The sequence below is a fragment of the Pseudochrobactrum sp. AO18b genome, assembly GCF_000409565.1.
GTDB classification, from domain to species: domain Bacteria; phylum Pseudomonadota; class Alphaproteobacteria; order Rhizobiales; family Rhizobiaceae; genus Pseudochrobactrum; species Pseudochrobactrum saccharolyticum.
Genome location: NZ_ANNO01000052.1, coordinates 1 through 57,671, shown reverse-complemented (window position 1 = coordinate 57,671; position 57,671 = coordinate 1). Strand labels below are relative to the sequence as shown.

The following is a 57,671-nucleotide window of genomic DNA, read 5'->3' as shown; positions in this document are numbered from 1 at the left end:
ATGAAAGCCTTTCAGTGCAAATATGAACCGGTCGTCAGACCGAATATCAACAACCTATACAAAAATGAATTTCCATAAAACCGCATCAGCGCATCACAATAGATTACACAATTTCATCAGCAACAATTTTAACATCGAAACAATAATTACGAAATTATATCTTCCGGCAGTTTTTGTTGTTTCCTGTTGCGCCAGATATAAAAAAAATGCTCTTTATGAGCCCCGTAAAATTTACGCCAACACAACAACATTATTGGAGCCGCGGTTATATGAGATATCGCAATATTACCCTCATTTGCGGTCTGGCTACTTTCCTGACCGTTCCGGCAGTTGCAGTCTCTGCTCAACCCCTGTTTGAAATAACAGCCGTAAACCGCGATGTCGTTCCCGCCGGTGTGCCCGCAGCCTTTGAAGTTGCATTCCCGAAAGCTGCGCGCAGTGAGGCCAAAGTCACAGTCGGCGATGATAATTTTCTTTTTGTGCCTTTAGCATTCATCCCGTTATCTGATACCCGTGTTGCCCTTGTAAGTACCGGTGCCAATGAATGCACCAGTCAGGCTTGCTCAGGTCTCAATGCTGTCCATTATCTGGACCATGATGCAGGCGAACCGCGATATCCCTATACATCTCAGGGTGAATGGCTGAATGTCGGCATGACAGGCGTTGTCGGTAATCCCGCAGACAGCTGGGGATGGAGCGCAGATATTGCTGACGCGCCGGTTCTCTACACGGAAGGCGGTGGCGGCGGACAGGGACTTTTCTGCTCATTCGGCGTTTTGACCGAACTTGGCGCATCCGGTCCTGTTGAAATCGCACGCATCCCAGTCGCTTTTTCCGATGCCCGTGATGAAGCAACAGCCAAAGAAGTTACCGGCATGATTACTGCCGCTGAAAAAGGCAAAAGCATTACGGTTTCCTACAAGAGCGGATCAGAGAATTTTCAGGAAGTCTATAAGCGCGGCGCAGACGGGCGCTTCACCCTTGAAGGTCAGAGCCGCGTTCCTTCCTGCTGAACTGCCGGATGAAAACACCCGCAAACCGGCCGGAGGGGACTTCCCCTTCGGCAATTATATTGACCGCAATACAAAAATAATGTCTTTTTATATAAGCAATACTTAAAATCCAACATTCGGAACGGAGCGTCTATGGCAGCAGAAGGGCTTGGACAAACACTCGGACCGGCAGTGGTACTTCTCGCAGCAGGTGTGGCGGCTGTACCGCTTTTTCGCAGACTTGGTCTGGGCTCTGTACTTGGCTATTTCGCTGCCGGAGCTCTTGTCGGACCATCCGTTCTGGGACTGTTTACCGACCCTGCCACAATACTGCATTTCTCCGAGCTCGGCGTTGTCATGTTTCTCTTTGTCATCGGACTGGAGATGCGCCCAAGCAAACTCTGGACGATGCGGCATCAGATTTTTGGCCTTGGTCTGGCACAGGTTCTCGGCTGTATCGCCCTGCTCAGCGGTGTCGGAATGCTTCTCGGTCTTGCGCCCGTCACAGCCCTGATTGCCGGAGCGGGTTTTGTCCTGTCTTCGACAGCCGTCATTATGTCCATGCTACAGGAACGCGGTGAGATCGCGACGCCTGAGGGGCAAAAAGCCGTTTCCATTCTGCTGCTTGAAGATTTGATGATCGTACCTCTGCTGGCACTGGTGGCTTTTCTTGCACCCCAGCAGCAGGAGGCCAGCGGCCTGACCGGTATCGCAATTGCCGTCGGTGCCATTCTGCTGCTGATCGCCGTCGGACGATGGTTGCTTGATCCGTTTTTTGCCTTGCTGGCACGCGCCCGTGCCCGTGAAGTTCTGACGGCCGGTGCCCTGATTGTCGTGCTCGGCGCCGCATTGCTGATGGAAGCCAGCGGCCTTTCCATGGCAATGGGTGCCTTTCTGGCTGGCGTAATGCTTTCCGGATCAAGTTATCGCCACCAGATTGAAAGCGACATTGAGCCTTTTAAAGGGCTTTTAATGGGACTGTTTTTTCTTGCCGTCGGCATGTCGCTCGATCTCGGCATTGTCGCAACCGACTGGCCGACGATCCTCTTATTTCTGATTGCCTATATTCTTACCAAGGCCGTCGGAATTTACAGTGTTGCACGGCTTTTCGGCTCCAGCCACCATCATTCACTGGAACGTACCCTGCTCTTTGCGCAGGGCGGTGAATTTGCTTTCGTGCTCTACACTTCAGCTTTCGGCAACGGCCTTATCGATGCCCGCGACAATGCATTGTTTTCAACGGTGATTATTCTGTCCATGGCCGTCACGCCGCTGATCCTGCTGGCAGGCGCAAGGTTTATGAAACAGGAAACCACCTCCCTTGACGGCGTTGAGCCAGTTTGCAATCTGAAAGGCAGGGTTTTGCTGATCGGCTTCGGGCGTTTCGGACAGATTGCGTCACAATTGCTGCTGGCGCACCAGACAGAAGTCGCCATCATTGAATCCGATCCGAACCGCATCCGTGAAGCGCAGAAATTCGGCTTCAGGATTTTCTATGGTGACGGTTCACGGCTCGATATATTGCATCATTCAGGTGCAGATGAAGCTGAAATTATTATGATCTGTATTGATGATCCCAAAGTGACCAATCACATTGTTGATCTGATTAAACAGCATTTTCCCGTTGCAAAACTTCTTGTACGATCGTTTGACCGAACCCACTCCATTGAATTGCGTAAGGCCGGTGTTGATTTCGAATTGCGCGAAACTTTTGAATCTGCACTGCTTTTCGGTATGGAAGGGCTGCGCCAGCTCGGTCTTGATGACGAAAGCGCGGTTGATACGCTTTATGATATCCGCAGCCGCGATGCCAAACGCCTGACAGAACAGGTTCAGGGTGACATTTTTTCCGGACGCGAACAATTACTCACCGGCACTCCTGTGCCGGAACCGCTGACCCAACCGGCAAGAACAAGCACCGCAGAAGATACGCCTCAATAACCGTCAGCATGCATCAGACTTCACCGGAAGCCCGCTGCGGTTATTTTCACTTCCCGCAGGTTCATATTCATCTGGTTTTGAAAACGGGCAACCGCCGCATCACTGAGACGGCGGATCATCACTTTGTCACCGCGTTTGAGCGCATCAATATAGGCCGCATGCTGGACAAGAAAATTCAGCATTGAGGTTTCTGCGAGCGCCTGACGCTCATCATTACCCAAGCGGGAAAATCCCGGATTATTGCTCAAGGCCTGCCGGATTTGCTGCCGCACAGCACTCGCTTGCTGCTGATTATTATCGCTGTCATTGGCCATCATCCAGTTCAGGATCAGATAGGCAGCAACGGCATCAACCACATCGCCGGAGCGAAATCCGTCTGCCTTAACAATACTGACCCAACTGGCGACCGGATTACGCTTGCGGAAGATTTCCCGCACCTGGTGTCCGGCCTGACGTCCCGATGTTTTTTCCACGAAATCCGTAAATTGTCTTTGCACCTGTAATGATACAGCCGCAGATGCACGATAGGTTGTGGAAACCGCTCTTTGCTTGCTTTTCCTCTGCGGTGCAGGGCGCTCCCGCGCAGAGGGCATCATATTATCGCGCATGGACTGATGCATCTGTCCGAGGGCATCACTTGCCGCAAAATTCTGGAACAGATAATCCTGCGCCATGCCGGAATTCGGTATTCCGAGGAACAGGATAACCGCCCAGCTGAGGCGTTTGCTACTCATGCAGTCTCTCCGTATCACGTTGAGGAAAGCTCAGAATATTCAGACCATGGTAGCAGATGATTTTTCTGTGTCCATAAAGTGGCCGAAGCTTCATAAAAGTCTGTGGCCGCGTCTTTGATTAACGACGGTTGAAACAATAAGTGTAATGTCACCACCGGAAAGCGCTGATATTGAATATTTCAGTCAATGGAACAATTTCACCTATTTCATGAGTTGAAACAGCTATGACAATCATTCGCAAAATACCGGTACTGAAAATCATTATTACAATTGCAACATTGTATAGTGCGCCGGTTTTTGCGGCCAATATCACATTGGACAGTTTCATCGGTGCAACAACTGACATTGATGCTGCAAAGCTTGAAAAACTGGCCGTTGCGGTTGAAGCAAATCTTCCGGAAACAGCCAATCATTTGCAGAGCAATCTTGGCGGGCGCAAAGCCCTGCAACAATATGCATCTGCGATGCTGTCACATGGGCAGGCAGAGCGTTTGGGCAAGCAATGGGCGGGGCTTATTGCGAATAGTGCTATGCTGGACAAGGCTGAGAAGAAAGACGGCAGCGTGTGGTTTCCCCATGCAAAAGATGCCGGTTTCTTTGCCGGTGGCATTACCGCAGCGCTCAGCCAACACCCTCAAGCGATCGGAAATTTCAGCACCGGAGCCGGTCTGGCTGCACCGGCAGCAGGGCAGGATATTGCAGAATGGTTCTCCCACTCTGTATCTGCGCTGTCGCGTCCGGCGCGTGCTGCATTTGACCAATCCCTGCGTGCCGCTGCCGTGCACTGAATATGTTGTTCGGGGAAAAGTTTAAAGATGACAAATATTTATCCCGCTTATAGAAGTGCGTAACAGCAAATTCCGTTACCATGAAAAGCGAGACCGGATATGGCCTTCGACATCATTCTTTCTCAGGGCCGTATTGCCGACCGTACATCGGGCGCAATTCCCGGTGCCGCCCTCACCGCCGCTATGGTTGGGGAGCTCATCCCCGCAACGGTCACCACGGTCGGAACACCTTCACCGGCCAAAGAGGATGACTGGTCAGAGAGCCTGCCTCAGGCGCATGACACATTAACCGCTATCAGCAATGCTGTGGCAAACAGCCTTCGCCAAAACCGGATACCGGTTTTGCTTGCCAATACCTGTTCAGCAAGTCTCGCCAGTCTGCCTGTAGCTGCCCGCGAACGACCGGACAGTGTGGTTTTGTGGATCGACGCTCATGGCGATTTCAACACTCCTGCTACAACCGGCTCCGGCTATCTTGGCGGCATGGTAGTTGCTGCGGCCTGCGGCCTGTGGGACAGTGGCTCAGGGAGCGGCTTGCGGCCGGAACAGGTGATTATTGTCGGCGGACGGGACATTGATGATGAAGAAGCTGCATTGCTGCAAAAAGCCGGTGTCCGCGTTATTCCGCCATCAGAAGTAACACCGGAAGCCATTATGAAAGCCACCGGCGATGCACCGGTCTGGATTCATGTTGACTGGGATGCGCTTGAACCGGGCTTTGTGCCTGCCGCTTATAAAGTGCAGGACGGCTTGCTACCGGAACAACTCCGCGCATTATTTGCAGCGCTGCCGCGTGAGAAAATTGCAGGGATTGAACTTGCGGAATTTGAAGCATCGGATGACGATCAGGCCAATGCCGCGGCTCTGGGTATTCTGAAAGAGATTGTCACTCCTTTATTCACAAAAGGGTAATGTCCAACCTGCTGACTACTCACAAGCAGTGTCAGGGCTTAGCGATGACGCGCCGTCGCTTCTGATCGTGCTGCCTATGAATACCTGTATGAAAGCGCAGTTCCGGCAATTGCGCTTTCACTGACACAGCCTGTTCCGCCAAATTACGCGCTACCTCTGCACAGGCCTGTTCATAAGCAGCCGCTTCCAGCCATATTTCCAGAAGCTGCTGCCCGTGCTGTACAGTCCGGTAATCGCTGATACCGGTCTTGGCTGTTGCCATCGCCTGCCGGATAAGATCAGACGGGATCATACGCAATGTGCCGTCTGCTGTGCGCCAATAGAGAATATCATCACAGCGCCCCTCAATCCGCTTCAGACGAAGACTGGCACAACCGCACGGACAAGGCTCATTATCGGGAATTAATATATCGTCGAGACGATATTTCAGCACCGGCTGTGTCTCGCGCGTCAGATCTGTAATGATTGGAGCAAATGCGCCGCTGGCTTCATCAATTATATCACGCTCAATATGTACATAGGCTTCGTTAAGATGCAGGTTACCGGCGCGGCAGGTCATGCCCAATACACCTTCCGTGCATTGATAGACCTGATCGACCCGCACGCCAAACACCGCTTCAATCGCGCTTTTGTCCTCCGGTGACAGCACTTCCGCCACGGAGATAAGACAGCGCGGAGCAATGTTGATTATCCGCTCCTTCTGCGCCTGTGCCAGAAGACCAAGAATTTGTGCTGGTGCGATAAGCACTGTGGGTTGCTGATCCGCAAGCCTTTGCAAATGGCTGTTAAATGATTGTAACAGATCATAAAATTCAAAACTGATCAGCGCATTGCCCAGCCGCTCATAGAGCATATTATTGGCACGCAGAAACAGAGACACACGCTGTCGCTGCAGAAATGACGGTGAAAAGCGCCCCAGCATCAGCGTGGCCCATAATGCCCGCTCGCGCTTGTTCGAGGCAAAAAGTCCGCGTTGTCCTGAAGTGCCGGTAGAAAGCCCCACAGCAATATTGCGGATCATCGGTGCGAAATCACGCTCCTGCTCAGAGGTCAGTGCAATATGCAGCGCTTCTTCCTTCGTGATACCAGCGGTGTTGATATCGGTGAAATGCTCCATCATCAGAGCTTTATTCATCAACGGCCAGTCAGATAACGGCTTACCGGCATAAGGCGCATAAAAAGGGGAGCGCGGCATGATATTGCGGCGCAAATGCTGAAACGCCTTTTGCTGATGCTGCGAAATCGCCTCACGGGATGCAAAACCTTTGCCATATCGGGCACGGAGAAAGACGGAAAGCGGGGTCATCCTCTCTCCCCGTGGCTGTTCAAAGGATAGGCTTCCGTGCAATGCGAGGCCATAATCCGTACCTGCGGATTGGTCAGATGAAATGCACGCAGCTTTGCAAAAGTCTCAAGAAAAGCATTGCGGTCGCCAAGACGGCGCAAAGTCATATCGGGCGGCAACCGGTTTTGTCTCAGTGCTTCAAGGCTCCAGATTGCATCCGCCACCAGAAAAATTGCGCCTTGTGATGTGGCAGGCAGAAACAAACCTGTCTGGCCGAAACCATGCCCCGGAAGTTCCACGACCAGCGCCGACTGATCGCCCAGAAGGTCATAACCATTGCCGAAAGCCTCAAGCCCGTAAGTTGCAAGGCTGACGCAAGGCAATGACTCGATGGCCTGCAAATTCAGAGATTTCAGCCTGTCGCGGATGAGCGCCGGACATCCCGCCTTTAAAGTCGCAAGACGGGGCGCGGCCAGTTTCTCAATCGCCTGACGCGATGTTATAACCGGCGGTATTGCATGCAGATCGAACAGGCCCGACACATGATCGGCATGAAGATGCGAAAGAAAAACAAGATCGGGCTGAGCAATGCCGCGCTTTTGCAACTGTTTTGGCAGGCTGTCATCAGCATCAAAGGTAACGGGTGTCAGCCAGCGGTAAATCCGCTCGGGAAAAGCTGCCGTTGCCTCTCCGAACAGCTTTCCGTAACCCGTATCAAACAGAATTGTGCCGCGCACCGGATGGCGCAGCACTGCAATACCGGCAGGAAAACGCCCGATACGCCACGGTGCACCGCGCTGCGTCATCGCCAGCGGCCCCCTGCAATAGCCGACATGAAAAGATGTAAAATCCAGAATGGTTTCAGAGATTGCCGGCATAATCTTTAATCCCGTCCTCAATCGCCACGGCCGGTCTGTATCCCAATTTTACCTGCGCTTTGCTGATATCCAGTGTCAGACTGCAACCGAGCGATGCCACCGCCTGACAGGTCAGCACCGGCTCGCGGTCAGGTGCGAAAATGCGATGCAAAAATTCCAGCCCTTTGGCCAGCCGCATGGCATTACCATAGGAAATATGAATTTCACGCGGATGAGCATTATTTAATGCACAGACCGCTGCCAGCAATTCAGAGAAACGGTAAGCCTTGCCGGACGTGATATTGAAAACCTCACCGCAGGCATTTTCACTGAAACCGGCCAGCGCCATAGCCTGTGCTGCGTCCGACACATGAGTGATATCTATCCGGCTTTGCCCGCCGCCGATCATCGGCACCCGCCCGCGACGGATTGCCTGCAACAAACGCGGCATCAGCGAGCGGTCACCGGTGCCGTAAATCGCTCTGGGACGCAAGGCACTGGTGCGCATAGCTCCCTGCCGGTCTGCAGCAAGCACCAAACATTCCGCTTCATATTTGGTACGGGCATAATGACTGGGGAAATTTGCAGGCAATTCCGCATCTTCCGCCAGGTTAAACCGGTCTTCTCCGTTGGCATAAATACTCGGTGAAGATGCGAAGACAAACCGCGCCACATCCGCTTTGCGTGCAGCATCCAGCAGGTGCTGTGTCGCGGTTACATTAATCACCTGAAAATCTTCCGCTTTGCCCCAAGCTGTTGAAAGAGCGGCGCAATGAAAGACAATATCAACCTGCTGAAAGGCTTGCGCCGGATAATTGGCGCGCAGGTCAAAAGAGATAAACTCAATCCCGTGCGCTTGCAGCAATTGACCGGCACGCGCATCACGCCCCTGTGCCAGAACCTGATGTCCCTGCGCAGACAGATATTTTGCCAGAGCGTTGCCGAGGCATCCTGTTGCCCCTGTCACAAGTATCTTTGCCATTAATACCGCAATATTGTTCCGCCGATGGAAATCCCTGCCGAAGTACCGGCAAGCAAAACCAGATCATTGCGCTTAAGCCGTTGTTCCGTCACCGCCATATGGAGTGCCATCGGAATGGACGTGGCGATCTGATTGCCGAAACGCGAAAATGTATGAATAACCTTATCCGGATGAAGTCCGATCCGTGCCAGCCCGTGTGTCAGCGACGGGCCGCTCGCCTGATGGGGAATGATGCAGTCAATATCCGCAATATTCAGTTCACCTTGCGCGAATAAACGCTTCAAAAACCGTGGCAGATAACGCGCTGTTACGCGGAAAGCCGCCTGCCCGTTCATGCGAAAGTAAGAGGCATCCGCTGCCGCCACCGGATCAACCGCGGCTGATATCCGCGTGCCGCCACCAGCAAGCACACAGGCATCGCGCCCTTCCGAATAGGTTTCAAAACGGCTGGCAAGCAGACCTTCGCCATCGGCTGTCAGCACAACGGCCGCTGCACCATCGCCAAAAATGGCGGCAACATCCGGCTCATTCCAGTCCAGACCGACTGAGGCAATATCTGCGGAAAAAATCAGTACATTGCGGGCAAACCCCAGTTGAATTTTCATAGCGGCAAGATCGAGCGCCTGAATAAAACTGAGACAGGTTGCATTCACATCATAAGCTGAAATACCGGATTTCCCCAAACCCAGCCGGTGCTGAACCAATGTGGCGGTTGAAGGAATAACCTGCTCCATAACCCCGCAGGCACCGAGGATAAGATCAAGCTCCTGCGGCGCAATACCGGCAGCATCCAGTGCCTGCAATGCGGCCTGCTCAGCCATGAAAGAACTGGTTTCCGCACCTTGCGCCACATAGCGGGCATTGAGGCCAAAGCGGTTTTCCACAGTACCGGACGGCCAGTCCAGCATCGCATCAATTTCCGTGGAGAGAACACATTTTTCAGGCAGATAAGCGCCGGTTCCTGCGATTTTCAACCCTGGTTTCAATCCGGGACTTCCCGCACCATTTTCAACGATGGCCATTGATACTCGCAATTAAATTATGGTGTTCTTTAACGGGGTCGCATGATAGCCCGCCCCGGTCAAGAGACGTTTTGTAACGGAGTTTAGTGACAATGACGGCAAAGTCAGGCTATTTAACGGGTCTGTGCTTCAGCGAAAGACCATGTTTCGCAGACGGGAAATGAGCGGGAGACCGGATGAATTCGCTGTATTTGCGCCTTTGGACTATGCTGACCGGCTGGGGTGCTGTCGGGCTGATTTACAGCCTGACCAGCAGTCAGGATCAGGCATCGGCCATCATGCTGCAACCGTCAGCGATTGATCTGTGGTTTGATTTCGACCCAAATGCTATCTGGCTATACTTGTCTTTTTTCCCGCTGGTGGCGATGGCATATCTGTTTTGCCCGCAAACACGGCTGGTCTGGCTGGCGAGATCCATGCAGCTTTCTGCCTTAGGCGCAGGGATCATTTTCACCTTCTGGCCGACAACAATGCAGTTTCCGCCGGTTACACAGGATACATTCAGCGCCTCGGTTCTGAAATTGCTGATCCAATATGATTCATTGCAGAACTGCCTGCCGTCCCTGCATGTGACGCTCACAATACTGGCAGTCTGTGCGCTTTGGCAAAGAACGCATATTCTGCGCAGTTCCGTTATAGCTCTGTGGGGCGCAGCGATTACAGTGTCTATTCTGCAATTACATCGCCACCAATTCGTAGACCTGCTCGGCGGCACGGCTCTGGCTATCTGTGCAGGCCTGCTCACTCAGCGGGTGCTGAATATGAGAGCGGAAATGGCTGTGAGGCGCGCCACATGATCGCTATTACCTTTCCGATTTTTCTGCTGATTATCCTTGTGCTTAGTGAAATGATTATCCTGAGCAAAACAGGCAAGGAAAAAGTCGACTGGCATGATGTGGTGTTCAACCTCAATTCCGGCCATCTGATGCTTTGGCTGTTTCGTGGTCTGGAACTTGCCTGTTATGGTTTTATCGTTGCAAATTTCAGCCTGAATATTGTGTCGGAGTGGTCACCGGTCTGGCTGTGGTTGTTTGCTATTCTGATGTGGGATTTCTGCTTTTACTGGCTGCATCGTCTGCATCATAAATTCGCGCTGCTCTGGGCTGTGCATGTGGTGCATCATCAGGGAGAGCATTTCAATCTGTCGCTGGCCGTGCGCAATTCATGGTATTCCTCCCTCGCTTCCATTCCCTTTTTTATCCCTATGGCACTGCTGGGCGTTCCGCTATCCGTCTTCATCACGGTTTCAGTGCTGCATTATGCCATTCAGTTGATGAACCACAGCGCTCTCACGCCAAGACTTGGTTTTCTGGAATATATTCTGGTCACACCGGCGCATCACCGCATCCATCATGTGGATGACAGAGCCTATTCGGACTCGAATTATGCGGGAAGTTTTGTGTTCTGGGACAGGCTGTTCGGCACCTATCGTCCGGATCTGCCTGAAACAGATTTCGCCTATGGTGTAAAAGGCAACAAGTCTTCTCAGAACCCGTTTATTGCCAGCAATGAGCCTTTCCGCCAATATTTGCAGGCACGCAGAGAGAAGAAACAACAGAAAGCGCCGGATTTTGTCAGCTCCGGTTTTATTATCTTAAGCGGTGCCGTCATCCTGTTTGCACTCGTGACCGGCTATATCTGGCTCTATGGCTATCAGCTCAGCCAATCTGTCACAGAACAGGCTTTGCTGTTTATTTTCCTCGCAACCGGCTCCATTGCTTTAGGCGGTATCAGTGAGGGCAGACAATGGGCAGTTCTAGGCTGGTTTGCGATTACATGGCTGATGCTGCTCAGTTTTGCGCTGTATTTTGAATGGCACGGTCTGTTCTGGATGGTCTCTATGACTGCCTTAGCCGCACACAGTACCGCAGTGTTATTCGGCTGGGGGCGCACTGCCGTAATCCACAGCGCTGATACCCTGAAATAATCTCTGCAACTTATCCGGTAAAACATCCGTCTTAGTCGCATTGACTCTCCGGCGAAGAAGCCGTATCGAAAGATGATTAATCGTTTAATCAAGATCGTCTTATGTCCGATTCCCTGCAACCAAAACAAACGGTCAATCTTAGCGATGTCGCTAAGGCTCTTGGCGTGTCAGTTGCAACGGTGTCCAATGCCTTGTCCGGCAAAGGACGCGTATCGGCCAGTCTTATCTCCCGCATTAAAACTAAAGCTGCCCAGATGGGTTATGTCCCGAGCCATACAGGGCGGGCTTTGCGCACAGGGCGCAACAGCGTGCTGGGTCTGGTCTTGCCGGATATTGCCAATCCGCTGTTTCCGCAGATTGCACAGGCGATTGAAGCAGCGGCTGCGGCTGCCGGTTATGGTATTCTGATTGCAGACTCGCGCGGCGACGTCAGTCTGCAGACTGAGGCGATCAACCGCTTGATTGAATATGGTGTCGATGGTCTGGTGATTGTACCGCGTCTTGGCACCCGCATTGCGGATCTGGATATTCCTGTCGCGGTGATCGACAGCCCTTCAACCCCCGGCAATACTGTTGCGGCGGATCACTGGCAGGGCGGCGAACTGGTAGGACAACATCTGCTGTCCGGCGGACACCGTAAAGTGCTGCTGATCGGTAAAAATCCGGCCTCTATCGTGCAAAATGACCGCTTAGGCGGTATTCGCGCAGGATTAGGCAGACAAACAGACATTGATGTTCTGTGGATCGAACATCACGAGGCTGAATTCGGCAAAGGTGCCCATCTCGGCCTGAATGAGAAAATTGCATCCGGCACAACGGCCATTGCCGCCGTGTCTGATGTGCATGCCCTGCGTGCGATGACCGAGCTTTATCACAGCGGGTACCGCGTGCCGGATGATGTCAGTGTTATTGGTTTTGATGACCTGTTTTGGGCTTCGGGCATTACGCCTGCGCTTTCCACCGTGCGCATGGATTTGCCGCGCATCGGTGAGATTGCCATTGCCTCACTGGTACAGGTGATTGAGAGCAAAAGTGAAAATCGCAAAGGACCGGTGCCGACATTCGGCACCTCCCGCGTACCGATGACGCTGATTGCCCGCCAAACATGCCGTTCTATTCTGTTCGATCACTCATCAGAGCATTTCCAGTATCAATGAAAACATCAGAAATGCTCTGTCTCTTTGTTCTTATCGCATTATCCGGACGAACAACCGGTTCCCACTTTTTCTGGAAATGCTCCAACTCCGCAAAAGGACTTTAAAAGTGCTGAAGAAACTCATCGCCGCATCCACCATGGCGCTTCTGACCACAGCGTCTTATGCCGCTGACAAAACCCTGACCATCTCGGTTTACGCTTTTGCGCAGGATGATTTTAAAGAAATCCTCTACAAGCCGTTTGAAGAAAAATGCGGCTGTAAACTGGTTGTTGAAACCGGCAACAGCGTAGAGCGTCTGGCTAAAATGGAAGCCAACAAAGCCAGCCCTGTTGTGGATATGGCTGTTGTTTCTATGGCTGATGCGCTGCAGGCTTCCCGCGCCGGCCTGATCGACAAGATCGACACATCGAAGCTTTCCAACTTCGACAAGCTCTACGACATTGCCAAAGACCCGAACAAAGACGGCATGAGCGTTGGCTATACATTCTATGCAACCTCGATCGTCTACCGCACAGACAAGATGAAAATCGAGTCCTGGGCAGATTTGCTGAAGCCTGAATATGCACCGCATATTGCTTTCCCGAATGTAACCACCAATCAGGGCCCGACAGCGCTTTACATGCTGGAAAAATCCCTTGGCCATAATGAAGCTGATCTGAAAAACGCCATTGCTGCGGTTGGTGAAAAGTCTGATGACATTGTGACTTTCTACGTCAAATCCTCGCAGCTCGTGCAGCTGATGCAGCAGGAAGAAATCTGGGCAGCGCCAATCGGCCGTTTCTCCTGGGCGCCTTTCACCAAACTTGACCTGCCGCTCGGCTGGGCAACACCGAAAGAAGGCCAGACCGGTGGCATGAATGTGATGGTCGTTGCCAAAGATTCCAAGAACCGCGATCTGGCGCTGGAATTCATGGACTTCTGGCTCTCAACAGAAATTCAGACCAAAATTGCTGAAAAGCTGGTCGACAGCCCTGCCAATAAGGAAGTTAAGGTTTCTGACGAAGTTGCTGATAATATTACCTATGGCGAAGAAACCGCTAAAAGCCTTCAGCTCATTCCGTCTGATGTCGTTCTCGACAACCGTGACACATGGCTGAAAGAATGGAACGCCAAAATCGGCCAGTAATCCGGCCCAAATAACAGCAGCTGCCCGTAACATTTGCAGTTCACGGGCAGCTTTCTTTTTTGATGCATTATCCCGCCTCCGGTTAGGCCACCTGTCTTATAGGAAAGCTTATGTTCAACAACCGCACCGAAGCCATGTGGCTGGCCTTGCCGGCAGCGCTTTTCGCGGCACTTGTCTTCCTCGTCCCTGTCATTCTTCTGCTGTCTGAAGGTTTCAGATCGACAGAAGGATGGACAATTGCCCCATGGATTGATTTCTTCTCCGAGCCGATGAACCGCACCGTGTTCTGGCGTACCCTGCGGCTGGGACTGGAAGTAACCGTTGTCGCCGCGATTATCGGCTATGCCACCGCATGGGCGATTGTCGGCCTGCCTGCCAATTCCAAAGGCCGGATGATCGGTCTGATCATGCTGCCAATGATGATCTCGCCGGTTGCCCGTACCTATGCGTGGATCGTTATTCTCGGCCGCACCGGTATTATCAATCAGGCCTTGCAGGCTGTGGGTTTAAGCGATGCGCCACTGCGTATTCTGTTCACCGAAACCGCAATCTTCATCGGTCTGCTGCAGCTGTTTCTGCCGCTGATGGTAATCTCGCTGATCAGTGCGCTGGAAAATCTGCCGAAAGATGTGGTGCCTGCAGCCCGCGTGCTCGGTGCAAGCTGGTTTACTGTTTTCTGGAAAATCATTCTGCCGCTGACCAAAGAAGGTCTGGTTGTTGGCGGCACACTGGTCTTCACCGGTTCGCTCACCGCCTATATCACACCGGCCATTCTTGGTGGCTCCAAGGTTCTGATGCTGGAAACACTGCTCTATCAGCATGTAACCGTATCCAATAATTTTGCTGCGGCCAGCGTTATCGCACTCATTCTCGTCGTGATGAGTTTCGCCGCTAATATTCTTCTGAAGCGTATTGCGACAGTGAAGGGCAAAAAATGAACACGAATTTGCTTTCACGGCTGATTAATCCGGCCAATCTAGTTCTCTGGCTCGTCATTGTCTTTCTGATCGGCCCGTTCCTCATCATCGTTGCCGCATCTTTCTCGGCCGGTGACACACTGGCATTCCCGCCGCAGGGCTTCTCGCTGAAATGGGTCTATAAGGTCTTTACCATCGAGAGTTTCCAGCAAAGCTTCGTCACCTCCATGGTTCTGGCGGTCGGTGGTACTCTGGTGGCTTTGGCACTCGGCGTACCGGCAGCCTATGCGATGGCGCGCTATGACATGCCGTTTTCTGAAACCGTGCGCACGATTGTCTCTTCGCCGATCATTGTGCCGGGTATTATCGTTGGTCTGGCACTGCTGCGTTATTTCGTGGTGCCGGTTGGTATGTCGATCACGCTGGCGCTGTTTTTGGCGCATACGGCACTGGTGCTGCCTTATGCCGTGCGCGTGGTGTCTGCCAGTCTCAACAATCTGCGCTCGGATATGGAAGAAGCGGCTGTGCTGCTCGGCTGCTCGCGTGCCGGTGCTTTCTTCCGCGTGGTGATGCCGAATATCCGCGGCGGTATTCTTTCCGCTTTCATTCTCGGCTTTGTCACCAGCTTCAATCAGGTGCCGGTGTCACTGTTCCTCTCCGGCCCCGGTGTGCGTACCCTGCCAATCGATATGCTGGGCTATATGGAAATCGTGTTTGATCCTTCCATCGCAGCCCTCTCCTCTCTGCTTGCTTTTCTGTCCATGGGCATTGTCCTTCTCGCAGAACGTTTCCTAGGATTCTCCCGCTATGTCTGATCAAGCCTTTCTTACTCTCGACCAGCTGACACTGCGTTACGGCAACACTACGGCCGTGGATAAGCTCAATCTCACAATCAACAAAGGTGAGTTGCTGGCGCTGCTCGGCCCTTCGGGCTGCGGTAAAACCACTACCATGCGTGCGATTGCAGGCCTGATGGATGTGGCAGGCGGCACCATCCGTCTGGATAATAAAGACATTACCCGTGTTGCTGCCAATAAGCGCGAAATCGGGCTGGTGTTTCAGTCCTATGCGCTGTTCCCGCACCTCACTGTATTTGACAATGTTGCCTTCGGCCTCAAGCTCAAAGGCATCAAGGGTGATGAACTGCGCCAGAAGGTTGAAAGCGGTCTGAAATCCGTTGGTCTGGCCAAATTCGCTGACCGTAAGCCGCCGGAATTGTCCGGTGGTCAGCAGCAACGTGTTGCCCTTGCCCGCTCGATGGTGATGGAACCGAAAGTGCTGCTGCTCGATGAGCCGCTGTCCAATCTGGATGCGCGTCTGCGTCTCGACATGCGCACCGAATTGCAGCGCGTGCAGCAGGAAACCGGCGTGACCATGATCTTCGTGACTCACGATCAGGCAGAAGCGTTGGCGCTCGCTGACCGTATCGTGGTGATGCGTGCCGGTGCGATTGAACAGATCGGCACACCGGAAGAAATCTATAATCATCCGGCATCGCGCTTTGTAGCTGACTTTGTCGGTTTCGAAAATGTCTATGCGATCCGCGACGGCAAACTCTATTCCGAAACTGGTGAAGTGCCGCTCAATGCACCATTGCCGAAAGCTGCCGGTCTGGCGTTCCGCCCGAAGATCGTCACACTGGGTTCCGGCCCGCTCAAAGGTATTGTGCGCGGCGCCGCATTTGCCGGTAACACCCGTGAATATGTGCTGGAAACACCATTCGGCTCAGTCAAAGCCGATGTTGATGCCGCTCTGCCTGCCTATGCACTGGGCGATGAGGTTGCCTTTGATCTGCCAATTGATCAGGCGGCAATTCTGGAACGGGAGTAAATTTCAGCATGGGTGTCTGGATTGATACGGATATGGGCTTTGATGATATTGCCGCCATTCTGGTGGTGAAACATCTGGGTCTAGAAATCGACGGCGTGTCTCTCATTTTCGGAAATACGGAACTTGGTCAGGTCTGCCGCAATGCGGCGGGCGCGACACAGGTTTTCGGCTGGGATTTTCCGATCTATCGCGGGCGGCACAAACCGGTTCTGGCGGAGATTGAAACTGCCGCCGGAATTCTCGGCGAAACCGGCATTCCGACACTCGGCCTGAATTTACCTGTCTGTGAAGATAATACACAGGGCTGTGCCTTCACCGCCCTGTGCAACTGGCTGGAAAATACCTGCGGTACCAAGCGCGTTCTTGCACTTGGCCCCCTCACCAATATTGCCGCGCTGGCACTGGCACGCCCCGATCTGGCAGCACAGATTGACGAGTTGGTCTGGATGGGCGGCGGCGTTGGCAAAGGCAACCACACGGCCTCGGCCGAGTTCAATGCTCTTGCCGATCCGGAAGCACTGGCAATTGTGCTTGCCCATGAGCTGCCACTGAAAATGGTAGAGCTTGATTTCTGCCGTAAAATTCTGGCCACGCCGGATGATGTGCATCCGATCCGCGCAGCCGGTGGTGCCAATGCCGCTTTGATTGCCGATATGACAGGCGGCTTTATCAATATTGCAATCTCGCGTGGCCGCACGGCCATGGCGCTCTATGATCCGGCAGCAGCTGTGGCTTTTGCCCGTCCTGATCTGGTGCGTTTTGACAGGGCTTTTATCGGTGCGGAACTTTGCGGCTCGATGACACGCGGCCGCACCGTGGTAGAAACCCGCTCCAGCCATGCCGCCTTCAACGCCGCCTATGCAGCTGACGGCGATGCGGAAGCCATTCTCGGCATTATTTTCGATGCCCTCAGAACAGAGGCAGCCAAATCATGACACATGCAAAACCCTTTGATCTGAGTTCCCCTGAACTGCGCCTTAGAGCAGCAGCCGCGGCACGCGGTGCGGAAGCTTTTGACTGCCTGATTATCAACGGCACCGTCATTGATATGGTGACCGGAGAACATCGCCGTGCCGATATCGGCATCACCGGCGCTCTGATTGCCTCCGTTCATGCACCCGACAGCCGCAAAGATGCGGCAAAAATCATTGATGCCAAAGGCGGTTATATCACACCGGGTCTGATCGATACGCATATGCATATTGAAAGCTCGATGATCACCCCTGCCACCTATGCACAAGCCGTGGTGCCGCGTGGTGTAACAACCATTGTCTGGGACCCGCATGAATTCGGCAATGTGCATGGCGTAGCCGGTGTTGACTGGGCAATTGCGGCAACCCGTGATCTGCCGCTGCGTACCATTATGCTGGCACCTTCCTGTGTGCCGTCCGCACCGGGACTGGAACTGGCCGGTGCAGATTTTGACGCTGATGTACTAAACAATCTGCTGGCACGTCCTGAAATCGGCGGCATTGCCGAAGTCATGACCATGCGCAATGTCATTGACGGCGAACCGCGGATGAGTGCCATTGTCCATGCGGGGCTGGCAGCGGGCAAACCGGTATGCGGTCATGCACGCAGCCTCACCGGCTCTGATCTCGCGGCCTTTATGGCAGCGGGTGTGACTTCCGATCATGAGCTGGTTTCCGGCCAAGATCTGATGGAAAAACTGCGTGCCGGTCTGACGATCGAGATGCGCGGTTCCCATGACCATCTGTTGCCGGAATTTGTGCAGGAACTGAACCGCCTCGGCCATCTGCCGCAAACTGTTACCCTCTGTACGGACGATGTATTCCCTGATGATCTGCTCAATGCCGGTGGTCTTGATGATGTGGTGCGCCGCCTCGTGCGCTATGGCATGAAACCGGAATGGGCTTTGCAGGCGGCAACGCTCAATGCAGCGCGCCGCTTTGGTCGGGATGATCTGGGGCTGATTGCGGCAGGACGCCGTGCGGATATTGTGATCTTCGACAACCTGTCCGACTTCACTGCACAGACCGTGCTGACCAATGGTGCAGTAGTTGCTTCAAGCGGTGTTCTCGCACATTCCCTCACCAGCACCAGCGCCGGTGATTTCCTGCAATCCATGAAGATCGGTGCTTTAAGCGCCGATGATTTCCGCATTCGCAGCGATGCCAAGAGCGTTGTGGTGGCAACCATTGACCGCCCGCGCTTTACTCAATGGGGTCAAGCGGAAACGGACGTCGTCAATGGTTTTGTAGTACCGCCGCAAGGTGCAACCATGATTGCCGTTGCCCATCGCCATGGTCGCGCAGAAGCGAAACCGCGCGTTGGTTTCCTGCGCGAATGGGGCAGCTGGCGCGGTGCTTTCGCCACCACCGTTTCCCATGACAGCCATAATCTCACAGTCTTCGGCGGCAACGAAGAAGACATGGCACTCGCAGCCAATGCCGTGATCGCTGCCGGTGGCGGCATGGCTGTTGCGCTGAACGGCAAAGTCACTGCTCTGCTGCCATTGCCGGTTTCCGGTCTGGTGTCTGAGGCATCGCTGGCCGATGTCGCCGCGCAGTTTGCAGCTTTGCGTACCGCTATGGATGATGTGGTTGACTGGCAGCCGCCTTATCTCATTTTCAAAGCCTGTTTTGGTGCAACACTGGCCTGCAATGCCGGCCCGCACCAGACTGATCAGGGCATTGCCGATGTTAAAACCGGACAAGTGCTGGCCTCCCCTATTTTGCTAGAGCGTGTCGCGTTTAATCTCACTCATGGCGCTCGCCCTAGTTTTTCTTAATTGTCGCATGTTCGCGAACGCTAAATGAGTCCATTTAGCTGCGACATGCTTTAGTGACAGAGTAATACCTATGACTGACCCTATCCTCGACGATATTGCTTTTCTGACCGAGCTGCGCCGTGATCTGCATGCGCATCCTGAACTCGGTTTTGAAGAAGAGCGCACCTCGGATATTGTTGCCAAACTTCTGGAAGAGGCAGGTATCACTATTCATCGCGGTCTTGGCGGTACAGGTGTGGTCGGCACTTTGCAGATCGGTAACGGCACCCGCACCATTGGCCTGCGCGCAGATATGGATGCGCTAGCGATGCCGGAAATGGCGGATCGTCCTTATAAGTCAAAATTCGCCGGTAAAATGCATGCCTGCGGCCATGACGGCCACACCACGCTTCTGCTGGGTGCAGCCCGTGCGCTTGCCAAAAGCCGTAATTTCTCCGGCACTGTGCATTTCATCTTCCAGCCTGCAGAAGAAGGTCGTGGCGGTGCCAAGCGCATGGTTGAAGAAGGACTGTTCAACCTGTTTCCGTGCGATGCGGTTTATGGCCTGCATAATATGCCGGGTCTTGATCCTGATGAAATCGCTGTGGTTGAAGGTCCTCAGCTTGCCTCTTCCGACAGCTGGCGTGTCACCTTCCGCGGCACCGGCACCCATGGTGCCAAGCCACATCTCGGCAAAGATCCGGTCACGGCAGCCGCAACTTTCATAGCCTCACTGCAAACAATTATTGGTCGCGTGGTCGACCCGCTGCAACCGGCTGTCGTCAGCGCCTGCTCTTTGCAGGCCGGTGATCCGAAGGCGCTCAATGTTATTCCGGATATTGTGGAAATCGGCGGCACAGCCCGTGCCTATACTCCGCATGTCCGTGATCAGCTTGAGCAGGAAATCGGCCGCCTCGCACAGGGTACTGCGATGATGTACGGCATTGCTGCGGAATATGATTTTATCCGCCGCATCCCGCCGGTCGTGAACAATGCCGACGCCACAGCCCGTGCACTGCGTGCCGCGCAGGATGTGTTTGGCAGCAAAGTGCGCACCAGCTTCCCGCCTTCCACTGCGGGCGATGATTTCGCCTTCTTCGCCGGTGAAGCTCCGGGTTGCTATGTCTGGCTCGGCAACGGCCCTGCTGTCGACGGTGCCCTGCACCACAATACCGCCTATGACTTCAATGATGATGCCATTGAACACGGCGTGCGTTTCTGGACACGCCTTGTCGAACAGGAATTGTCGGGAGACCATGATGCAACCGCATGAATTCTGGCAAAAACTCTATGCGCCTGAAACATTTGATGTGCAGGGCGTGCATGAGACTTTCTTTCCGGCAACGCTGGATGACGGCCGTCAGCTACAACTGCCGATCCGCCCGCTCTCGGACAAACAACATGCGCTGGCATCGCTGATCGTCAATCAGGCTGCCTTTGATGTGGTTGATGCTTTGTCCGATGATCTGGCCGCTAAACTCAAGGTCTTTGAGCCGGATGTGATTGTCGGTCTGCCGACACTGGGTCTGACCCTTGCCAGCGAAGTGGCGCGCAAACTCGGCCACAGCCGCTATGTACCTTTGGGGACTTCGCGCAAATTCTGGTATGAGGAAGAATTGTCGGTACCACTGTCTTCCATCACCACTCCGGATCAGATCAAACGGCTCTATATCGATCCGCGTATGCTGCCGCTGCTTGATGGCCGCCGTATTGCTCTGGTGGATGATGTAATTTCCAGCGGCACGTCGATTGTGGCAGCGCTCAATCTGCTGAATTCCCGTGCACTCAAGCCGGTCGTTATCGGTGCGGCAATGCTGCAAACCCAGCGCTGGCGTGCACCGCTTGAGCAACTCGGCGCAGAATTTGCCGAGATGACACGTGGCTGTTTCATCACACCGATGCTGAAGCACGGCGAAAACGGCGGCTGGATAATCGCCGCCTGACAAGACCATTTACAGGTCAGATGCATTCACAGGCTCAGTCAGCAACAACATAGCCGGGCTGTAAGTTTCAGGATCAAGACGCCTGGTCAGGATTGCCGCAATAGCAATGCTGACCATGTGCCATTTCCAGCCTGCTGCAAAACTTCCGGTCTGCTCATGCAGCACGGAAACAATCAAAGGCGGCAGAGCTGCCAGCAAAAAACCTCCGCCCTGCATGACTGCGGAGAGCGCTCCGGCCTGTAACGGGTCAGGAATATGCTCCAGAGCCACCACCAGCAGCAGTGAAAAACAGCCTCCCAGTCCCGCACCGACAAGCGCAACATAAAGAAACGGAGCGCTTGCTGGTGCAAAAGCAAAACCGGCAAATCCTGTAAACTGCATCGCAAGCGCCAACCACAGCCATGGTCTGCGATCCCTGCTGTTGCCCTGCGCCAAAGCAGGCATAATCAGCGCGGAAACAGCCTGACACAGTGCCATAACGGCAAGCAGACTACCGCTCGCCGTAACACTCCATCCCGCTTCCTGATAATAAGGCGCAAGCCAGGCTATGACGGATGAATAACCGCCATTCACCAGTCCGAATGCAATCATCAGCAACCATGTCCGCGGACGGGAGAATAATTTTGTCAGGCTTTTACCGGCCTGAACCGAGGTTGAAACGGGGAGTACCGCCCAGACCAGAACAGTTGCAAGAAGTCCCAGAATTGCAAAATAACCGAAGCCTGCCTGCCATGTTCCGGTCAGCTGCACAATAACAGGTGACAATTGCGCACCAAGCGCGCCGCCTGCCAGCAGCATAGCGGAATAAAGCCCCATAATATTGGCGAAACACTCGGGAAAACGCTGTTTGATAATTGCAGGAAAAAGCGCCTGCACCGCCGCAACGCCAAGGCCGATAATAGCTGCTGTCATCAGCAATGCAGGCCCCGTGGTTACAGTCAGCCGCATCAAAGTACCGACAGTGATACAGGTCAGCGCCGCAAGAAGAATGCCGCGCATCTCACCCGTACGTAACAATGCGGGACCGGCAAATGCCACGCAACCCATCAGCGCCATAGGTATCAGTGTCAGCAGCGCCATACCGTGATGGCTCAATCCGGTTGCGTGACTGATATCTTCTGCGAGAGGGCCGATAGCCGCAATAAAGGGCCGGAGATTAAGCGCCACAACAATAACAGCCATCAGGAAAAGATAATTTCTGCCCTCCTTCATATTCATCTTTCTCCTGATCGTTTTGCCTGCAGGCATAGTGAAACAGGCAGCCGCGCACCACGCTCATAGCGCCCTGAAAACTGCCTGCTTTACCGGTATCTTGTCTTATATGTCAGCTGATACGTGCGTAATGTTCAAAGCCGACGCTCTTCAGCGGAATTGCCTCATGCTGATAGCCGACCGGACGGATCGGGCTTTTGAGTTCACGGGACAAAAGTTTGCGCTCACGACGTTTCTCCGGATGCACAATCGGCACCGCGTCCAGCAAACGCCGCGTATAAGGATGTGCAGGTGAACTCAAGACAGCATCACGCGGACCGATCTCGATAATCTCACCCAGATACATGACCGCGATGCGATCGCTGACTTTTTCAACCACCGCCATATCATGGGAAATGAAAAGGATGGAAATGGCATATTCCTCCTGAATTTCCTCCAGCAAGTCCAGAATTTGCGCCTGAATGGACACATCCAGAGCGGAAACCGGCTCATCGGCGATAATCACCTTCGGGTTCAGAGCCAGTGCGCGGGCAATGCAGATACGCTGCCGCTGACCACCGGAAAACTGATGCGGATAGCGGTCTGCCTGTGCTTTTGTCAGCCCCACCCTGTCCAGCAATTGCAAAACCCGTGCCTGTATTTCAGCGGCAGTTCCCATACCATGAATATGCAACGGTTCCGCAACAATCTGCGCAACTGTCATACGCGGGTTCAAAGATGCATATGGATCCTGAAAAACCATCTGGATACGCTTGCGTGTTTCGCGCATATCCGAGGCATTCATGTCTCCCAGTTTACGCCCCTGCAGCCATATTTCACCGCTATTGGCCTGTATCAGTTGCATGATTGCTTTGCCGGTCGTGGATTTACCGCAACCGCTTTCGCCAACCAGTGATAAGGTTTCTTTTTCCCGCAGCTCAAAGGAGACATTTTCCACCGCGTGAACATTGGCAACAACGCGCTGAAACATACCTTGCCGCACAGAAAACCGTGTCACGAGATTGCGCACACTCAGCACAGCATCCGATGTATTCTCAACGGCAATGGCATCATTACCGCGCATTTCACCAAGTTTAGGCGCGGCATCCAGCAAACGACGGGTATATTCATGCTGCGGATTGTTGAAAACAGCGTGAACCTCCCCCCTTTCAACAATTGCTCCGTTCAGCATCACCACAACCTTGTCGGCGATCTCGGCCACGATACCCATATCATGGGTAATCAGCAGAATGGCCATACCGGTTTCCTGCTGAATAGTTTTCAGCAGAGCCAGAATTTCCGCCTGCACAGTTACATCCAGTGCAGTCGTCGGCTCATCGGCAATCAGCAAATCCGGCTTGCACAGAATGGCCATGGCAATCATCACACGCTGGCGCATACCGCCTGACAGCTCGTGGGGATATTGTTTCAACCGTCGCTCGGCTTCCGGAATACGCACCTGATTGAGTGCTTCCAATGCGAGGCGCCCTGCCTCAGCCTTGCTCACCTGCCGGTGCCGGATAACAACCTCAGCCAGTTGCGCCTCAATCGTCAGAACCGGATTGAGCGAAGTCATCGGCTCCTGAAAAATCATGGCAATCCGATCACCACGCAGCGCCTGCACCTGCTTTTCATCCATCGCGTAGAGATCAACGCTCTGCCCCGCTTTGTCATAGAGCAATGCCTGCCCGCCGGTGATTGTGCCGCCCATAAATCCAACCAGCCGCATCACCGACTTGGCCGTTACCGATTTGCCGGAGCCGGACTCACCGACCAGCGCCACGATCTCCCCGCGCCCGATGGCAAGATCTATGCCTTTCACCGCAAAGGTTGAGGCATCCATACCCTTAAACTGTACGGCAAGGTCAGAAATTTCGAGCAATTTTTCGGTCATCATAATCTCCGGCAAACAGGCTTTATGGTCTCAGCAAGCGGCGTAAGCGCGAATTTCCACGGCGCAGTCACGCCGTGCCGCATGTCCCGTTACAACCGACAATGCCGGAACACCTTCAGGATCAATCCAGTCATTCCACACTTCGCAAAAAGCGTCATATTCGCTGATATCGAACAGCCAGACCTGTACCATCAAAATGTCTTTGCGCGATGATCCGACACTCTGAAAATAGTCATCAATAATATTCAGGATTTGCAAAGACTGGTCTTTGACATCTCCCCCTTTATCCGGTGCTGTCAGACAAACCGAAGCCAGTTTGTCGGATGCTTTTCCGAGACATATTCTCGGCTGATGCCCTGCTCCGTCGATCCGGCCAAGCTCTCTCAGTTCCATAGGGTTCTCCAGTTCTTAAGGCTTGAGTTCACTCTGTGTTTCAGCTGCGATAAGCAATCACAACAGCTTCCACGAGCACATCGGAACGGTAGAGTTCTCCGCTGACGCAGGTACGTGCCGGCGGGTTGGCAGGGTCAGCCCATTCATTCCACACAGAATTCATGGCACCGAAATAGCGCATGTCTTTCAGCCAGATATGAACAACGAAAATGGATTTGTGATCGGAGCCTGCGGTTTCCAGAAGCCGGTCGATCTTCTGCAGCACTTCTCTCGTCTGCTCTTTAATATCGCCGCTTGTGTCGGTTGCATGCACACCGGACAAAAACACCATATCATTATGAACAACGGCCATGCTTTTCAGAGCGCCATCAGTCTTTGAAATTTCAATACGTTCGACCAAAGTAGTTGTTCCTTCTTTTTAGGTTGCAGAATTTTTGGATAACGAAGTTCAGATCATCTCGTGCTCAGACGAGGATCAAAATGCGTTCTGAGAACATCACCAAGCAGATTGATGGCCAGCACCGTGGTGAAGATGCAAAGGCCGGGGAAGAATGCCATCCACCACGATGTGCTGATGTAAGAGCGGGCATCCGCAAGCATTCCGCCCCATGTCGGCGTTGATGCAGGCACACCCAGCCCCAGAAAACTGAGACTTGATTCAGCAATAATCGCTGTCGCCATGGCGAAAGTACCGACAATCAGGGATGACTGGATGAGATTAGGCAGAATATGTTTCCACAGGATGTGACCGTCCCGCGCACCGAGAGACCGAGCGGCCACAACAAAATCCCGCTCGCGCAAGCTCAGCGCCTCGGCGCGTGCCAGACGGCAATAGGGAATCCAGCGTTGTGAGGCGAGCGCGATAATCAGAATGCCGAGGCTCTGACCAAGGAAAGCGACAATGGAAATCGCCAGCAGCAAGGGCGGGAAAGCCCAGACGACCTCCAGAAATTTCTGAATGACAGAGTCAATACGACCGCCGTAATAGCCGGAAACCACACCGAGTGTGACACCAACCAGACCGGAGAAAATAACCACGGCAACAGCAATAATCAGCGAAACACGCGAGCCGTAAATGATGCGGCTTAACAGATCCCGTCCGACATGATCCGTTCCGAGAAAATGCGGGCCGGTCGGTTGCGGCGGCATCAAAGCCAGCATCAGATCCTGCTTGTTCGGATCAAACGGTGCCAGCAAAGGGGCAAAGAGGCTGGCGATCAACAATAGGCTGACAACACCCAGACCAAAAACAGCTTTCGGTGTTCTGACAATCTCTGTGAGTTTTTCTGTACTGAAGCGAAAAGTCATCGGCATTACCTCAGACGGATACGCGGATCGACAATCGTGTAAATCATGTCAATCACGAGATTAATGAAAACGAAAAGCGAGGTGTAGACGAGGACAAGGCCGGTAATCAGCGGAAAATCGCGGAAGGTTATGCCCTGCAGCAGCAGATAGCCGATGCCGGGCCACGAGAAGACCGTCTCAACAATGATCGCACCGCTGATGAGTGTGCCGAATTCAAGCCCGATGATGGTGACAACGGAAATCAGAGCATTGCGGAAAGCATGGCGCCACAAAACGACACGTGCCGACATACCTTTGGCGCGGGCGGTCATGACATAATCTTCCTGCAGATTTTCCAGCACGGATGCACGGGTAATCTGCATGATGATGCCCGCCATATTGGTGCCCAATACGATAACCGGCAATGTCAGATGTCGCACTGCATCCCAAAGCGCATCCCAGCGCCCTGCAAGCAGTGCATCGATTGTCAGGAAGCCTGTAATAGCCGGAACATCCATGCCCCATGTTGCACGCCCTCCCGATGGCAGGAGATTGAACATGCCAGCGAAGAGCAGGATCAGGAGAATACCAAGCCAGAAATTTGGCAGGCTGATGCCGAAAAAACCGCCGATTGAGCCGATCGTATCGACAAAGGAATTCGGCTTGCTGGCAGCCCAGACACCAAGCGGCAGCCCCAGAATGACGGCAAGCAGTGTGGAATAAATGGCAAGCTCAATACTGGCTGGCAAACGCTGTAAAATGAGATCCATGACAGGTTCGCGATAGCGGAAGGATTCTCCCAGATCTCCCATCAGTGCATTCTTGATAAAGGTCAGATACTGAATATAGACAGGCTGATCGAGCCCCCAGGCAATACGGATATTCTGCCGGATCTCTTCAGTTACCTCATCGCTGACCAGCATATCCACAGGATCGCCGGGTGCGAGTTTTATCAGTACAAAAATCAAAAGTGTCACCATGAAGAGCACAGGAATTGTGCCCAACACGCGCTTCAGCGTATAGCCCAACATGGAAAATCCTCGGGAATTGACCGGAGCATGCCACGGCGAAGCGGAAGCAAACTTCCGGCTGCGGCATACGCAATATTAAAAAGACGGGTACATAGTCTGATCAGTGCAACCGGATCGGCCGGCTCCTGAAACCGGACAGGAATGTCCCTTATCCGGTTTCAGAAAATCCGCATCGGAAATCAGCGCAGGTGGATTTCCCAGCCGTTCACGCGGTCGGCTTTGCTCGGTTTGAAGTCGATGCTTTTGGAAACACCCCATGCCAGACGGTGCAGCCAGAGGAAACAAGCCGGAGCGTCTTCCGTGATTGTCACCATAGCTTTATTCAGCATGGAGACCCGTTTGGTGAAGTCAAATTCTTCACGCTCGGCCTGCAGCAGCTTATCGACTTCCGCATTGGAATATTTCAGACGCGGTGATGCACCGGTTTCAAAATATTGCGCCAGCGCAGGGGACGGATCCAGCATATTGCCGCGCCCCATATAATAGAATGGTGTGTCGCCGCGCTGGACATTCGTCCACAGAGTTGCCCATTCCGGTGTCTTCAGCGTTGCTTTAAAACCCGCCTCTTCCAGCATCGGAATAATCGCTTCTGTGATCTGGCGGTCTGCAATATAGCGTCCTACCGGCGTGTAAAGATCAACCGCAGCACCGGTTGCACCGGCCTCTGCCAGCAAGCTCTTTGCTTTTTCCGGATTATAATCAAACGGTGTTTTGTAATCTGCGTCATAGCCAAGCTGACCTGCGCCGACCGGTCCGTTCAGCAAGGTTGCCTGATTCCCGAGAATAGCGCGGGCAATACCCTCACGATTGATTGCATGACATACCGCTTTACGTACCCGTGCATCATCCCATGGTTTGGTCTCAGGGCTCATGGCAATGAACATAGCTTCTGCGGAATCGACCATTTCAACTGTCGCGTTCGACATCTGCTGCACGCGGTTAATGAGCTGCGGCGGAATTCCCTGCGCAATCTGCACCTCGCCATTGGCCAGCGCGGTCACACGCTGTTCCGGCTCGGTCATCATCCGGTAGAGAATACGCTTCGGATTTGTCTCACTGACCATCGGATGGCCATCCACGCGCTCAATCACAATATGGCTGCCGATGCCGACTTCCACCAATTTATACGGGCCTGCACCAATCGGATGCTGACGATCAGCCTCCTGTGCGCCGTATTTGTCATAGATGGATTTGGATGTGATCTGCATGAATGCCAGATAATTCGGCAGTGTGGAGATTTTTTGCGTTGTTGTAATCCGCATACGCAGATCATCAAGCGCTTCAACATTTTTAATATACTGGACAGAGGCCTGCGACATGCTCTGCGGGTCGTTACGCGCGCGCTCCATCGAATGGATCACATCTGCAATAACAACCGGATCGCCGTTATGACGCTTCTGATCCGGCCGCAATGTCAGAATCCAGTTCAGGTCATCTTCAGGCTCAAGACTCTCTGCCAGAAACGGAACGAATTTTGCCTGTTCAAAATCCCAGCGCGTCAGGCAACCATAAATCTGACACCAGATCGAGCCGATCAGCACAACGGAATCCGCATAAGGATTATAGCCCGTCACACCTTCGGTAATAGCAACAGTGATCTGATCAGATTTCTGAGCCTGTGCCGGTGATCCCGCGACACTGACAGCCAGTGCAGCACCCAGCAGCAGGGCCTTTTTAATTCCCTTAATCATCTTTCCCCTCCTCTTTTTATGTCATGCGTGACAAGAAGTAGTTTTTTTTAAATAAGTAAGCTATTACTTACTTTCTTGTCAATTGCCCTCATTGCAAAATGCGTAAATATACGGTCTGAAATGTCAGAGCGTCGGAGGATTACAGAATGAGTAAAGTGGATATGAACACTTCCAAAGCTGTGCGCTCGCGCAATGCACAAGCCACAAGCCAGGCTATTCTCGAATCAGCCATTGTTGAATTTTGCGAATATGGCCTGAACGGCGCCAGTACATCGCGTATCGTCGAGCGTGCAGGCTGTAATATCCGCATGCTTTACCATTATTTCCAGAACAAAGAGACACTGTATAAAGCGGCTCTGGAACAGGTTTACAACCAGCTGCGCGGCAGGGAAGCTGAGCTGAGCATACTCGACCGCGACCCGATGGATGCGATTAAAACCCTGACCGCATTTACCTTTGATTATATGCGGGACACCCCTGCCTTTATCAAACTCGTACTGGGCGAAAACCTGTTGCAGGGAGAGTTCATCCGTACCATCCCGAGCATACCGCGCTCGTCACGCCCGTTTATCCAGTCGATCCAGACACAGCTCGACCGTGGTGTTGCGGCAGGAATATTCCGCTCAGGGATCGACGCCACGCAGCTTTATATTTCCATCGTCTCTCTCAGCTTCATGTATCTTTCCAGCCAATATACGCTGTCAGTTACTTTTGGCGTCGATATATCCTCGGAGGAAAATATCCGCACACGCCGCCTTCACGTTGTTGATATGATTGAGAAATATCTGAAACTAAGCGCTGAATAGCCATATGAAACAAAAACTGCCGTCAGATCGCTAAAATCTGACGGCAGCATAAAAAGCGCAAGCCGTATTTACCAGTCCATGACAACTTTGCCGGAATTGCCGGAGCGCATGGCCTCGAAACCGTCGCGGAATTCATCAATCCTGATGCGGTGCGTAATAACCGGAGACAGATCAAGCCCGCCCTGCACAAAGGCGATCATCTTGTACCAGGTCTCAAACATCTCCCGCCCGTAGATGCCTTTCAGATTGAGCATTTTGAAAATGACCTTGTTCCAGTCGATTTCAAAACCGGCAGGGGCGATACCGAGAATAGCAATCTTGCCGCCATTATTCATCTTGTCGATCATATCGCGGAATGCAGGTGCAGCACCGGACATTTCCAGCCCGACATCAAAGCCTTCTGTCATGCCGATAGACTTCATCACATCATCAAGATTTTCTCTTGAGGCATCCACCACATAATCAATGCCGACTTTTTTGGCCAAATCCAGGCGCACCGGATTGATATCAGTGATGACAACCTTGCGCGCGCCCGCACGTTTGGCAACCATTGCCCCCATGATGCCGATCGGTCCTGCACCGGTAACCAGCACATCCTCACCAATCAGATCGAAGGACAAAGCCGTATGCACGGCATTGCCGAAAGGATCGAAAATAGCGGCGATTTCATCCGGCACTTCATCCGGAATAGCCACCACATTATATTCCGGCAGGCAGATGAACTCCCCGAAAGAACCGGCGCGGTGCACACCTACGCCCAGCGTATTACGGCACAGATGCCCGCGACCCGCGCGGCAGTTACGGCACTTGCCGCACACAATATGCCCCTCACCCGAGACACGTTCCCCGACTTTATATTTGGTCACAGCGGAGCCGATCTCTGCGATCTCGCCCATAAATTCATGGCCGACAACCATCGGCACAGGCACTGTATTTTGCGCCCACTGATCCCAGTTCCAGATATGCACATCCGTACCGCAGATTGCGGATTTTTTGACCTTAATCAGCACGTCATTCGGGCCGATCTCAGGAACAGGGACGTGCTCCATCCACAGACCCGGTTCTGCCTTTGCTTTCACCAGGGCTTTCATCATATTCGTCATTGGAGTTCCCTCAGATAATGCCTAATTCACGGCCGGTTTGTTCAAAGACCGCAATAGCTTTGCGTACATCCTGCTCCGAATGGGCTGCCGACATTTGTGTACGGATACGCGCCTGACCTTTCGGCACCACAGGGAACGAAAAGCCGGTCACATAGACGCCTTTTTCAAGCATTCGTGCGGCCATTTCCTGTGCCAATGCCGCATCGCCCAGCATCACCGGAATGATCGGGTGACCGTCACCGGCAAGTGTAAAGCCGAGCTTGGTCATTTCACGGCGGAACAGTTCTGCATTCGCAGCGAGACGGGCGCGCAGTTCCGCACCGTTTTCAATCAGATCAAAAACTTTCAGCGATGCAGCGGCAATAACCGGCGCAAGCGTGTTGGAAAACAGATAAGGCCGTGAGCGCTGACGCAGCCATTCCACGGTTTCAGCTTTGGCAGATGTATAGCCGCCGGATGCACCGCCAAGCGCCTTGCCGAGCGTGCCGGTGATAATATCAACCCGTCCTTCAACGCCGCAATATTCAGCAGAGCCACGACCATTTTTGCCGACAAAACCAACCGCATGGCTGTCATCGACCATGACCATCGCATTATATTTGTCCGCGAGATCACAAACGCCCTGCAGATTGGCAATAATCCCGTCCATCGAGAACACGCCGTCTGTGGCGATCAGTTTGAAGCGGGAGCCCTCCGCCTTCTTCAGCTCTTCTTCAAGCGCAGCCATATCATTATTGGCGTAACGGAACCGTTTTGCCTTCGACAGACGGATACCGTCAATAATCGAGGCATGGTTCAGCGCATCAGAAATAATTGCATCTTCTTCACTGAACAGCGTTTCAAAAAGCCCGCCATTCGCATCAAAACAGGAAGAATAAAGGATGGTATCTTCCATACCGAGGAATGAGGAAATCCGGTCTTCCAGCTGTTTGTGCTCTTCCTGCGTCCCGCAGATAAAACGCACCGAGGCCATGCCGTAGCCATAACGGTCGAGCGCCTGTTTCGCAGATTCTGTCAGTTCTTCATTATCCGCCAGTCCGAGATAATTATTGGCACAAAAATTCAGAACGCGATCTCCCGAGGCCACTTGGATTTCACCGGCCTGTTTGGAGGTAATAATACGCTCGGTCTTATACAGGCCGGATGTTTTCAGGCCATCCAGCTCGGAACGGAGATGTCGAAGAAAATCATGTGTCATGCTTGAAGCTCTCTCACAATTATACCGGCATCTGCCCTGCATTTTATCAGTATTTTCCGATGCAGGGCAGACAGAATGCAAATCAGTTATTGACCGGTTGCATAACCATTTTTGCAAAGTCCGGTCAGATCAGACAGGGTAAGCGCATCCATATCCAATGCGTTTAAAAGGTCGTTTTCAGCAGTAAAATCCCGTCCGTACATTGCCGAGAAGATTTTAACGCCTGCCTCATGCAATTCAGCCGGCTTACCTGCAAGGCGAGCCAGTCTGGCAGTCATCACCAGACCAAACGGCACATCTTCCGTGACATAGCGGCTGTCCGCTGTGGTCGGGCCGGAACCGCCATTGCCTGCGGCATGCATTTCCTGATTCATCTGCGAAATCGAGCTGACAGGAACATGGAATGAAAGATGGAAATGCTCGAAAATCGTCCGCACTTGCAGCCCCAGAGCAGTCGCAACATTGATGCGTTCCTGATCCAGATCTTCCAGCAGACGCCCGACATTCGGTGTTACATTCTGCCCCTGACTCCAGCTTTCACCGCGTTCCATACGGGTCATATTACCCAGTGCAATACCCATGTGGTTTTGCGGATTGAGATTGGACAAGGCAATGGCCAGCAGGCTGCCGCGATCCACGAAACGATCCCCGAACAATGTCTGGCAAAGTGCCAGCCCTTCTGCGCTGCGAGATTCCGGCACTGTCGCAAGATCAATACGTTTGCGTATAGTATTCACATTCACTTCCGTCTGGCTCAGCTGACGGCCTGAGACAACCGTTGTTCCCCACGCAATAACCGGAACGCTGATATCACGCGCAGCCAGCAGACGGGACAGATAGAGCGCACCAAAGGAGGCATGGGAGCTGATTATAACGCTCTGCTCCGCACGGATATAAGGTGCCACAGCATCCAGCACCGCCTTGTGCCCATAGGCAGGCAGAGCTACCACCAGCACATCAGAACCTTCTGCCAATGTACGCGCATCCGCAGCCACCTGCGGCCGGAATGTGCCGATCACAGCACCGGAGGCAGTCAGCGCCTCGCCTGCGGCCAGCGCCTTTGTGCGCTCACCCGATGGTGACCAGAGAATAGCTGTGTGGCCTGCCTGTTCCAGAAATGCTGCCATACCAAACGCGATTGATCCGGCGCCAATAATCCCTACCCGCATAGTTTTCTGTTCCTCACTCATAATCATTCAAATTATTCTGCGGTTGTTCCGCATTTGGTTATTTGGGTCGTAAATTGCTGCCAAAACCACCATTCACACCGGCAAAGGCAACGACCAAAAAAGCTTTGGCAGGCTGGCTGCCGATACTGGTCAGACAATGCGGTACCTCTGCCGAATAACGGGCTGTCTCGCCTGCCCTGACCACCGTTTGCGACGCTGTGTTGGAAACGTGAATTTCACCCTCAAGACAATGCAGATGTTCCATTGTTCCCGGACTATGTGCCTCACTCTCCAGTTTGCCGTTGAGATCAAAATTCAGGAGATACCATTCGATCAGTGCAATCATGCCGGCTGGCGCCAGAATCTGCAAAGTACAGGTACCGTCCGGACTGCGGATTGTCGGTGTCAGATTGCCGGGCAGCAGATGAATCTGATCTGTCCGCTCATTGGTCACGCCGCCCATCAGGCAATCCAGATTAACCCCAAGTGCCTGCGTCAGATGCCACAGCGTGCCATAGGTCGGATTGGCATTACCGCGCTCGATCTCGGAAAGAATGGAACGCGATACGCCTGCCATAACGGAGAGATCTGCCAGTGTAAGTTTTCGCTCTTTACGCAAAGCCTGCAAACGAGGCCCGATTTCCGGTGGTGTCAGCTGCTTCATTTGCTCACTCCTCAAACTATGCCGCAGACCTATTCCTCTACAGGCTCTCCCAATGTATGCATCAGTCTGTTTGCCCAGCCGAAAAGCGATGCAGACAGAATGAGATCAAGGATTTCATTCTGATCCAGCCCCGCCTCAGCCAAAGCCTGCATGTCGGTTGCGTCAGCCTGCGGCGGGCAGGCCGACAGGCGAACTGCAAAATTGAAAATTGCTTTCAGCCGCGGTTCAATATACGCATTCACACCATCACGAAAAATGGCGGCAATGGTATCCTCTTCCTTTGCCAGCTGATTATAGCGGCTTGCATGCACCGCCGCGCAATAGATACATTGGTTTACAACCGAGGCTCCCACCGCCCCGATCTCCCGCTCTGCGCGGGACATACCGCCGCGATTATACATCACGCCGTTAAACAGCGGAGACCGGTGTTTCAACGTTTCAGCATCATGCGCCAGCACCAGAAGATAGTCAGAAACCTTGGTGTTGGACGGCGTGACTTTCAACGCATCCAGCTGCTCCGGCGTTGCATCCGCCAGCACAACCGGCGTCACATAGGGTTTCCAGACCGGCACTGTTGTCGTGAATTCATGAATGGTCTTACCCATGTAAACCTCTCATCAAACGCAAACCGGCTGCAACGCGGATCTGATAGCTGACAAATGCCAGAAGCTCCGAAAGCCGTACAATATCAGCGTCATTCACACCGGCCTGACGCAGCTTTTCAATATCGGCACCCGTGGCATCTTTGGGGGAACGCGTCACAATATCCGTGTGCCGGATCAGAGCCTGCAAACGCTGATCGTCACCGCCGCTGAAGCTCAGATCAGCGATCAGAGCCGCTTCTGCAGCATTGTCCGCCTGTTCCAGCAAAGTTGTGAAATGCTGTGTCAGCGCTTCGTCCTGATTATGTCTGGCAACACGTACTGCAATAGCGGCACGCTCGGCACGGGACAGCCCGCCCGCATCAGCAGGCATTAAGGCACTGTCATGGGTTTGCTGTGTCAGCGCCAGAATATCCGCACGGCCTGCCAGTACCTCACGCAGAGGATCTGTGGCTCCGATACCGGCGGCGCTGATAAGAATATCCGCAATTTCCGTCATTATACCTCCTCCGCCTGTTGCGACTGTATCTGCTCAGCATCCGGCAAAGGTGAAGCTTTCCACTCATCGCCCTGCAGTTCCGGCGTGCTGTAATCCAGCAAGGCCAGCCAGTGCTGCTCAAAATTTTCCTGATAAAGCCGGGCTGCAATTTCACGGGAGAGAATGGCCGCGCCTTCGCTGATGCCCGGAATATCGCCGCTCAGTTTGCCAAGACTGGCCGCCGCACCGGCATTGAAACTGTAGATATTAGCCAGCCAGGGAGCCGTGCCCGCCTCTTTCTCGCGGAAAGAAAAGTCAGCGGAAAGATAAGGATGATTGCCGAGTTCTTTATTTTCTTCACCGGCCGGAGGTGTATAGCAATCGCGCCAGAGCAGGATTTTATCCGCATAGGCTTCCAGCTCTTTGCGCGCCAGCGGGTCAACGGTGAAGCCGGTGCCGAGGATCAGAAAATCCGTCACCAGCCGGCTACCGTCCTGCGTTGTGATAATGAGTTCATTACCGCTCTGCTCGACCGATTTCACACCGGCATTAAAATGAAAATACGCATTGTCATGACGGCTGACCCGCAGCGTTGAGCCGCGCGGCGCAGGGGTCTGGGTGCGCAATGAATAATTCATGATCTGCCAGCGGCGTGCATCATCCAATTTGGAAAAAGCGGCCGTAAAACCAAAGGAGCCAATACCCATCAGCTTGTTGATCTGCGGCATTTCCTTTCGGCGGATAAGATGGCGCACTTCTTTGGCACCGGCTTCCAGCGCTTCAGCGGCATTATCCACCGCAGAGGCTCCCACACCGACCACAACAATCCGTTTGGAACGCAGCGCCTGAAAATCAATCGCATCAGAAGAATGCGCCCAGAACTTCCTGTCCAGCCCCGCTACAAAATCCGGAATATTGGGATGCCCCATACCGTCACGGCCAGTCGCCATGACAATTTTGCGCGCCAGAATTGTCGCCTCTTTGGCACCGCTGCCCGCCAGTGTCAGGCGCATCAGCGGCCCTTCCGGCAGGATGGATTTTACCTCGACATTATTCTCAACCGGCAGAGACAGAACTTTCCGGTACCAGCGCAGATAGTCCATCCACATCGGGCGCGGGATTTTATCCATCTCAGCCCATGCATCATTGCCGAATTGCGCCACATACCACGAGCGGAATGTCAGCGAAGCAATACCATAGGCAGGGCCTGTCAGCTGTTTTGGCGATCGCAGTGTTTCCATACGCGCGTAAGTGAGCCACGGGCCTTCAAAACCTTCAGGACTGCGGTCAAAAATACGAATATTACGGATGCCGCCCGCCAGCAGCGAAAATCCGGCAACGAGCCCGCACATACCGCCGCCGATAATCACGACATCATGCACTTTCTCTGCACTATCAGTCGTTTCCACCCAGTTTGCAGGCGGATAGCACAGACAGGCCAGATCATCGCGGACACGATGTTCCAGCTCTTCAAGAGTGGAAGCGGCAACGTTAAGCGGTGCCTGCACGTTATATTGCATAACTCATTTCCATCCGGTTTTCTCAGATAATGATGAAATTCCGGTCACATCAAAGCGACCGGAATGATCTGCATGACCTCAGCTCGAAACAGGCAGGACTGTTGCACTTTCCGGCTTCCAGCTGACCCAGATATCATCCCCGACGGAAGAAGTGATATCTGCCGGATGGCTGAGCGCATTGAGAACGGTACCGCCGTCCACCTCAACAAAGACGGATGTATGATTGCCTTTGAACACCAGCTGACGGATGCGGCCTTTCAGACGGTTCTGGCTTTCCGGAGCTGTTTCTGTGCAGCGGATCGCTTCAGGGCGCAGAGCAATGAAATAGCCGTCCTGCGTTGAAACGCTCGCAGTGCCGCGCGGAGCCGTCAGAATATTGTCGTTCCAGTTCAGCTTCAGCATGTCATTTTCAACACCGGAAACCTGACTGCGCAGCAGATTGGTTTCACCAATAAAGTTGGCGACAAAAACACTCTTCGGCGCACGATAGAGTGTATGCGGATCACCCATCTGTTCAATGCGACCTTTGTTCATCACAATAATCTGGTCAGACATTGTAAGTGCCTCTTCCTGATCATGCGTAACAAAGACAAAGGTCTTGCCGGTTTTTTCCTGAATGGATTTCAGTTCGATCTGCATTTGCTGGCGCAGTTTTGCATCGAGTGCCGAGAGCGGTTCATCCAGCAATAGCACCTGCGGATCCGGTGCCAGCGCACGCATCAGAGCCACACGCTGACGCTGACCGCCGGAAAGTTCTGATGGCAGGCGATGTGCATAATCCTGCAACTGTACCAGCTCCAGCAACTCGGTCACCCGCTTGTGAATAAAGTGCTTGTCGCGGCCTTTAAGCTCCAGACCGAAAGCAATATTCTTAGCAACGGACATATGCGGAAACAGCGCATAATCCTGAAACACAATATTCACATCGCGCTTATTAGGCGGCAGCTTTGTCACGTCTTTGCCTGCGATGATGATGCGGCCGGATGTCGGTGTTTCAAAGCCGCCGAGCATGCGCAAGGTGGTGGATTTACCGCAACCGGAAGGCCCGAGCAATGTGATGAACTTGCCTGCTTCAATGGTCAGGTTAAGCTCTTCCACCGCAACAAAAGAACCATAGCTTTTTGTTACATTCTCAAATTTAACGATCGGTTCCATTAGCGTGTCCTCGAACGGCGGGTTTTATATTCTGCATAGAGGCCAACGGCTGCGGTCACCAAAAGGACAAGCGTTGCCATGGCGTTGATTTCAGGAGACATACCGCCCTGCACTTTGGCGAAAATCAGCATCGGGAGCGTCGGCTTGTAGCCACCCAGAAAGAAGGTGCGCACAAAGTCATCAATCGACAGCAGCACGCAAAAGATCATACCGCCCATGATTGCAGGCCAGAGATAAGGCAGTGTCACACGGAAGAAGGCCACAACGCTGTCCGCACCGAGATCACGTGCCGCATCCACCAGATTGCCCGGCATTGTGCGCAGTCTTGTCAGCACCATCACCACCACAAAAGGCACGGCATGCACTGTATGCCCCAGAATAATGGCAGCCGTGCCCGTCGGCATATCAATCGACGAGATGAAAATGCGCATCGAAATCGCCGAGATCATCCCCGGCACCACGGCAGGCAGACAGGCAAGCGCGAAAATAATTGCCTGGCCTTTAATTCCTTCCGCCACAATCAGCATGGCAATCCATGTGCCGATCGTCGTAGCCGCCAGCGTGGTCGCCGCAGCAATCAGAACGGAATAGATAACAGCTTCGAGAAATTGCTTGTCCTGCATGACCTTGACATACCAGTCAAAGGTCCATTCGCTGATCGGAAAAGCAATGAAACTGGCATCTTTAAAACTCATCGCCATCATCAGCATCAGCGGCAGCATCAGATAGATGACAAAGGCCCAATAGGTTGCTGTCAGAGCCGTGCGCGGTGCATCATGAAACAGGTTACGCATCAGATCACCCTCCGTTTACGGCCGCCGACAAGGCGCATGAAAATTCCGGCTGCGGTTAAAGCGGTTACCAGCATGATGATGGCAAAAGCCGCGCCTACCGGCCATTTATTGCTGGCGCCGTGGAAGAAGCCGCTGATGGTTTCAGGGAACATCACTGTGCCGGGCCCGCCAAGCAGCATCGGCGTGGCGAAAACACCGACTGTTGTGAGAAAGACCAGTGAGCAACCCGAAATAATGCCTTCCTTGGACAAAGGCAGAATAATTCTGCGGAACCGTGTCCACGGACCTGCACCAAGATCGGCAGCGGCATCGAGATAGGATGACGGGATTTTCTCAATCGCTGAATAAAGCGGCAGCAACATATACAGGCACACGAGATAGATCAGGCCGAATGTCAGAGAGAACGGGCCGTAAAGCATCTGGATCGGCCGGTCGATCAGACCGATTTCCCGCAGAAAAACATTGAGCGCACCACGGTTTGCCAGCAGCATAATCACCGAGAATGTGCGGATCAGCTCCCCTGCCCAGAATGGCACGAGCAGCAGCAGCAGTGCTTTGGAACGGCCTTCCGGACGCACAATTTTAGCAACATAATAGGCAACCGGATAAACCACGATCAGGGTGGCTGTAGTTGCAAAAAGTGAGAAAAAGAAGCTGCGGATCAGGGGCGTGAAGTAAATCGACTCCTGAAAGAAGATCGCATAATTATCCAGCGTATATTGCGGCTCACTGCCCGCAGGCAGCGGATATTGCGACATCAGGCTGATTTTCAGCATCTGATAAATCGGCCCGACATGCAGAAAAATGAGCCAGAGCAGAGGAAAACCTGCCAGCAGGATCACGCGTCCGTAACGCGAATTGACCGCGGCTCCCAATGTTTTCTGATACAAGCCGGAATTCATGACTTTTGCTATCCGTGTCGAATAGCGCGGCATTTCCGCTTTTTGGCTTATACCAATATCGTCCCTGATAGAGGTGTCAGACATATAGCTTTCCTGTTCAGCCCTGCGACGCATGTCGTGCTGTTTCATCAGACAGTCATTTTACGGGAAGGATGTTTGCGCCGGATCGGGCGCAAACATTCATTCAGAACGCAGAGCCGTCAGGCGGCTTTGACCTCGGCAGTTGCGCGGTCAACCAGTTCGTTTTTCATATCGCGGTTGACGGAGCTGAAGAAGATAACCCGCTCAAGCTGGTTCTGTGGCAAGGTTGCTGCCATCTTCTCACGGTCATTCAGCAGATCAGCCACACCATTGATGGTGGAACTGTAGCCGGACTGACGGGTCATCGATGCACCGACTGCCGGATCTGCCAGAACTGCATTAAGCAGCTTATAGGCATTTTCCTGATTAGGCGCATTATTGACGATGTTCAGCGTATATACGAAGCCAAATGTGCCTTCTTTCGGTGCAGAAAGCTGGATCGGATGGCCTTCCATAATCAGCTTGGCAACCGGACCTGACCAGGAATGCGCCAGATAAATATCTTCATTGATAAACATCTGCTGCACTTCGGAACCGGCATCGTAATATTTACGCACCATATCCTTGTGTTTAATCAGGAGATCGCGGGCATCATTGGTAGCCTTTTGTGCAAGCTCACGATTATCCGTATAGCTGACAAAGTCACCGTCATAGCCAAGATATTGCATGGCCAGTGTCAGAAAGTCGCTGACGATATAAGAGGTCTGCCCCTTATATTCCGGATCAAACATGATCTCCAGACTGTCCGCTTCCTTAACGTAATCAGTATTGCGTGCAAGCCCCTCATAGCCGGCCAGAATTGGCAGCCCCCAGAGCTTGTCCTCAACGCGCGCCCATTTGGCATCCTGATAGACAGAATTAAGGTTTTTCCAGTTACTGATTTTATCTGTATCAATTGCAGAAATCAGCTTGGACTGGATGAACTGGCTATAGCGGTGCCCTGCAACCGTCACGATGTCGGTTGACGGATTGGCGCCTTCTGCAGTCAGCAGGTTATATTGCTTGCCCTGATCGTCTGTCAGACGAACGCGCACTTCAATACCGGTATCCTTCTGAAACTTGTCCAGAAAGTCCTGCGGCAGAAATTTGTCATAGGTTGTAACATTCAGAACGCCGTTTTCAGCCCATGCCGGACGTGGTCTGATGATATATGGTGACGACAGCACAGCTGTCCCTGCCGCAACCAGCTTCAATGCTGACCGGCGGTTAACCAGAAGAGTCTTCCTCATTATGTTCCCCTGAAGATATTTGTTTTTTATTATCAGGCGCAGATCAGGCTCACCCACAGGATCAATTGAAAATACTTCGCCGCTTCCCTTCGGCAGAAATATCGGATCTGGTGGAAAAATGTCCGCTAAAATGGATAATTCCGATAAAGCAGAAATATGTCAAGGGCTTTATTATAAAGAAATAATTTTTAGCATTATAATCAACGACTATAAACAAAGGCCCTTAAAATGCAAAGCAAATCAAAATTGCATTTGATTTAACATCATAATTTTATTGATGAATTTTGCCAGAGAATATTTTTTCAGTCACGCCTGATTTACGCAGGAGAATTGACAATTCTGCTCTGTGCACCCCAAACTGAAAAATCTTTTATAGCGGAATTCTTCCGCAGCTTCCGCTTCTGCACAGCTCAACAATGAGACCGGATAATTCTCGCAGAGAGAATCTCCTGACCTGCATGCGCCATTTCGACGCAAATTAAACCATCTGTACAAAAATCTAACACAAACGCCCTGAGGTCGCCGATTACAGGGAAAACGGTTGCAGGCAGGCAAGTTATTGAATTGCAGTAAATTTTATGCAGCACGCCGGACAAGTACAAAAAACGGTATCATGAGTTACAAGCCTGATCCGCTGTCCGGCAGCATTCCCGCGAAAAGGGGTTGGGTTCCCGCGACCGATACTATATGAAGTCCTTACAACTTTAGATCTAACTCAATTAGGCAATGCTTCAATTGCTAATTGTCCCTGATCTTAATCACTTCGTATTAATTTATTCAGTTTATACGTTCCTGTGTCACGGCATCGGAACAAAGGTTCACACGAATGCAACTCTTCTCCGCAAAGATCCTCGCGGGTCACCGTAATCGCATGCCTTTCAAATCCACAACACTCGCTCTTACAGCCGTTCTGGCTGGCAGTCTGGCTATTGCCGGATGCAGCACTGGCTATAATGTTGCTGAAACACAGGCAACATCTGTCACCAAAGTCGGTTATGGCCTGCCTTCAAAAACCACTGCCATCGCCAAAGCAGATGATATGCAAGCCCCGCGCACGCAACGTGCACCGCGTGTTGCTGCTACCAAAACAGTGACATCTTCAAAATCAGTCAGAGTGGCTTCCGCAAATTATCTGGGACGTGCGCCTTATATCTGCACACCAAGTGGTTTCGGCAGCAAAACACGCTGCTTTAACAGAAGCTGACGGCAAACAAGATATCTGCCGCCAGCTTCATAGTCAGTTGGATGCCATAGCCGGCATCATGCGGTCCAGTTGTCTGCTCACATAATCACCCCGGCGGAATTTGGTGATTTCATCACCTTTTCTTGCCGGTGCGTGTTTGAAAATATACCAGTCACCATTCGGCTCTTTTCGTTGATAAATAACGCCGTTCTTTTCGCGGTGGCTGAAGCAGGTTGTTGCCGGAAAACTGGTACCTTTTTCATACCATGTCGCACGGAAACATAATTTTCCGGGATCGGTGATAAACCAGATCCCCTGACCGGCAGAAGCATTGCTGCCCCTGCCGGACCATGCCTTGAATTGCCGTTTTGACACGGCAAAATAACCGGCGCCGTCTTTCCACATCCATGAATTATGGCTGTAAATCCGGTAAATTTCGGAACTGCTGAGTGGCTTAGCCGTGTCTGCACCTGACGCTGTCTGAGCCGCTGCCGGAGCCGCAAGACCAGCGGAAACGCTCAAACCCAATCCGCCGGCTACCGCTATTATAAGTGTCATTGCACGAAACATTGACATAATCGCCTCCCTCACGCTCAGACAGCGTGGTTCAGTTGGTTGGTGTATTCACAACGCGCCATTCAGGCTTCCCGAAACCGTTCGCCCATGGATAAACTTCACGGTCATTGAAATAAACCACGGTTTTCAGTTCAGGAAATTCCGGATGAGCCTTGGCAACATTCTCAGCCCAGTTCCGGTCATATGCGGCATCGCCGTCATAGCCCAGCTCGGCGACCCAGATCGGTTTGCCGAAGCCTTTTACACGATCATAGCCCGGTGCCAGACGTTCAGAGAAAGTCTGATCCCCGCCCTTGGTTGCACGGTCGTATTTTTGGTAACCGAAGACGGAAAGCCCAACAATATCAACATAGTCATCGCCGGGATAAAAGGCCTGAAGCCCCTCATTGCCTTTTGGTGACCACATATATTTGGCATTTGGCAGGCTTTCTTTGCATACACGCACCATACGCTGATACGCCTTTACATATTCATCGGGCTGCCAATGCGCCCAGGTAAACTGGTTATCCGTTTCATCCATTTCCTGCGCCCAACGGATGATAACCGGACTTTTCAGTTTTGCCGCTTCTGTGCAGACCTTTGCCATATACACATCCCGCTCCCCTTTCAGAATGCTCTGCAAAAGCTGCGGTGACGAAATACGCCAGTCCGGCGACCATGACCATGGCTCGACTGAAATCAACAATGTGCGGCCGCGTTTGAGCGCGTAATCATCGGCAAGTGCCAATGACCCCAGCTCAACATCTTCCCATGGCAGAAACAGATGTTCGATTTTTGAATTCTTGTCATCACCGAAATCGCCATGCGGGTCATAAGCACCAAAACCTATAGAGGATGGTGTTATCACCGGACGTTTCGTGGACGGCTGATCCTGAGTTGCTGACATCTCGTTAGGGATACCAAGCGGAGTGCTGCTTGCGGCATGAGCAGTACCGGACAACATGACCCCGACGAATGACAATGCAATAATTTTGGATATCCTATCCATTGCCTTTCTCCTGCATTAATTTGTACCGTTCGGAGCCTGTGCAGAGAACGGTTGCTGTTTGGCATCTGCCTGTTGCGTGAACGGCTGCAGCTTTGCCAGCTGAGCGCTCACCGTGTCTTCAGCAATGAGTTTTTTGAACTCATCACTGTCTGCGGCCTTGGCATGTTTAAAAACATACCAGCTGCCGGAAGGTTCTTTTTTCTGATAAATCGTGTCTTCATAAATACGGTGGCGGAAACAGGTCTTATTGGCCTGTTTTGTCTGTACGCCATGCCATTCAGCTTTCAGACACATCAGCCCCGTATCACTCAGCACCCACCGCCCTTCAGCCCAGCGGGTATCATTCCCTGAGCCTGACCAGCCGATAAAGGTGCGGTCTTTTTCCTGCATACGGCCTGCGCCGTCCGGCCATTGCCAGGTTTTATTCCGGTAAAGCACATAGAGCTCTGCAGCGGACATTGCTCTTGCCTGTGCGGGCACTTTGACCGGTTCTGCGGCACCGGCCGGTATAACGGGCACACCCGTCATTGTCAGTGCGGCCAGCATAACACTAAATCTGCGTAAGCCTGCACCATATTTCTGAATTCTGGTCTTGTTGTTATCTCTGCTCATAGCCTGCTTCTCCCTGCTGTTCCGGCTTTTCCATCATTGCCGGTGTGAAGCCTGCCTCTTACGCCCCCTCCTGCCGTTACAGCAGACTTTGCTTCCTTCTCTGCCAGAGCGGCAGAATGTGTTTCCTTGTTATTTCGGACCGGTTTACCAATCATCGTGATACGGAATCCTGCGGCCTCTGCACTTTCCTGAGAAACTGCATTGCGCAGATCAACAAGAACGGGTGCGTTCATGAGTTTTCTCAAGCGGGTCAGATCCAGCCTGCGGATACAATCCCATTCTGTCACGATGACAACGGCATCCGCATTGCGCGCGCATTCATAAGGATCATCAATCAAAGCCACATCATCCAGCATCTGCGCGGCATTTGGCATACCCACCGGATCAAAAGCGCGGATCGTTGCCCCGAAACGCTGCAAAGTCTCGATCAGAGGAACCGACGGTGCCTCACGCATATCATCCGTATCCGGCTTGAATGTCAGACCGAGAACCGCAATGGTCAGCCCGTCCACATCGCCGCCGACAGCATCAAGCACTTTCAGCGCCATTTTGCGTTTGCGTGCTTCATTCGCCGTTACAGTTTCTTCGACAACCCGCAGGGCTACGCCGTAATCCTGAGCGGTACGCAACAGAGCCAGCGTATCTTTCGGGAAGCAGGAACCGCCATAGCCGGGACCTGCATTCAGGAAGCTGGAGCCGATGCGCCGGTCAAGACCAATACCCAGCGCCAGATCACTGATATCACTGCCTGCCAGTTCGCACAGGTCGGCCAGTTCATTCATGAAGGTAATCTTGGTCGCCAGAAATGCATTAGCGGCATATTTAATCAGCTCGGATGTGCGCCGTCTGGTAACGACAACCGGCACATCATGCGGTGTAAAAACATCGTGATAAAGCTGCATCAGCACAGTCTGTGCATGCATATCCTCAACACCGATCACCACACGGTCAGGCTTCAGAAAATCCGGGATGGCTGCGCCTTCGCGCAGGAATTCAGGATTGGAGGCGACCGAATAGCTGCCGCGTCGGCGAACCGAGCCGATAATCTTGTCAACCGCATCGCCGGTGCCGACCGGCACAGTGGACTTCACCGCGACCACTGCACCTTCCGCCAGATGCGGTGCGATTTCCTTGGCAGCCATATAGACGAATGACAGGTCCGCATCGCCGTGTCCGGCGCGCGCCGGTGTGCCGACAGCGATAAACACAATATCCGCATCTTTGACCGCTGCTGCCAGATCACAGGTGAAAGACAAACGTCCCGCCTGATGATATTTGCTGACCAGCCCGTCCAGCTCCGGTTCGTAAATCGGCAGGATGCCCTGATTAAGTCCGGCTATTTTTGCAGCGTTCTTATCGACACAGATAACGTCATTGCCCCAATGTGCAAAACAGGTGCCGCTGACGAGGCCGACATATCCGGTTCCTATCATCGTGATTTTCATGATCTGCAACGCCCTGAGGCGCCTCCCTGTTATAATTTCCTAGAGCATGTCAGTTTTGACTAAATCCGATGAAATGCTCTATCTCTTTGTTTTTACGCGTATCTTATCCGAAAACCGGTTCCCGATTTTCGGGATATGCTCTAATCTTCCGATATGTTTGCTGATGTGTCTGAGCGCCAATGCGGGCTGAATGTGGTTATGCGCAGCGATTGTCCGCCGACACCGGCACCGGCTGCCGAATAACGTTCTTCGAAAAGCCGGACATGTTTTGCGCCCAAGGCAAGCACTTCGAGGCTTTCACGTCCCCGTTCAAAAGTTGCAAATCCGGGCAGAATGATAAGGGTCAGAATGGTCGCCAATAGAACCGGACGATAATAGCGTGTGGTCATACGCTCTTTGTTTTCCACGCTATGCCGGACAAGCACCACGATCATCAACACCGCATAAATCACACTGTTGAAAATGGCGAAGAGATAAAATCCGCGGCTTTCACCGGCATCAGACACCAAAAGCACAGCAAAAACGGAACCAAGCGCAATGATTGCATAAGGCACCAAGACCCTGAAAGGCAGTGGATCAACCTCGGATGTTCCCTTCGGCGTAACGCGGAAGTCAACAAAAGATCCGGTCATCCAGTCGCGCAATGCCGCAAGTGTTCCTGCCAGTGCCCAAGGCCAGCGGGCAAGCAAAAAGAGTATGCCTTCCCAGCTCAGAATTTGACTATTTACAGGTCTGAATGTTCCGGTTGCCCGCCAGCGATAGGCGAAAACCAGAAGGATCAGCGACATCGGCAGAAAATGCGTCAAAAATTCAGGATATGTGACAGCAACAAAAGGCTTACCGCGAATGAGCGCAATAACCGGCATGGCAAAGAGTGTTGCAGTCAACAGCGAAGACAGCGGATACCAAAATTGTGAGAACAAAAATGAAAACCGCAAACGGGGTGTCAGGCGCGGGATCAGATCCGGCGAATATTGCAGCAGGATCATTACAATGCTGCGTGCCCACTGAAATTCCTGCGTAATCAGGTCGCCGAAAGTGCGCGGACCATCGCCATGCGCAATGGCATCAATCGCATGGACACCACGCCAGCCATAGGCATTCATCATCAGCGTTGTGGAATGGTCTTCAGCCAGTTCCGGTCCGAGCCCGCCGATTTCCCTGAGTGCCACAGTACGCACGGCATAATGAGAACCGATACACATCGGTGCGAAACCGCCGCTATAGCCTGCTTGCAAGCATCCATGAAAATTCGCTTCTGCAATGAGGCGCCCGCGTGCCGACCAGCTTTCCGCAGCATTGCGGTCACAAATACTGGGTGCGGAAACATAACCGACAGCCGGATCGGCGAAAGGCCGCAACATCTGCCAGAGATAATCCGGTTCAGGCACATGATCGGCATCAAGCTGCGCAACAAAATCATAGCGCTCATAGCCGTAATGATCATAGAAAAACGCAAGATTGCCTTCCTTGCAGCGTGTACGGCGCGGCCATGTCTGCCGGTGATAATCGGCGCGGCCTTTGCGTGTCGATACGAAAACTCCGTGTTCACGGCACCATGCCAGTGTTTCCGGTGACGGATCTTCATCAGCAAGCCAGGTATCATGCGGCTGTGTCTGCGCCAGCATCGCCAGCAGTGTTTCAGCAACAATGGGAAACGGCTCTGACGGCGCTTTGGTCACAACCATAGCGATCCGGCTGTTCTGCGGTATACGCAAAGCACCGACAGGCTTTACCGCAAAGTAAAACATGACCAGAAAATAAGCAGGAATCAATGTTAGCCATGCCAGCGCCGCGGTTGTGATAATCGTTCCGAAAGTGCTCACATGATGCTCAGGCTGCAGCCACCAGACCCAGAAATAGATGAAAGCTGCCAGCCATATGGCAACACCGGCAATATATTCTGTCCGTCTGTAGCCCTGAAATACGGATACCAGCAGCGGTTCACCATTCAGAGTGAAGGACTTCTGTCTGTTGATGGCAGGACGTGTCATGATCTCGCCTCCAGTCCGAAGAAAGGAGCCGCAGTCCGGACAATTGTTTCCAGATCCGAATATTGCGGTTCAAAACCAAGCATATGGCGCGCAAGAGCGGGATCGGCATAAAGAGCCGGCGGGTCACCTGCGCGACGCGGACGAATAATGATGGGGACCGGACGGCCGGTTACCTTGTCGATCGTATTGAGAATTTCGCGGATAGAGGAGCCGCGTCCTGTCCCGAGATTGACAGCAAGATTGTCACCGCCACCGGCAAGATAATCATAAGCCAGAACATGGGCGCGGGCGAGATCAGTGACATGAATATAGTCCCGCACACAGGTGCCGTCCTCAGTGTCATAATCATCTCCGAAAATCTCAAGCTGTGCGATTTTTCCGGCTGCGGCCAGCAGCGCGCGGGGGATGAGATGGGTTTCCGGATCATGCCATTCTCCCAGTTCACCTTCCGGATCAGCACCGCAGGCATTGAAATAGCGTAAAGCCACATAGCGCAGCCCGAAAGCCGAGGCATAATCGGCCAGCATATGTTCAGCAATCAGCTTGGTCTGACCATAAGGGCTGACGGGGATCTGGGCGGCAGTTTCCGCAACCGGCAAATTTGCCGGCACGCCATAAGTGGCGCAGCTCGAAGAAAAGATCACCTTATCCAGCCCTGTCTCGCGACAGGCATCCAGTAAAGACAAAGTTCCGCAGACATTATTACGATAATATTTTGCAGGGTCTGTAACGGATTCCCCGACATAGGCGGACGCGGCAAAATGAATAACAGCAACCGGCATATAACGCAGGATCGTTTCCGTCAGCAGCATCGTGTCCAGAATATCGGCCTGAACAAGAGGGCCATAGCGCACGGAAGACCGGTGCCCCGTAGACAAATTGTCATAAACAACCGGCTCAATGCCCCGGAATTTCAGAAGCTTGGCTGTATGACTCCCGATATAACCGGCACCGCCCGTAATCAGAATGCGCTTTGCTGTCATCTGGCCATCTCCCGTAATCCGTTTCCGGAGAGGCTCAGACGGCTGTCAAAATAGGTGATCGTCTTTTCCAGACCTTCGGTCAGCTGTACCTGCGGCTGCCAGCCCAGTTCACGCATTGCAAGCGAGATATCAGGACGGCGCTGACGCGGGTCATCGACAGGCAGCGGATGATGAACAATACGCGAGCGTGAACCTGTCAGATCAATCACGATCTTCGCCAGTTCACCGATCATAAACTCACCGGGATTGCCCAAATTAACCGGTCCTGTCACCGATGCATCGGCCGCCATCAGGCGGACAAAACCTTCGATCAGGTCATCCACATAGCAGAAAGAACGGGTCTGCGTGCCGTCACCGTAAATCGTAATGTCCTCGCCCTTCAGCGCCTGAACAATAAAATTGGAGACCACACGTCCGTCGTCCGGTCGCATATTCGGGCCAAAAGTATTGAAAATCCTGACGATTTTTATTTCTGTGTCATAGGCTTTGTGAAAGTCGAAAAACAGGGTTTCCGCACAGCGCTTTCCCTCATCATAGCAGGAGCGCGGGCCGAACGGATTGACATTGCCCCAATAGGTTTCGACCTGCGGATGAATATGCGGGTCGCCGTAAACCTCTGATGTTGACGCCTGAAAAATGCGGGCATTATAGCGGGCAGCCAGTGTCAGCAGATTATACGCGCCCAGCACGCTGGTCAGCGTTGTATGTACAGGATCGGCCTGATAATGCGGCGGTGATGCGGGACAAGCGAGATTGTAAATCTCATCCGCTTCCAGATCGAACGGCTCAACAATATCATGATCGATAACACTGAAAGTGTCATAACCAAGCAGATGCATAATATTCTGCTTGCTGCCGGTCGAGAAATTATCAACGCAGATAACCCGATGGCCTGAACGGAGGAGACGCTCACAGAGATGCGAACCGAGAAAACCGGCTCCGCCTGTAACAATAATCTGCTTATGTAATATATCCGACTGAACAGCATAAAGCTCACGTACAGGTGTTCTGCCAGACTGATTACCAATATGTTGATTAAGTTCACTCATCTTCAACTCCATCAAATTTATCTTTAAATCTGCATTGATGTAAAAAGAAATTTAATGAAATTACTTAAGTAAACTTACTAAAAATACTCAAAGTATAAACAGAATTTTAACGAAATTACTTTCATATACTATATACCGCTCTGTCAGAGGATTGTCGTTATCGCTGCATCCTGAAAATTATCATTTCGTACATTTCTTATTTGATATGATAAGATATTGCTTGAGGATGATGTGCTGAGAGATTTCACAGGCTTTCACTGCAAAGAGATGCAGTGGACGGGAGGAACCGGATGCATAAGCAGTCTGACACTCCGGAAGGAAACCCTGACCGGCTGAGAGCTGAAGCAACATGGCCGCAGGTTGAGCGCCGCCGCTTTCCCCGCACCGGTCAGGATGTTCTTGAGCCGGTGATCATTCCTTCAACTGCACCGCCTTTACCGTCGCTGCATTTTTCCACGCAGGACCTGCCTCCCGAAGAGCAATTCGAGGCATGGCGCGCTTATATGCGACCGATTATTGATGTCTGTTTGCCGGACAATGTTCTGCCTGAGGACGGATTTTTCGCGAGTCATACTGTCTGGCATTTCGGGAAAATGCTGTTTGTCCGGCAACAGAGCGATGCCTATAGTTACGCCCGCACGGCTGCACAATTACGCTATAGCCCGATTGATCACTGGTATCTGGGATTAAGACGCAGCGGGCAGGCATGGACGGAGGTTGACGGCAAAGTCATTAAAACCGGCTCGGGTCGCGTGGCCTTCCGCACACTCGGACACCCCTATCGGGGGCGCTGCACCAGTTCTGAAATTGTGCTGCTCTATATGCCTTACAGCCTGTTTTCCGGCGAGGCCGGTCTATTCAAGTCTGTCAATAATTCCATCCTGTCAGGAACGCTTGCCACGCTGCTGGCGAATTTTCTGGCTCAGGTTGAAACACATCTGCCCTCGCTGACACTGGATGATCTGCCCGGTATTGTACAAACAATCAGGAATATGATTGTGAACGGCGTTGAGCCCTGTGTCCGCCCAGACCATGACCATCCGGGTCAAATCGGCTTCGGCACCATGGAACGGGTGCATCACTACATTCATCACAATCTGCACGATCCGCAACTCACAGCAGAGAAAATCTGCCGGTCGGTCGGCATATCCCGCACGCGGCTTTATCAGCTGTTCGAGTCCCATGGCGGCGTTCTGAATTATATCCGCAAACAGCGCCTGCAAGCGGCCTATGAAACATTGCAGGATCCGGCCAATCAGGACAGAATTCTCGACATTGCCCAAACGGCCGGTTTTGATGTTGCCGCAAATTTCACTCGCGCATTCACCAATGAATTCGGTGTCAGCCCGAGCAAAGTGCGCAAAAACCTATCCGCACCGCATCCGGAGCCGACAGATTTTCCTGTCCCAAACAGCAAACAGGTCAGTTTTGAAAACTGGCTGCGCAATCTTGACCTGTAATAAAAGCAACAGCAGAAACAATACGACAATAACAGGCCGGTTGACTGACAGATATACTGACTATTCTGGTTTTTTATTCTGTATTTCTATGCATCGCACATCGCCACCGGCCTGTTCAGAATATAAAAACCGGACCATCCGCTTTACCCTGAACAGCATTATTCAGGAGACGGTTTTACAAAACATCCTCCCAAGATATTTTGAAAACTGCACGATCCTAAGCCCCAAGATCAGGCCGAATGGCGGAGAGGTTACGCAACGGATTGCAAATCCGTTCAGCTTGGTTCAAATCCAAGGTCGGCCTCCATTTCTGACCAATATCAGTCATAATATTGGTCAGAAATGGCTCTCTCCTTACGCCCAGAGAACGCAAATATGATTTCGATAAATACAGTTCTGACCGGTTCCGTTGCCCCGCTTGGCCCCCGCGAAGCCCCCAGTGCAATTGCAAAAACCCCGTCGCAGGGCAAAAATTGGCTCGGCATAGAAGGCTTCACCAAGGATGCACAAGGCGATCGCAAGCATCACGGCGGGCCGGAAAAAGCCGTTCATCATTATGCCTATGAACATTATGCGGTCTGGAAGCAGGAAATCGGCGAGCGGGATGTCTTGCAACAAGCAGGCGCGTTCGGTGAAAATATTTCGACCACCGGCCTGACAGAAGAGACTATTGCAATCGGGGACATATTTCAGGCTGGCGACGCCGTTATTCAGGTCAGTCAGGGGCGTCAGCCCTGCTGGAAGCTTAATTTCCGCTTTGACACCGGTGACATGTCCCTGCGTGTGCAGCGCAGCGGCCGAACCGGCTGGTATTATCGTGTTCTGCAGGAAGGTTTTGTTGAAGCCGGCGATACATTACGGCTGATTGAGCGCCCCTCACCTGACTGGACCATCCGCAAAGCATGGCATATTTTATATGTCGATACGCTGAACTTTGCAGAACTGGCTGTTATGGCTGATCTTGAACATCTTGCGCAGAGCTGGCGTGATTACGCCGTCAAGCGACTAGCCACACGAAAAACGGAGGACTGGTCACGCCGCCTGCAAGGCTGACCGGCGTCTGCAAGGCTGACCGGCGTCTGAAGCCTCTCTTCCGCTCTAATATGGAACAGGCAGTATCCTGCCTTTATCAATTCAGGTCTGTGATGAGAAAAAGTACCGCACTTGCAATCGAAGTCTCTGCCCGTGAACGGGAACCGATTTTTCTGGCCTTAGCCCGCTCTATTATCGGCGAGATTGAACGCGGCCGTCTTAAACCCGGCGCGGCTTTACCCGGCACACGTTCGCTGGCGCAAACACTCAAACTCAACCGCAATACTGTTGATGCGGCCTATCACGAACTGACAATGCAGGGCTGGCTTTCAGCTGAACCATCGCGCGGCACCTTTGTTTCCCATGACCTGCCGGATGTTTCCGGCTCAGGAAAAACAGCACCGGCCGGTAAACAGCCTTCTCCCGTGAACAGCAATCTGCCGCTTTTTACACTCAAATTTTCTGACGGCGCGCCGGATGCACGACTACTGCCGACAACCGCCTTTGCGCAAGCTTTCCGCCGTGCACTGACAAGCACCAATTTTACCCATGGCGGCTCCTATAGTGATCCGGCAGGCAATAAATCACTGCGGGAAAATCTTTCATCCTATCTGAATGTCGAGCGCGGTCTGGTGGCAACTGAGAAAGATATCCTCATTACCAGAGGCAGCCAGATGGCGCTGTTTCTGGCCGCGAAAGCAATCATTGAACCCGGCACAAAAATCGCCGTTGAACAGCCGGGTTATCCTTTGGCATGGTCGGCATTTCGTGCAGCGGGCGCAGAAATCTGCGGCATAGCGGTGGATGAAGGCGGGATTGATGTTGATGCTCTTGAGGCACTTGCCCGACAAGACCCGCAGCTCAAAGCTGTTTACCTGACACCGCATCATCAATATCCGACAACAGTCACGCTCGGAGCCGCAAGACGGCTGCGCCTGTTTGATATTGCACAGCGTTACGGTTTGGTCATTATCGAGGATGATTATGACAATGAATATCGCTATGACGGCCGCCCAGTCCTGCCACTAACCGCGCGTTCCGGCAAGGAACTGCCGGTTATCTATCTCGGCTCCCTGTCCAAGGTTCTGGCTCCGGGCATTCGTATCGGCTATGCCGTTGCACCGGCGGATATTCTCAGGCGGATGATCCGGCACCGTGAGGCGATTGACCGGCAGGGCGATCTGCCGCTGGAACTTGCCTTGAGTGACCTGCTCGCTGACGGCACTATCAAACGCCATGCCCGCAAAGCCCGCCGGATTTATCACGCAAGACGCGACTTTCTCGCCGGACAGTTGCAAAACCTGCTCGGCGATGACGGCCGGTTCTCGCTTCCGGCCGGTGGTCTGGCCATCTGGTTCAGACTCAATCAGGGACTTTGCGCACAAACATGGTCTGAAAATGCTGCCCGTTCCGGCCTCTCCGTCTTGCCCGGTGCACATTTTGAGCTGGATAAAAGCCGTGCCACACAGGCTTTCCGCATTGGCTTTGCCAATTCAAGTGAAGCCGAACTCGCACGGATGGTGCAGATATTGGCGCGGTCAAAAGCCTGATATAACAAAGCCTTCGGCTCCCTCTCTGTTGAACCTGTTTCATGCCGCTGTTCCCATCCGAACAGCGGCTGAATTTCATTCTGCATCGTAGAAATTTATTTCTGTGACACTTCAATGAAAAAGATTTTCATTTTGAATCTTTTTTGATAGGATTTTTTTCGGGAGAATAATGAGGGGGAAAGATCGGTGAATCTACCGGCGCTTATTCAAGCACAGTGGTCACGCCTGACAGCCAATCAGCAGAAAATTGCTGATTTCGTGCTGACGAACCCCTTTCCGGTTGCCACAATGGGCATTGAAGAGCTGGCAACAGCCACCGAAACCTCCACCGCCACCATCACACGTTTTGTCAAAGCGCTTGGCCTGAACGGTTTTACCGAATTTCGCGCCCATGCTGTGCAGGGTTATCAGTCTCTGCTGAAGCCGGTTGAAAATATCGACCGCGCCCGTCACATTCCGCCGCGCCGTGTGATTAAAGACGCCTTCAAGAATGCCCTTTCACAGGTGCAGACTGTTGCAAAGCAAGCCGATAATCCGGTCTGGGAGAGCGCAGCCATGCGTATCCAGAACGCCCAGCGCATCGCTTTCTTAGGCTTTGGTGTCAGCGGCAATCTGCTCCAGCTTTTTGCCGACAGGCTGCTGCCTTTCAGCCGTGCGCAGATCATGCTGACCGGTGAGAACGGCATGGAACGGGTTGCTCTTAAGATTGCAGGCCTCGGTCCTGAAGACCTGCTGATCGCCATGGCATTGCCACGCTATTCACAACACACAGTCGATTTTATGAAGCTCGCCCGTGGTCGCGGCACCTATTGCATCGCGGTTACGGACGGAGCGCATTCTCCGCTTTGCGCCCTCAGCCATGAGCAGATTTTCATTCCGGCGGATCATCCGGTTCTGCACAGTTCCGGCATTGCCGCACTTGCTGCTTTTGAAACTATTCTCGCCGTTCTGGCGGCCCATCATCAGAGCGTGTCCGATGCCGTATCGATGACACGCTTTCTCATGCCCTATTTTTATGCGGATGATGAACAGCATCCGCAGTCCAAAACGAGGACCACGGATGTCAGTGAAGCCGAGTAACCCGCAAACAGCACCGGTTATCCGCGTTGAGAATATCAGCGTTGATTTCAAAGGTGATGAAAGCACATTCCGTGCGGTTAAGAACCTGTCTTTCGAGATCAAGGCCGGAGAAACACTGGCTGTGGTTGGTGAATCCGGTTCCGGCAAATCCGTAACCTCGCTGGCAATCATGCGTCTGGTGGAAAGCGGCGGCGGCAAGATCACCGAAGGCGGCATCCACTTTACCGGCAATGACGGTGTTACCACCGACCTCACCAAACATTCCCTGAAGGCGATGGAAAAGATCCGCGGCAATGATATTGCCATGATCTTTCAGGAACCGATGACATCGCTCAATCCGGTCTTTACCGTTGGCGAGCAGATTGCAGAAGCTGTGCGCCTGCACCAGAATTGCTCTGCTTCAGAAGCGCGTGCAGAAGCACTGCGCATGCTGGAAAAAGTCCGTATCCCCGATGCGGCACGCCTGCTTGACCGTCACCCGCATCAGCTTTCCGGCGGTATGCGCCAGCGTGTGATGATTGCAATGGCACTGTCCTGCAAACCGAAACTGCTGATCGCCGATGAGCCGACCACAGCGCTTGACGTGACCATTCAGGCACAGATTTTGCGCCTCATCCGCCTGTTGCAGGAAGAGATGGGCATGGCTGTGCTGTTCATCACCCATGATATGGGTGTGGTGGCAGAAGTGGCCGACCGCGTTCTCGTGATGCGTCACGGTGAAAAGGTTGAAGAAGGCACTGTCGAAGACGTCTTCAAATCACCGCAGCATCCTTATACCCGTGCTTTGCAGGCCGCTGTGCCGCGTCTTGGTGCGCTGAATGGTGAAGACCTGCCGCGCCGTTTCCCTATGCTCAAAGCCGATCATGCAGACGGCAAGCCTGCCGAATTTGAAGTCTCCCCGCCGCAGGATACAATCAAATCCGACGAACCTGTGCTGAAAGTACGCGATCTCGTCACCCGTTTTGATATCCGCCGTGGCTTCTTCTCCAAACTGGCCGGTCGTGTACACGCGGTTGAACAAGTCAATTTTGATCTGCGTCAGGGCGAGACTCTGGCGCTCGTCGGTGAATCCGGCTGCGGAAAATCCACCACCGGCCGCACCCTGATGATGCTGCAGGAAGCCACATCCGGCTCGGTACACTATAGCGGCAAGGATATTTTCAAGCTGAGCGGCGCTGAGAAACTCGCCGTTCGCCGCAAGATCCAATATGTGTTTCAGGATCCGTTTGCCTCACTCGATCCGCGCCTGACAGTTGGCTTCTCTATTGCCGAACCGCTGATTACCCACGGCCTTGCCAAGGGCAATGAGATTGAGGAGCGCGTTGTGCAATTGCTGCGCGATGTTGGCATGCAGCCGGAACATGCGCGCCGCTATCCGCATCAGTTCTCCGGCGGCCAGCGTCAGCGTATCTGTATTGCCCGCGCGCTGGCCGGTGATCCGGATATTCTGATTACGGATGAGGCTGTGGCCGCACTGGACGTCTCCATTCAGGCGCAGGTCATCAATCTGATGATGGAATTGCAGGAAAAACGCGGCCTGTCCTATATTTTCATCAGCCATGACATGGCCGTGGTTGAACGCGTCTCGCACCGTGTTGCCGTGATGTATCTCGGTCAGATTGTTGAAATCGGTCAGCGCCGCCAGATTTTTGAAAATCCGCAGCATGCCTATACCCGCCGTCTGCTCTCTGCGGTGCCGATTGCCGATCCGGCACGGCGCGACCGCAACAGACCGCTGATTGAGGGCGAAATCCCAAGTCCGGTGCGCAAGCCCGACGATATGCCTGTTGTCAAACCATTGGTTGAGGTGGAACCCGGCCATTTTGTAGCCCGCCACCCGATCGGTGATTTTAAATAATAAGTGGAAGGAGAGACTAATGAAACTGAAATCAATTCTGCTGTCATCGGCATTAGCTGCCGCTGTCATGCTTCCGGGCACCGTATGGGCGAAATCGCTCACCGTTGCTGTTCAGGACAACCTGACCGGTCTTGACCCTGCGGTGGTCAATGACACCCTGTCCCAGACCTCGCTGCGTCTGATCTATCAGGGTCTGTTCGGTTTCGACAAGGATATGAAACTGATCCCGCTTCTCGCTGAAAGCTATGAAGCCAATGAAAATGCCACCGAGTTTACAATTAAACTGCGCAAGGGCATCAAATTCCATGACGGCACAGATTTCAATGCTGCTGCCGCCAAGTTCAACATCGACCGTCTTGCCAATCCGGATAACAAACTGTCCCGCCGCAGCCTTGTTTCCATGGTTAAGGAAGTACAGGCCGTTGATGATTCAACCATCAAACTGACCCTCAAAGAGCCTTTCGGTGCCATGGTTGCCTCTCTCGCCCATCCGGGCGCGATGATGATTTCTCCGGCAGCGCTGGAAAAATTCGGCAAAGATATCGACCGTAATCCGGTCGGCACCGGCCCGTTCACTTTCAAACATTGGGCTGCTGATACACTGGAAGTCGTGAAAAACGACAATTACTGGAAAGAAGGCATGCCGAAAGTTGACGGCGTGACCATCCGCTCCGTTCCGGAATCCGGCGCCCGTTTTGCGATGTTGCAGACCGGCGAAGCTCAGTACATTCCGACATTCCCGACTGAACTGATGAAGGCAGTCGAAAACAATCCGAATGTTCAGGTCGAAGCGACACCGTCGATCGTTGAAACCTATGTCGCCATGAACAATCTGAAGAAGCCGTTTGATGATCTGCGCGTGCGTCAGGCTCTGAATTATGCCGTTGATAAAGACGCTTTCTGTAAAGTTGTCTCCAATGGTTACTGCTCACCGGCAGATTCCATCATTCCTTCGGCTCTGGCATTCCATGTGAAGGCCGGTGACTACACTTTCAATCTCGACAAAGCCAAAGAGCTGATGAAAGAAGCAGGCCTCGAAGCCGGTTTTGAAACAGAAGTCTGGGCTGCCTCCAATACCGGCTCCCTGCGTGCCGCGCAGTTCATCCAGCAGCAGTTGGCGCAGATCAATGTAAAGGTCAATGTCGTGCCGCTTGAAGCCGGTGTTGCCGCGCAGAAAGTCTGGGGCGTTGATAAGCCTGAAGATGCAACCGTGCAGCTGTATTACGGCGGCTGGTCTGCTTCGACCGGTGATGCTGACTGGGGTATTCGCCCGCTGCTTTACGGTCAGAGCTTCCCGCCTGCAATGTTCAACGTCGCATATTATAAAAACCCGAAGGTTGATGCAGCGATTGAAGCAGGTATTGCAACCGCGGATCCGGCAAAACGTGCTGAAGCCTATGCGGAAGTGCAGAAGCTTGCATGGCAGGATGCACCGTGGATTTTCCTTGGTGTAGGCCAGAATATTGCTGCCAAGAGCAAAAGCCTGTCGGGCGTTTATATGCTGCCTGACCGCGGCTTCCTGCTCGACG

Annotated in this window: 53 protein-coding genes and 1 tRNA gene; 24 read left to right on the top strand and 30 right to left on the bottom strand. The window is 52.8% G+C overall.

All coding sequences use genetic code 11. The features are described 5' to 3' along the window. Window positions 1–269 precede the first annotated feature (269 nt). Together A918_RS0102475 and A918_RS0102470 are read left to right on the top strand one after the other, a co-directional pair. Entirely contained in the window at window positions 270–1,013 is a 744-nt protein-coding gene (locus A918_RS0102475) for a hypothetical protein (protein WP_022709523.1), read from the top strand. A gap of 132 nt (window positions 1,014–1,145) precedes the next feature. Next, entirely contained in the window at window positions 1,146–2,933 is a 1,788-nt protein-coding gene (locus A918_RS0102470) for a monovalent cation:proton antiporter-2 (CPA2) family protein (RefSeq protein WP_022709522.1), read from the top strand. A gap of 20 nt (window positions 2,934–2,953) precedes the next feature. Here A918_RS0102470 and A918_RS0102465 read toward each other — a convergent pair whose 3' ends face one another. Next, window positions 2,954–3,667, bottom strand: coding sequence for a DUF6683 family protein (locus A918_RS0102465; RefSeq protein ID WP_022709521.1), 714 nt, complete (start codon window positions 3,665–3,667; stop codon window positions 2,954–2,956). A gap of 224 nt (window positions 3,668–3,891) precedes the next feature. Between A918_RS0102465 and A918_RS0102455 the strand changes: the two genes are divergently transcribed. After that, window positions 3,892–4,455: a hypothetical protein gene (locus A918_RS0102455; RefSeq protein ID WP_022709519.1), complete on the top strand. Its 564-nt coding sequence runs from the start codon at window positions 3,892–3,894 to the stop codon at window positions 4,453–4,455. Window positions 4,456–4,554: 99 nt separating this feature from the next. Then, window positions 4,555–5,367 (top strand): arginase family protein, encoded by an 813-nt coding sequence (locus A918_RS0102450; protein ID WP_022709518.1) that lies wholly within the window; start codon window positions 4,555–4,557, stop codon window positions 5,365–5,367. 31 nt (window positions 5,368–5,398) lie between these two features. Here A918_RS0102450 and A918_RS19210 read toward each other — a convergent pair whose 3' ends face one another. From A918_RS19210 to A918_RS0102430, 4 genes are read right to left on the bottom strand one after another with little or no spacing between them, the layout of a single operon-like run. Next, window positions 5,399–6,673: a F390 synthetase-related protein gene (locus tag A918_RS19210; protein WP_022709517.1), complete on the bottom strand. Its 1,275-nt coding sequence runs from the start codon at window positions 6,671–6,673 to the stop codon at window positions 5,399–5,401. After that, window positions 6,670–7,530, bottom strand: a complete 861-nt coding sequence (locus A918_RS0102440) for an MBL fold metallo-hydrolase (protein ID WP_022709516.1) — start codon at window positions 7,528–7,530, stop codon at window positions 6,670–6,672. Before A918_RS0102440 ends, A918_RS19210 begins: the two co-directional genes overlap by 4 nt. Next, complete coding sequence (locus A918_RS0102435) at window positions 7,514–8,491, bottom strand: NAD(P)-dependent oxidoreductase (protein ID WP_022709515.1); 978 nt, start codon at window positions 8,489–8,491, stop codon at window positions 7,514–7,516. Before A918_RS0102435 ends, A918_RS0102440 begins: the two co-directional genes overlap by 17 nt. Continuing rightward, window positions 8,491–9,513, bottom strand: a complete 1,023-nt coding sequence (locus A918_RS0102430; RefSeq protein WP_022709514.1) for a 3-oxoacyl-[acyl-carrier-protein] synthase III C-terminal domain-containing protein — start codon at window positions 9,511–9,513, stop codon at window positions 8,491–8,493. Before A918_RS0102430 ends, A918_RS0102435 begins: the two co-directional genes overlap by 1 nt. Window positions 9,514–9,689: 176 nt before the next feature. Here A918_RS0102430 and A918_RS0102425 point away from each other — a divergent pair, with 176 nt between their 5' ends. The 11 genes from A918_RS0102425 to A918_RS0102375 all read left to right on the top strand — a co-directional run bounded on the left by A918_RS0102425 (window position 9,690) and on the right by A918_RS0102375 (window position 21,144). Continuing rightward, entirely contained in the window at window positions 9,690–10,310 is a 621-nt protein-coding gene (locus A918_RS0102425) for a phosphatase PAP2 family protein (protein WP_022709513.1), read from the top strand. Continuing rightward, complete coding sequence (locus tag A918_RS0102420) at window positions 10,307–11,440, top strand: sterol desaturase family protein (RefSeq protein WP_022709512.1); 1,134 nt, start codon at window positions 10,307–10,309, stop codon at window positions 11,438–11,440. Before A918_RS0102425 ends, A918_RS0102420 begins: the two co-directional genes overlap by 4 nt. 101 nt (window positions 11,441–11,541) lie before the next feature. Then, on the top strand, window positions 11,542–12,597 hold the full coding sequence (locus A918_RS19205; protein WP_022709511.1) for a LacI family DNA-binding transcriptional regulator: 1,056 nt from the start codon (window positions 11,542–11,544) through the stop codon (window positions 12,595–12,597). Window positions 12,598–12,706: 109 nt separating this feature from the next. Continuing rightward, window positions 12,707–13,723 carry a PotD/PotF family extracellular solute-binding protein gene (locus tag A918_RS0102410; RefSeq protein WP_028233275.1) on the top strand — a complete coding sequence of 339 codons (1,017 nt, stop codon included), beginning with the start codon at window positions 12,707–12,709 and terminating at the stop codon, window positions 13,721–13,723. Between the two features lie 110 nt (window positions 13,724–13,833). After that, window positions 13,834–14,661 (top strand): ABC transporter permease, encoded by an 828-nt coding sequence (locus A918_RS0102405; RefSeq protein WP_022709509.1) that lies wholly within the window; start codon window positions 13,834–13,836, stop codon window positions 14,659–14,661. Beyond that, a complete protein-coding gene (locus tag A918_RS0102400) occupies window positions 14,658–15,455 on the top strand; it encodes an ABC transporter permease (protein WP_022709508.1) in 798 nt (265 codons plus the stop codon). The genes A918_RS0102405 and A918_RS0102400 overlap by 4 nt, the downstream gene beginning before the upstream one ends. After that, the gene (locus A918_RS0102395) at window positions 15,448–16,470 is read left to right on the top strand and encodes an ABC transporter ATP-binding protein (RefSeq protein ID WP_022709507.1); all 1,023 of its coding nucleotides are present in this window, start codon (window positions 15,448–15,450) and stop codon (window positions 16,468–16,470) included. The genes A918_RS0102400 and A918_RS0102395 overlap by 8 nt, the downstream gene beginning before the upstream one ends. A gap of 8 nt (window positions 16,471–16,478) precedes the next feature. Further along, window positions 16,479–17,405: a nucleoside hydrolase gene (locus tag A918_RS0102390; RefSeq protein WP_022709506.1), complete on the top strand. Its 927-nt coding sequence runs from the start codon at window positions 16,479–16,481 to the stop codon at window positions 17,403–17,405. Beyond that, on the top strand, window positions 17,402–19,222 hold the full coding sequence (locus A918_RS19200; RefSeq protein ID WP_022709505.1) for an adenine deaminase: 1,821 nt from the start codon (window positions 17,402–17,404) through the stop codon (window positions 19,220–19,222). The genes A918_RS0102390 and A918_RS19200 overlap by 4 nt, the downstream gene beginning before the upstream one ends. A gap of 70 nt (window positions 19,223–19,292) precedes the next feature. Then, window positions 19,293–20,474: a M20 aminoacylase family protein gene (locus A918_RS0102380; protein ID WP_022709504.1), complete on the top strand. Its 1,182-nt coding sequence runs from the start codon at window positions 19,293–19,295 to the stop codon at window positions 20,472–20,474. Continuing rightward, window positions 20,461–21,144 carry a phosphoribosyltransferase gene (locus A918_RS0102375; protein WP_051138968.1) on the top strand — a complete coding sequence of 228 codons (684 nt, stop codon included), beginning with the start codon at window positions 20,461–20,463 and terminating at the stop codon, window positions 21,142–21,144. Before A918_RS0102380 ends, A918_RS0102375 begins: the two co-directional genes overlap by 14 nt. A 9-nt stretch (window positions 21,145–21,153) precedes the next feature. Here the strand turns inward: A918_RS0102375 and A918_RS0102370 are convergent, their stop codons facing one another. From A918_RS0102370 to A918_RS0102340, 7 genes are all read right to left on the bottom strand, one after another. Beyond that, window positions 21,154–22,356: a cyanate transporter gene (locus A918_RS0102370; RefSeq protein WP_033315826.1), complete on the bottom strand. Its 1,203-nt coding sequence runs from the start codon at window positions 22,354–22,356 to the stop codon at window positions 21,154–21,156. A 112-nt stretch (window positions 22,357–22,468) separates the two neighbouring features. After that, on the bottom strand, window positions 22,469–24,229 hold the full coding sequence (locus A918_RS0102365; protein WP_022709501.1) for an ABC transporter ATP-binding protein: 1,761 nt from the start codon (window positions 24,227–24,229) through the stop codon (window positions 22,469–22,471). Window positions 24,230–24,259: 30 nt separating this feature from the next. Continuing rightward, window positions 24,260–24,622, bottom strand: a complete 363-nt coding sequence (locus A918_RS0102360) for a Rid family hydrolase (protein ID WP_022709500.1) — start codon at window positions 24,620–24,622, stop codon at window positions 24,260–24,262. Between the two features lie 40 nt (window positions 24,623–24,662). After that, entirely contained in the window at window positions 24,663–25,022 is a 360-nt protein-coding gene (locus A918_RS0102355; protein ID WP_022709499.1) for a RidA family protein, read from the bottom strand. A gap of 53 nt (window positions 25,023–25,075) precedes the next feature. Then, the gene (locus A918_RS19195) at window positions 25,076–25,930 is read right to left on the bottom strand and encodes an ABC transporter permease (protein ID WP_198013262.1); all 855 of its coding nucleotides are present in this window, start codon (window positions 25,928–25,930) and stop codon (window positions 25,076–25,078) included. Between the two features lie 5 nt (window positions 25,931–25,935). After that, window positions 25,936–26,940, bottom strand: coding sequence for an ABC transporter permease (locus tag A918_RS0102345; RefSeq protein WP_022709497.1), 1,005 nt, complete (start codon window positions 26,938–26,940; stop codon window positions 25,936–25,938). A 179-nt stretch (window positions 26,941–27,119) separates the two neighbouring features. Next, entirely contained in the window at window positions 27,120–28,631 is a 1,512-nt protein-coding gene (locus A918_RS0102340) for an ABC transporter substrate-binding protein (RefSeq protein ID WP_022709496.1), read from the bottom strand. Between the two features lie 146 nt (window positions 28,632–28,777). On the opposite strand from A918_RS0102340, the gene A918_RS0102335 reads away from it, so the two are divergent. Then, window positions 28,778–29,437 (top strand): TetR family transcriptional regulator, encoded by a 660-nt coding sequence (locus A918_RS0102335; protein WP_022709495.1) that lies wholly within the window; start codon window positions 28,778–28,780, stop codon window positions 29,435–29,437. Window positions 29,438–29,505: 68 nt separating this feature from the next. Here A918_RS0102335 and tdh read toward each other — a convergent pair whose 3' ends face one another. From tdh to A918_RS0102280, 11 genes are all read right to left on the bottom strand, one after another. Continuing rightward, window positions 29,506–30,540, bottom strand: a complete 1,035-nt coding sequence (gene tdh, locus A918_RS0102330; RefSeq protein WP_022709494.1) for an L-threonine 3-dehydrogenase — start codon at window positions 30,538–30,540, stop codon at window positions 29,506–29,508. A 10-nt stretch (window positions 30,541–30,550) separates the two neighbouring features. Then, the gene (locus A918_RS0102325) at window positions 30,551–31,738 is read right to left on the bottom strand and encodes a glycine C-acetyltransferase (protein WP_022709493.1); all 1,188 of its coding nucleotides are present in this window, start codon (window positions 31,736–31,738) and stop codon (window positions 30,551–30,553) included. A gap of 86 nt (window positions 31,739–31,824) precedes the next feature. Next, window positions 31,825–32,907, bottom strand: a complete 1,083-nt coding sequence (locus A918_RS0102320) for an NAD/NADP octopine/nopaline dehydrogenase family protein (protein WP_198013263.1) — start codon at window positions 32,905–32,907, stop codon at window positions 31,825–31,827. Between the two features lie 58 nt (window positions 32,908–32,965). After that, window positions 32,966–33,571 (bottom strand): helix-turn-helix domain-containing protein, encoded by a 606-nt coding sequence (locus tag A918_RS19190; RefSeq protein WP_022709491.1) that lies wholly within the window; start codon window positions 33,569–33,571, stop codon window positions 32,966–32,968. A gap of 29 nt (window positions 33,572–33,600) precedes the next feature. Beyond that, complete coding sequence (locus A918_RS0102310; RefSeq protein WP_022709490.1) at window positions 33,601–34,176, bottom strand: peroxidase-related enzyme; 576 nt, start codon at window positions 34,174–34,176, stop codon at window positions 33,601–33,603. Beyond that, on the bottom strand, window positions 34,169–34,672 hold the full coding sequence (locus A918_RS0102305; protein WP_022709489.1) for a CMD domain-containing protein: 504 nt from the start codon (window positions 34,670–34,672) through the stop codon (window positions 34,169–34,171). Before A918_RS0102305 ends, A918_RS0102310 begins: the two co-directional genes overlap by 8 nt. Further along, window positions 34,672–36,171: an NAD(P)-binding domain-containing protein gene (locus A918_RS0102300; RefSeq protein ID WP_022709488.1), complete on the bottom strand. Its 1,500-nt coding sequence runs from the start codon at window positions 36,169–36,171 to the stop codon at window positions 34,672–34,674. The genes A918_RS0102305 and A918_RS0102300 overlap by 1 nt, the downstream gene beginning before the upstream one ends. A 78-nt stretch (window positions 36,172–36,249) precedes the next feature. After that, window positions 36,250–37,326 carry an ABC transporter ATP-binding protein gene (locus A918_RS0102295; RefSeq protein WP_022709487.1) on the bottom strand — a complete coding sequence of 359 codons (1,077 nt, stop codon included), beginning with the start codon at window positions 37,324–37,326 and terminating at the stop codon, window positions 36,250–36,252. Beyond that, a complete protein-coding gene (locus A918_RS0102290; RefSeq protein WP_022709486.1) occupies window positions 37,326–38,120 on the bottom strand; it encodes an ABC transporter permease in 795 nt (264 codons plus the stop codon). Before A918_RS0102290 ends, A918_RS0102295 begins: the two co-directional genes overlap by 1 nt. Next, window positions 38,120–39,106, bottom strand: a complete 987-nt coding sequence (locus A918_RS0102285) for an ABC transporter permease (RefSeq protein ID WP_033315823.1) — start codon at window positions 39,104–39,106, stop codon at window positions 38,120–38,122. Before A918_RS0102285 ends, A918_RS0102290 begins: the two co-directional genes overlap by 1 nt. 116 nt (window positions 39,107–39,222) lie before the next feature. Continuing rightward, window positions 39,223–40,332 (bottom strand): extracellular solute-binding protein, encoded by a 1,110-nt coding sequence (locus A918_RS0102280; RefSeq protein ID WP_022709484.1) that lies wholly within the window; start codon window positions 40,330–40,332, stop codon window positions 39,223–39,225. An 826-nt stretch (window positions 40,333–41,158) separates the two neighbouring features. Between A918_RS0102280 and A918_RS19185 the strand changes: the two genes are divergently transcribed. Further along, window positions 41,159–41,536 carry a hypothetical protein gene (locus A918_RS19185; RefSeq protein WP_022709483.1) on the top strand — a complete coding sequence of 126 codons (378 nt, stop codon included), beginning with the start codon at window positions 41,159–41,161 and terminating at the stop codon, window positions 41,534–41,536. A 33-nt stretch (window positions 41,537–41,569) separates the two neighbouring features. Here A918_RS19185 and A918_RS0102270 read toward each other — a convergent pair whose 3' ends face one another. From A918_RS0102270 to A918_RS0102240, 7 genes are all read right to left on the bottom strand, one after another. Continuing rightward, the gene (locus A918_RS0102270; RefSeq protein WP_022709482.1) at window positions 41,570–42,091 is read right to left on the bottom strand and encodes a DUF995 domain-containing protein; all 522 of its coding nucleotides are present in this window, start codon (window positions 42,089–42,091) and stop codon (window positions 41,570–41,572) included. 31 nt (window positions 42,092–42,122) lie between these two features. Beyond that, complete coding sequence (locus A918_RS0102265; RefSeq protein WP_022709481.1) at window positions 42,123–43,079, bottom strand: glycoside hydrolase family 26 protein; 957 nt, start codon at window positions 43,077–43,079, stop codon at window positions 42,123–42,125. A gap of 15 nt (window positions 43,080–43,094) precedes the next feature. Further along, entirely contained in the window at window positions 43,095–43,691 is a 597-nt protein-coding gene (locus A918_RS19180) for a DUF995 domain-containing protein (protein WP_151158548.1), read from the bottom strand. Further along, a complete protein-coding gene (locus A918_RS19175) occupies window positions 43,688–45,136 on the bottom strand; it encodes a UDP-glucose/GDP-mannose dehydrogenase family protein (RefSeq protein ID WP_022709480.1) in 1,449 nt (482 codons plus the stop codon). The genes A918_RS19180 and A918_RS19175 overlap by 4 nt, the downstream gene beginning before the upstream one ends. A gap of 140 nt (window positions 45,137–45,276) precedes the next feature. Beyond that, the gene (locus A918_RS0102250) at window positions 45,277–47,130 is read right to left on the bottom strand and encodes a glycosyltransferase family 2 protein (protein ID WP_022709479.1); all 1,854 of its coding nucleotides are present in this window, start codon (window positions 47,128–47,130) and stop codon (window positions 45,277–45,279) included. Further along, complete coding sequence (gene galE, locus A918_RS0102245) at window positions 47,127–48,113, bottom strand: UDP-glucose 4-epimerase GalE (RefSeq protein WP_022709478.1); 987 nt, start codon at window positions 48,111–48,113, stop codon at window positions 47,127–47,129. The genes A918_RS0102250 and galE overlap by 4 nt, the downstream gene beginning before the upstream one ends. After that, complete coding sequence (locus A918_RS0102240; protein WP_028233266.1) at window positions 48,110–49,084, bottom strand: NAD-dependent epimerase/dehydratase family protein; 975 nt, start codon at window positions 49,082–49,084, stop codon at window positions 48,110–48,112. Before A918_RS0102240 ends, galE begins: the two co-directional genes overlap by 4 nt. A 368-nt stretch (window positions 49,085–49,452) precedes the next feature. Here A918_RS0102240 and A918_RS0102235 point away from each other — a divergent pair, with 368 nt between their 5' ends. From A918_RS0102235 to A918_RS19170, 7 genes are all read left to right on the top strand, one after another. Further along, on the top strand, window positions 49,453–50,622 hold the full coding sequence (locus A918_RS0102235; RefSeq protein ID WP_022709476.1) for an AraC family transcriptional regulator: 1,170 nt from the start codon (window positions 49,453–49,455) through the stop codon (window positions 50,620–50,622). A 233-nt stretch (window positions 50,623–50,855) separates the two neighbouring features. Then, a tRNA-Cys gene (locus tag A918_RS0102230) sits at window positions 50,856–50,929 on the top strand. Window positions 50,930–50,997: 68 nt separating this feature from the next. Then, entirely contained in the window at window positions 50,998–51,675 is a 678-nt protein-coding gene (locus A918_RS0102225; RefSeq protein WP_022709475.1) for an MOSC domain-containing protein, read from the top strand. Window positions 51,676–51,767: 92 nt separating this feature from the next. Then, window positions 51,768–53,204: a PLP-dependent aminotransferase family protein gene (locus tag A918_RS0102220; protein ID WP_022709474.1), complete on the top strand. Its 1,437-nt coding sequence runs from the start codon at window positions 51,768–51,770 to the stop codon at window positions 53,202–53,204. Between the two features lie 186 nt (window positions 53,205–53,390). Next, complete coding sequence (locus A918_RS0102215; protein ID WP_022709473.1) at window positions 53,391–54,284, top strand: MurR/RpiR family transcriptional regulator; 894 nt, start codon at window positions 53,391–53,393, stop codon at window positions 54,282–54,284. Next, window positions 54,265–56,142 carry a dipeptide ABC transporter ATP-binding protein gene (locus tag A918_RS0102210; RefSeq protein WP_022709472.1) on the top strand — a complete coding sequence of 626 codons (1,878 nt, stop codon included), beginning with the start codon at window positions 54,265–54,267 and terminating at the stop codon, window positions 56,140–56,142. The genes A918_RS0102215 and A918_RS0102210 overlap by 20 nt, the downstream gene beginning before the upstream one ends. 19 nt (window positions 56,143–56,161) lie before the next feature. Next, window positions 56,162–57,671, top strand: a 1,510-nt coding sequence (locus tag A918_RS19170) for a glutathione ABC transporter substrate-binding protein (RefSeq protein WP_022709471.1), incomplete at its 3' end; no start/stop codon positions are given.

Excerpts from the sequence above, each read along its gene's own strand:
- A918_RS19200 (WP_022709505.1), top strand. The coding sequence starts at position 17,402 with ATGACACATGCAAAACCCTTTGATCTGAGTTCCCCTGAACTGCGCCTT.
- A918_RS19185 (WP_022709483.1), top strand. The coding sequence starts at position 41,159 with ATGCAACTCTTCTCCGCAAAGATCCTCGCGGGTCACCGTAATCGCATG.
- A918_RS0102400 (WP_022709508.1), top strand. The coding sequence starts at position 14,658 with ATGAACACGAATTTGCTTTCACGGCTGATTAATCCGGCCAATCTAGTT.
- A918_RS0102470 (WP_022709522.1), top strand. The coding sequence starts at position 1,146 with ATGGCAGCAGAAGGGCTTGGACAAACACTCGGACCGGCAGTGGTACTT.
- tdh (WP_022709494.1), bottom strand. The coding sequence starts at position 30,540 with ATGACGAATATGATGAAAGCCCTGGTGAAAGCAAAGGCAGAACCGGGT.
- A918_RS0102340 (WP_022709496.1), bottom strand. The coding sequence starts at position 28,631 with ATGATTAAGGGAATTAAAAAGGCCCTGCTGCTGGGTGCTGCACTGGCT.
- A918_RS0102310 (WP_022709490.1), bottom strand. The coding sequence starts at position 34,176 with ATGGGTAAGACCATTCATGAATTCACGACAACAGTGCCGGTCTGGAAA.
- A918_RS0102270 (WP_022709482.1), bottom strand. The coding sequence starts at position 42,091 with ATGTCAATGTTTCGTGCAATGACACTTATAATAGCGGTAGCCGGCGGA.
- A918_RS19190 (WP_022709491.1), bottom strand. The coding sequence starts at position 33,571 with ATGAAGCAGCTGACACCACCGGAAATCGGGCCTCGTTTGCAGGCTTTG.
- A918_RS0102405 (WP_022709509.1), top strand. The coding sequence starts at position 13,834 with ATGTTCAACAACCGCACCGAAGCCATGTGGCTGGCCTTGCCGGCAGCG.
- A918_RS0102285 (WP_033315823.1), bottom strand. The coding sequence starts at position 39,106 with ATGTCTGACACCTCTATCAGGGACGATATTGGTATAAGCCAAAAAGCG.
- A918_RS0102430 (WP_022709514.1), bottom strand. The coding sequence starts at position 9,513 with ATGGCCATCGTTGAAAATGGTGCGGGAAGTCCCGGATTGAAACCAGGG.
- A918_RS0102440 (WP_022709516.1), bottom strand. The coding sequence starts at position 7,530 with ATGCCGGCAATCTCTGAAACCATTCTGGATTTTACATCTTTTCATGTC.
- A918_RS0102345 (WP_022709497.1), bottom strand. The coding sequence starts at position 26,940 with ATGTTGGGCTATACGCTGAAGCGCGTGTTGGGCACAATTCCTGTGCTC.
- A918_RS0102235 (WP_022709476.1), top strand. The coding sequence starts at position 49,453 with ATGCATAAGCAGTCTGACACTCCGGAAGGAAACCCTGACCGGCTGAGA.
- A918_RS0102465 (WP_022709521.1), bottom strand. The coding sequence starts at position 3,667 with ATGAGTAGCAAACGCCTCAGCTGGGCGGTTATCCTGTTCCTCGGAATA.
- A918_RS0102210 (WP_022709472.1), top strand. The coding sequence starts at position 54,265 with ATGTCAGTGAAGCCGAGTAACCCGCAAACAGCACCGGTTATCCGCGTT.
- A918_RS0102320 (WP_198013263.1), bottom strand. The coding sequence starts at position 32,907 with ATGCGGGTAGGGATTATTGGCGCCGGATCAATCGCGTTTGGTATGGCA.
- A918_RS0102300 (WP_022709488.1), bottom strand. The coding sequence starts at position 36,171 with ATGCAATATAACGTGCAGGCACCGCTTAACGTTGCCGCTTCCACTCTT.
- A918_RS19180 (WP_151158548.1), bottom strand. The coding sequence starts at position 43,691 with ATGAGCAGAGATAACAACAAGACCAGAATTCAGAAATATGGTGCAGGC.
- A918_RS0102280 (WP_022709484.1), bottom strand. The coding sequence starts at position 40,332 with ATGAGGAAGACTCTTCTGGTTAACCGCCGGTCAGCATTGAAGCTGGTT.
- A918_RS19205 (WP_022709511.1), top strand. The coding sequence starts at position 11,542 with ATGTCCGATTCCCTGCAACCAAAACAAACGGTCAATCTTAGCGATGTC.
- A918_RS0102225 (WP_022709475.1), top strand. The coding sequence starts at position 50,998 with ATGATTTCGATAAATACAGTTCTGACCGGTTCCGTTGCCCCGCTTGGC.
- A918_RS0102295 (WP_022709487.1), bottom strand. The coding sequence starts at position 37,326 with ATGGAACCGATCGTTAAATTTGAGAATGTAACAAAAAGCTATGGTTCT.
- A918_RS0102395 (WP_022709507.1), top strand. The coding sequence starts at position 15,448 with ATGTCTGATCAAGCCTTTCTTACTCTCGACCAGCTGACACTGCGTTAC.
- A918_RS0102290 (WP_022709486.1), bottom strand. The coding sequence starts at position 38,120 with ATGCGTAACCTGTTTCATGATGCACCGCGCACGGCTCTGACAGCAACC.
- A918_RS0102420 (WP_022709512.1), top strand. The coding sequence starts at position 10,307 with ATGATCGCTATTACCTTTCCGATTTTTCTGCTGATTATCCTTGTGCTT.
- A918_RS0102390 (WP_022709506.1), top strand. The coding sequence starts at position 16,479 with ATGGGTGTCTGGATTGATACGGATATGGGCTTTGATGATATTGCCGCC.
- A918_RS0102475 (WP_022709523.1), top strand. The coding sequence starts at position 270 with ATGAGATATCGCAATATTACCCTCATTTGCGGTCTGGCTACTTTCCTG.
- A918_RS0102250 (WP_022709479.1), bottom strand. The coding sequence starts at position 47,130 with ATGACACGTCCTGCCATCAACAGACAGAAGTCCTTCACTCTGAATGGT.
- A918_RS0102335 (WP_022709495.1), top strand. The coding sequence starts at position 28,778 with ATGAGTAAAGTGGATATGAACACTTCCAAAGCTGTGCGCTCGCGCAAT.
- A918_RS0102380 (WP_022709504.1), top strand. The coding sequence starts at position 19,293 with ATGACTGACCCTATCCTCGACGATATTGCTTTTCTGACCGAGCTGCGC.
- A918_RS0102370 (WP_033315826.1), bottom strand. The coding sequence starts at position 22,356 with ATGAAGGAGGGCAGAAATTATCTTTTCCTGATGGCTGTTATTGTTGTG.
- A918_RS0102360 (WP_022709500.1), bottom strand. The coding sequence starts at position 24,622 with ATGGAACTGAGAGAGCTTGGCCGGATCGACGGAGCAGGGCATCAGCCG.
- A918_RS0102265 (WP_022709481.1), bottom strand. The coding sequence starts at position 43,079 with ATGGATAGGATATCCAAAATTATTGCATTGTCATTCGTCGGGGTCATG.
- A918_RS0102220 (WP_022709474.1), top strand. The coding sequence starts at position 51,768 with ATGAGAAAAAGTACCGCACTTGCAATCGAAGTCTCTGCCCGTGAACGG.
- A918_RS0102325 (WP_022709493.1), bottom strand. The coding sequence starts at position 31,738 with ATGACACATGATTTTCTTCGACATCTCCGTTCCGAGCTGGATGGCCTG.
- A918_RS19195 (WP_198013262.1), bottom strand. The coding sequence starts at position 25,930 with ATGACTTTTCGCTTCAGTACAGAAAAACTCACAGAGATTGTCAGAACA.
- A918_RS0102425 (WP_022709513.1), top strand. The coding sequence starts at position 9,690 with ATGAATTCGCTGTATTTGCGCCTTTGGACTATGCTGACCGGCTGGGGT.
- A918_RS19175 (WP_022709480.1), bottom strand. The coding sequence starts at position 45,136 with ATGAAAATCACGATGATAGGAACCGGATATGTCGGCCTCGTCAGCGGC.
- A918_RS0102455 (WP_022709519.1), top strand. The coding sequence starts at position 3,892 with ATGACAATCATTCGCAAAATACCGGTACTGAAAATCATTATTACAATT.
- A918_RS0102365 (WP_022709501.1), bottom strand. The coding sequence starts at position 24,229 with ATGACCGAAAAATTGCTCGAAATTTCTGACCTTGCCGTACAGTTTAAG.
- A918_RS0102450 (WP_022709518.1), top strand. The coding sequence starts at position 4,555 with ATGGCCTTCGACATCATTCTTTCTCAGGGCCGTATTGCCGACCGTACA.
- galE (WP_022709478.1), bottom strand. The coding sequence starts at position 48,113 with ATGACAGCAAAGCGCATTCTGATTACGGGCGGTGCCGGTTATATCGGG.
- A918_RS0102305 (WP_022709489.1), bottom strand. The coding sequence starts at position 34,672 with ATGACGGAAATTGCGGATATTCTTATCAGCGCCGCCGGTATCGGAGCC.
- A918_RS0102375 (WP_051138968.1), top strand. The coding sequence starts at position 20,461 with ATGCAACCGCATGAATTCTGGCAAAAACTCTATGCGCCTGAAACATTT.
- A918_RS19210 (WP_022709517.1), bottom strand. The coding sequence starts at position 6,673 with ATGACCCCGCTTTCCGTCTTTCTCCGTGCCCGATATGGCAAAGGTTTT.
- A918_RS0102435 (WP_022709515.1), bottom strand. The coding sequence starts at position 8,491 with ATGGCAAAGATACTTGTGACAGGGGCAACAGGATGCCTCGGCAACGCT.